Genomic DNA, 57,671 nt, shown 5'->3' on the forward strand with positions numbered 1-57,671 from the left:
CGATAAAGTCCCACGGCTGTGGTCGAGCTACGACCTGGCTTTGCTGCGCGAAGTCACCGAGCGCTCCTGGGCGCATATCGAGCGCGTGCGCGCCGATGCCCATGTGCGTGAAGGGCTGGCAGCCTTTGCCGAACTCAACACCACCCTGGAGCAGCGTGTCGAAGAACGCACCCTGGCGCTGGCCCAGGCCGAAGCCGCTCTGCGCCAGTCGCAGAAACTCGAAGCCATCGGCCAGTTGACGGGCGGTGTGGCCCATGACTTCAACAACCTGCTGACCATCATCCGCTCCTCGGTGGATTTTCTACGCCAGCCGGGGTTGTCCGAAGAGCGCCGCCAACGCTACATGAGCGCGGTGTCCGACACTGTCGAGCGGGCCAGCAAACTCACCAGCCAACTGCTCGCCTTTGCCCGCCGCCAACCGCTGAACCCGGAAGTTTTCGATGTAAGCCTGCGGGTCAAGAACATCGGCGAGATGCTCGAAAGCCTCACCGGTGCGCGTATCCGCGTGCAGTTGGAGTTGCCGCAGCGACCGTGCCATGTGCGCGTCGACTCCAGCCAATTTGAAACCGCCCTGATCAATATCGCGCTCAATGCCCGCGATGCCATGGAAGGTCAAGGCACCCTGACCCTGCGCGTCGCCCACATTGCCAGACTGCCGCGTATCCGTGGCGATGCCGAATCAAACCAGCCTTTTGTGAGCATTGCCTTGGCCGATACCGGCAGCGGCATTGCCGTTGACACCGTCGAGCGCATTTTCGAACCCTTCTTTACCACCAAGGCGGTGGGCAAAGGTACCGGGCTTGGCTTGTCCCAGGTGTTCGGGTTTGCCAAACAGTCCGGTGGCAACGTCGACGTCACCAGCAACCTCGGCCAGGGCAGCGTGTTTACCCTGTATCTACCCGAGGCCGAGCCTGTGGCGGTGCAGGCCTGCCCGGTCCAGGAAGATCAGAGCCCGCTGCCCGCCACTGCGGCGCGCCACATCCTGATAGTCGAAGACAACCTCGAGGTCGGCCGCTTTGCCAACCAGATCCTGCAGGACCTGGGTTACCGCACCACCTGGGCCACCCATGCCGAGCAGGCACTGGCACTGGCCGGCCCGGACGGCATGGCGTTTGACGCGATTTTCTCGGATGTGGTGATGCCAGGCATGACCGGCGTGGCCATGAGCAAACTGCTGCGCCAGCGCCGCCCCGACTTGCCGGTGGTGCTCACGTCAGGCTACAGCGAAGAACTGGCCGACAGCGGTTATGAAGGCTTCGAATTCCTCCCCAAGCCCTACTCCGCCGACCAAGTGGCGCGGGCATTGGCCAGGTCGATGCTCAATGAGTGAGGCGCTACTGCGCGACGGCCACCTGATTACGCCCCATAGCCTTGGCGCGGTACAGCGCTTTGTCGGCGTTGTTCATCAGGCTGTGCAAGTCCTGATCAAGGCTGCGGGTAGTGGCCACACCGAGGCTGGCGGTCAAGCCCTTCACCGGTTCACAGGTCAGGCCCGAAATCGCCTGGACCAGTTGCTCGGCGATGCCTCGCGCGGTTTCCAGTGAGGTGTTGGGCAGCAACACCGCGAATTCTTCACCACCGAGCCGACCATAAACATCGGCCTGGCGAAACGACGTGCTGATCACCCCGCCAATCTGGCGCAACACCTGGTCGCCGGCCTGATGGCCGTAGGTGTCGTTGATGTCCTTGAAATGGTCCATGTCCATCATCAACGCGCTCAGCGGCTGCTGGTGGTGGTGGCAATGCGCGTACAGCAGGTGGGCCTGTTCGAAAAACGCGCGACGGTTCATCAGCCCGGTGAGCTCGTCGGTCTGGGCAGCACGCGTGGAGATATGGTGAGCACGTTCCATCTGTCGGGTCAGTCGGAAGGCTTTTTCCAGCGCATCCGACAGCTTGCGCGTGGCACTGACCACAAAGGTCGAGAACACCAGCACCGCAATCGCCACACCTACTTGCATCGGCGCCGGCTGGAACAGCAACCACAGGGTGCACGGCAACAGTACCAGCGCCATGGAGCCCAGGGTCATATAGCGATAGGCCGAATAACACGAAACCGCGCTCACTGACATGCCCACGGTAAACAGCATGACCAGCACCTGGGAAACACGATCATCCGTCGGCATCACGGCCAGGGCGCCGAGGCCCCAGGTGCCGGCTGACAGCATCAGCGTGACCCAATAGCGGCGTTCCCAGCGCCGGGGCGTGCGCTCGCTGTCGGGGCAGCGAAACCAGTCGGTGAACAGTTTGACGCGCACCAGCGATGTCACCGCCAGCAACCCCAGCCAGACCAGCATGACCTTGTGGTCAAACCGGCCCCAACACAGCCAGCAGAGCATGACAGCGCCCAGGTAGCTGCCGAAAATAGCCGAGAACGATTGGCGAAACAGCTGGTGCAAACGGTCGGTTCGCACCTGCTGTTCGATGAGTTCATCCGGGTCTTGCCCACGCCCAAGGCCGTTCATGAAATGCGCCTGCTTCGACTGCCACGACAAAGGCGCCATTGTGGCACCCTGCCAGTAGTGCGGACAACAGAATCCACCACACTAGAGCCGTTACAGCGCTTGCGGGCGAAGAATCAACACGCCCAAAGGCGGCAGATTCAGCGACAGCGACACCGGCTGCCCATGGCGCGGCTCCTCTTGGGTGAGCACTTCGCCGCCGTTGCCATAATTGGAGCCGGCATAGGTGTCGGCATCACTGTTGATCACCTCGCTCCAGCGCCCGGCAAACGGTACGCCGACCGCGTAGCCCTCACGCGGCACCGGGGTGAAGTTGGCCACCACCAGCACCGGTTTGCCGTCCTTGCTCCAGCGTAGCCAGGCATAGACACTGTTGATCGCATCGTCGCCAATCAACCACTGGAACCCTTGGGGCGCATCGTCCTGCTCATGCAGCGCCGGTTCCTCGCGGTACAGGCGGTTAAGGTCACCGACCAGTTTCTGCACGCCTCGGTGTTCGGGGTATTGCAGCAAGTACCAATCCAACTGCTGGTCGTGGTTCCACTCGCGCCATTGGCCGAATTCGCAGCCCATAAACAGCAGCTTCTTGCCGGGGTGCATCCACATAAAGCTCAGGTAGGCGCGCAGGTTGGCGAATTTCTGCCAGCGATCGCCGGGCATCTTGTCGATCAGTGAATGCTTGCCGTGCACCACTTCATCGTGGGAGATCGGCAGGATAAAGCGTTCGGACCACGCATACACCAGGCCGAAACTCAGCTCATTGTGATGATGGGCGCGGTACACCGGGTCTTGCTGGATGTAGTGCAGCGAATCGTGCATCCAGCCCATGTTCCATTTGTAGTTAAAACCCAGGCCGCCCTGCTGCGTGCTCTGGCTGACGCCCGGCCAGGCTGTGGACTCTTCGGCAATCACCAGCGCGCCCGGCGCTTCCAGCGCGACCACATCATTGAGATGGCGCAGGAAGTCGATGGCTTCCAGGTTCTCGCGGCCGCCATGGCGGTTCGGCACCCACTCACCGGCTTTGCGCGAATAATCGCGATACAGCATTGAGGCCACGGCATCTACGCGCAAACCGTCGATGTGGAAGTGCTTGAGCCAATGCAACGCCGAAGCGAGCATAAAGCCGTGCACTTCGGTGCGGCCCAGGTTGTAGATCAGCGTGTCCCAGTCCTGATGGAAGCCTTCCAGCGGGTTGGCGTATTCGTACAAGGCCGTGCCGTCGAACTGCGCCAGGCCGTGGGTATCGGTGGGGAAATGCGCCGGCACCCAGTCCAGAATCACACCAATGTCGGCCTGGTGCAGGGCGTTGACGAAAAACCCGAAGTCCTCCGGCGAGCCAAAGCGTGCGCTCGGCGCAAACTGCGACAGCGCCTGGTAACCCCAGGAGCCACCGAACGGGTGCTCCATGATCGGCATCAGCTCGATATGGGTAAAGCCCAATTGCTGCACATAAGGAATCAAGCGCTCGGCCAGTTCGCGCCAGCCATATTGGCGCGACACTTCACCGGCCTCGTCGAGTTCACACTGCCAGGAACCGACATGCAGCTCATAAATGGATAATGGCGCCGAGGCCTTTTGCTTGTCGGCACGCGTCTGCATCCACTCATGGTCTTGCCAGTCCACCTGCAACGGCGCGGCGACTTTTGAGGCAGTGTCGGGCGGCAGTTGAGTAGCAAGCGCCATGGGGTCGGCCTTGAGCGGCAGAATCCCATGGGCGCCGAGAATCTCGTACTTGTAGGCCGCGCCCGTTTGCAGACGTGGGATAAAGATCTCCCACACGCCCGACGGATGCCGCAGTCGCATCGGATGGCGGCGGCCATCCCAGATATTGAAGTCACCCACCACCGATACGCGCCGCGCATTCGGCGCCCACACCGCAAAACGCACGCCTTGCACGCCGTCGACGCTGGTGACCTGCGCACCCAGGCAACTGCTGAGGTCACGGTGATTGCCTTCGGCGAACAGGTACAAATCCATCTCACCCAGCAGTAACTGGCTGAAGCTGTAAGGGTCTTCGGTGATCTGCTCGCCGCCGGCCCACTGGATCTTCAGCAGGTAGCCCTGGCGCGTGGAAAAATGCCCGACAAACAAACCCGGCACCTGGGTCGCGTCCAGGCTGCCGATGGCTTCACCGCTTTCGCGGGCCAACACCTGGACGCTCAAGGCTTCGGGCAGGAACGCGCGGATAAATTGCCCGCCCTGCTCGTCATCGTGCGGCCCCAGGATGGAAAAAGGGTCCGGGTGTTCCGCGCGCACCAGCGCTTCTACATCTTTGGGCGCCGGCATGGCGGTCAACTTCGCTTGCAGCGGTTCTCTCTGTGTAAAACTCATGACGTCTCCCCACCGCGTGCATTATTCGCTTGAGATAGCAGCCCGCTGAGTAAACCGTGCAGCCCTTGCAGGGGCACCGGCAACCAGGTCGGGCGATTTTCTGCTTCGTAAGCCACTTCGTACGCGGCCTTCTCCAGGCTGAACAACGTCAGCGCTGCGTCCTGCCCATTGGCATCCTGCCAGTCATGCGCCAGTGTAGACGTAGCCTGATGATAAGCCTGGATAAATGCCTTGCGCGCTTCACTCAGGTAACGGTCAGTCACACGCTGGCGGGCGGTATCCGCTTGCGGCGAGTGATCCACACCTTGCACATTCAGGGCCATGGCGGCGGCGTAATCAAACGAGCGCAGCACGCCACTTACATCTTTATACGGGCTGTGCTTGCCGCGCCGTTCATGCAGCGGGCGCGCCGGCTCGCCTTCAAAGTCGATCAAGTACGCATCGCCCTTGACCACCAGGACCTGCCCCAGATGCAAGTCACCGTGGACCCGAATGCGCAAACCGCCGGCCGTGGCTTTCGCCAGAGCCTGGACACTGCTGGCCAGCGCTTTTTTCTGCCCCAGCATTTCACTGACCAGCGCCTGATCGGCGGGGTTCAACTGGCTTTGATGAAGTTTTAACAACTGCAGCGCGCGGTCGATCTGCGCGCCGACGTCCTTGGCCCAGGCATGGGTGTCCTTGGCCGTGGTGGTCTCGGGCTTGAAGTCTTGGTTGGTGGTTTGTGCTGCCAGCACCCCGTGCATTTCGCCCAGGCGCTGGCCGAGTAAACCGGCAAAATCCTGCAGTTCACCCAAGGCGTTGTAATGCTGCTCCTGCTCGGAAATCGCTTGGGCCAGCTCGTCGCGAATCGCGCGCTCCAGGTTGTTCTGGGTCCAGCTCCAGGCGTCGCCCTGGTTGCTCAGGTAGCCTTGGGCAATCATCAGCAGGTTGTCCTGCCCCTCGCCATCGCGACGAATCATCGAGCCCAGCAACGGCGAAATATTCGGGTAATCGGCGGCCGTCAGGTAAGCGCTCATTTCCAGCTCCGGGTGCACCCCGGCGCTGACTTTGCGGATCAGCTTGAGCACCAGGCTCTCGCCCACCACCACCGAACTGTTGGACTGCTCGGCCGACAGGTAGCGCACCTGCGCCTCATCGGTCAGTTGCAGCGCGGCCAAGTGCGGCGTGGCTTCAAAACGCAAATCACCTTCGTGAGTAGTCAACACGGTGCCCGCCTGCAAACCCTGGATCACCGCCCGGATAAAGTGTTCCAGGCTAAAGGCATCGGTAACGAGCCCAACCTGACGCCCCCGGCGTACGCGGGCCAGCGCCAGTTGCTGGGGCAAGGCACTGGTGAACTGGTCTTCGGCTAAAAAGCCGAACGGCAATTGATAACGACTGACCTGGCCGCCGCTGGTCACCTCGACCTCACTGAGCAGCACCGGATGCTGCGGGTCGCCAAACCGCACGCCGTAGGCAATTTGCACCTGGTCGATGGCCGTGTCTTTACCGGCATACCAGCGCCGCTTGGGCAACCATGCCGGCAGCGAGGTGTGCTCCAGGGTGGTGCGGCACGGCTCGTCGAGTAACTCTTCCATGCGTTGTTTGAGCACCAGCGTGGTGAAATCCGGCATGCTCTGCGCCGGCTCCACATGCCAGCTGGGCATCTGGTTTTCGGCCGCCAGCACAAACCAATAGAAACCATACGGCGCCAAAGTCAGCAGGAAATTCAGCTGGCCGATGGGCGGGAACGCGTTACCGCCGAGCATCTCCACCGGCACCATGCCGGCGAAGGCGGATAAGTCCAGCTCGGCCGCCTGGGCGCTGCGCGACACGTTGGCCACGCACAGGATGGTTTCCGTGCGGCCATCGTCGCCGGTGAACTCACGGGTATACGCCAGGATGCGGCGGTTGCTCGGCGAGAGCATTTTCAGGCTTCCACGCCCGAAGGCCTTGGACTGCTTACGCACCGCCAACATGCGCCGGGTCCAGTTGAGCAGCGAATGCGGGTCCTGGGCCTGGGTTTCGACGTTGACCGACAGGTAGCCATATTGCGGGTCCATGATCGGCGGCAACACCAGGCTGGCCGGGTCGGCGCGCGAGAAGCCGCCGTTACGGTCGATGGACCATTGCATCGGCGTACGCACGCCGTCGCGGTCGCCCAGGTAGATGTTGTCGCCCATGCCGATTTCATCGCCGTAGTACAACGTCGGCGTGCCGGGCATCGACAACAACAAGCTGTTGAGCAGTTCAACGCGGCGACGGTCACGCTCCATCAGCGGCGCCAGGCGCCGACGAATGCCCAGGTTAATGCGCGCACGGCGGTCGGCGGCGTAGTAGTTCCACAGGTAGTCGCGCTCTTTGTCGGTGACCATTTCAAGGGTCAGTTCATCGTGGTTGCGCAGGAAGATCGCCCACTGGCAGTTGGCGGGGATCTCCGGGGTCTGGCGCAGAATATCGGTAATCGGGAAACGATCTTCCTGGGCCAGCGCCATGTACATGCGCGGCATCAGCGGGAAGTGGAAGGCCATGTGGCATTCATCGCCGTCGTCGCCTTTTTTGTCACCAAAGTACAGCTGAGTATCTTCCGGCCACTGGTTGGCTTCGGCCAACAGCATGCGGTCGGGGTAATGCGCGTCGATCTCGGCGCGGATCTGCTTGAGCACGCCGTGGGTTTCCGGCAGGTTCTCGTTGTTGGTGCCGTCGCGTTCGATCAGGTAGGGAATCGCGTCCAGACGCAGGCCATCGATGCCCATGTCCAGCCAGTAGCGCATCACCGAGAGCACGGCTTTCATGACTTGCGGGTTGTCGAAGTTGAGGTCCGGCTGGTGCGAGTAGAAACGGTGCCAGAAGTACTGGCCGGCGACCGGGTCCCAGGTCCAGTTGGACTTTTCGGTGTCGAGGAAAATGATGCGGGTGCCGTCGTACTTCTGGTCGTCATCGGACCACACGTAGAAGTCCCGTGCCGCCGAGCCCGGCTTGGCCTTGCGCGCCCGCTGGAACCACGGATGCTGGTCGGAGGTGTGGTTGATCACCAGTTCAGTGATGACCCGCAGGCCCCGTTTGTGCGCCTCACTGATAAAGCGCTTGGCGTCGGCCATCGTCCCGTAGTCGCTGTGCACGCCACGGTACTCGGCGATGTCATAGCCGTCGTCGCGGCGCGGCGACGGGTAGAACGGCAGCAGCCAGATGGTGTTGACGCCCAGATCGGCGATGTAGTCGAGCTTGGCGATCAGGCCGGGAAAGTCGCCGATACCGTCATTATTGGAGTCGAAATAGGATTTGACGTGAACTTGGTAGATCACCGCGTCCTTGTACCAGAGCGGGTCTTTGATAAAAGTGGCTGGGGTGGGTTTCTTCGCCATTGGAAACTCCTGGAACACTGAAAATTGTGCAGAAGACATGCAATCAAGGTGGGAGCTGGCTTGCCTGCGATAGCGGTGGGCCAGCTAGCCTTTTCGGTGCTGACATACCGCTATCGCAGGCAAGCCAGCTCCCACCGTTGATCCCTGACAGTTAATCCCTGTCAGGCTCAGGAGACGGTGATACGCCAGATCCCGAATGGCATCTGCGGCTCGATGCGCATCCATTGGTTCTTGCCATACCAGGTCCAGCGATGGCCATTCATCAGGTCTTCGCCTTGGGTCTGGGCGTCGTCCGGCAGGCCCAGCTCCCACAGGGGCAATTCGAAATGGGCCTCTTGGGCGTTAAACGGGTCAAGGTTGACCGCCACCAGGATAAAATTGCTGCCGTCATCGCTGCGCTTGCCGAAGTACAGGATGTTGTCGTTCCAGGCGTTATAGAGCTTCAAGCCCAGATGGGTGTGCAGTGCCGGGTTCTGCCGACGAATACGATTGAGCTGGGCGACCTCGGCAATGATGTTGCCGGGCGCGGTGAAGTCCCTGGGGCGGATTTCGTATTTTTCCGAGTCCAGGTATTCCTCCTTACCCGGTACCGGCGCCGCTTCGCACAGTTCAAACCCCGAATACATGCCCCACAAGCCTGAGCCCATGGTGGCCAGGGCGGCGCGGATGAGAAAGCCCGGGCGCCCGGATTCGTGCAGGAAGCCGGGGTTGATGTCCGGGGTATTGACAAAGAAATTCGGCCTGAAGCACTCGCGCCACGGCGATTCGTTCAACTGTGTGAAGTACTCGCTCAACTCGGCCTTGGTGTTACGCCAGGTGAAGTAGGTGTAGCTCTGGGAATAACCGACCTTGCCCAAGCGCGCCATCATCGCTGGTGTGGTGAAGGCTTCAGCCAGGAAGATCACCTCCGGGTGCCTGGAGCGCACGTCACTGATCAGCCATTGCCAAAACGGTAGCGGCTTGGTGTGCGGGTTATCCACGCGAAAGGTTTTCACGCCCTCTTGCACCCAACCTATAACAATGTCGCGCAACTCGGTCCACAGGCTCGGAATAGAGTCGGCGGCATAGAAGTCGACGTTAACGATATCCTGGTATTTTTTCGGCGGGTTTTCGGCGTATTTGATCGTGCCGTCCGGGCGCCAGTTGAACCAGCCTGGATGCTGCTTGAGCCACGGGTGGTCCTGGGAGCACTGAATGGCAAAGTCGAGGGCGATTTCCAGGCCATGCTCGGCGGCGGCCTTGACCAGCCGGCGGAAGTCGTCGCGGCTGCCCAACTGCGGGTGTATGGCTTCATGGCCGCCCTCCTCGCTACCGATCGCATAAGGGCTGCCGGGGTCATCGGCGCCTGCGGTCAGCGAGTTATTCTTGCCCTTGCGATGGCTGCGGCCGATCGGGTGGATCGGCGGAAAATACAGCACGTCAAAGCCCATGTCATGGATCATCGACAGCCGCGCATGCACGTCATTAAAGGTGCCGTGGCGCGCCGGATCGTCGGTGACCGAGCGCGGAAACAGCTCGTACCAACTGGCAAATTGTGCGGCCTCACGCTCCACGTCGAGCGGGTATACGGTGCTGATGCTCAAGTAAGCGCGGTGGTCGGCCTGGGTCATCAAATGTGCACTGTCTTCGTGCAAGAACTGCGCGACCTGCTCGGTTTCCAGCAAGCCCGACAGCTCGTGGTGCAGCAGCATCAAGCGGTCGCGTAACTCATTGTCGCTGCGCTCGGCGGCCTGCAACACCAGGCTGCGGCCTTCCTGCAGCTCAAGGCTGACCGGCACACCGGCCTCATGTTTTTTGCGCAGTTCGTAGCAGAAGCTCGCAAAGGTATCAATCCAGGCTTCGATGCAGTATTCGTGCGGGCCTTGCTGGGCCACGGTAAACGCGCCCTCCCAGCCATTGTTGCCCACATCCGTCATCACTACGCTGTGCCAGCTTTCGTCCTGCAGCGGGCGCCAGCGGATCAGCACGGCGAGCTTGTCATGGCCGTCGGCAAACACCTTGCTGGTGACGGTGACGCGCTGGCCCACCACGGCCTTCACAGCAAATTCGCCGCCATCAATGACGGGCGTAGTGCTTTCAATCGCGATCCTTGGCAACAACAAGGCCTGGGACAGCGGCAATATGGAGTCTTCTGGAGTCAGTGTTTCAGCAGTCATCGAGCATCTTCCCCTTACGCCCTGTGGACGCTCTTTGCTTGATCCGAATTCTGAGACGGCGACGCTCTCCCTGAGCAGGGCCGTAATAGGTCCGAGCCTGGGCTGCGCTGAAAAGTTCAGGTGGATGTGCCGCCATTGGGCGGGAATCAAACCTGCCCGGCGGTTGTCCACCGATAGAGCAAAGCACAAAGGAGGCCACACCGATGAATATCCCGATCCCGGCTGAAACCCCGGACCCGAATATCGACAATCCAACGCTGCCGCCGAGTGAACCGGAACCGATCCCGGAGAAGGAACCACCGGAAAACCTGCCGCCCCCCGTGGAGGAACCGCCCACAACCATGCCGCCGGTGATTGTTCAACCTTGTTGATCAACGCCATCACTCACACGCGTACTCGCGTCAGGATGCCTGCCTTAAAAACGCATTAACCTGCGCGCACAGGTGAAATAGCCTACATCTCGCCTGTGCGCCTATTGCTACAGTCCCACACGCGCTTACTTGAGCACATTTCATTTACCCCCCTCTTAAACGCGAGCAGGTTAATACCATGTCGGACATTCACGTGAAGCAAAGCCGCCACCAACACGTACATTCAGACGTTTCCGTCAGCCGGCGTTATCTCACCGAGCTTAAAGCAAGCCTCACAGAGGAGGACATCGCCCAGGTTTTGCGTGCGCCCAACGACCTGAAGTCGCGTAAAGTCCTCAATGAAATGCGCATGCATTTCAGCCAGGAAAGTGTCGACTCCATGTTGAAAGAACCAGACGCCGAGGAAGTTGCTCACCTCCTGACGGACATCGGCAAGTTCCTGCAAAAAAATAGTGACGAGGCCTGCGTAAAATTATCCACCCAACTTTATTTCAGCGACTATCAGGCAGCCTATGACAAACAGAAAATCGCCTTACTGTTAAAGTTGATATCGGGTAAGGACGATTATGGCTTTCGCCATGTCTATGAGTTTTTCAAAGGCACGGCCGGAGCATTCGAGCACCTGAATGGGTGCGTGAAGGACACAGCCCAAACGGTGATGGATATGAACACCATCACCGAAGCGCTCAACCCAACACACATTAAATCAAGGATGAAGGCTCACTGATCATGGACTCAACGTTCCTTCTCGAAGAGCCTGACGACTTTGGGCATTAAGCCAAGTACAACGAGCGCCAGCAGTGTACTCAATACCGCCGTTGATTCACGCCCAACCCCTGCCGCCACGCCAATGGCGGCGGTCATCCACAACCCGGCAGCGGTGGTCAGGCCTTTGACGTGCTGGCCCTCTTCATCCTCCTTGCCCTTGAGGATAGTGCCGGCACCCAGGAAGCCGATCCCGGCGATAACCCCCTGCAAAACCCTGCTCATGGCGTCCGACTGGCTGCCTGACATCTGCGGCACCAGCACAAACAGTGCAGCGCCCAAGGCCACGAGCATGTGGGTGCGCACCCCCGCCGCCTTGCCCTTTTGCTCACGCTCAAACCCCAGGATACCGCCCAGGATCGCGGCGATAAGCAGGCGCACGGTTATCTGAGTGAGCTGCTTTGCATCAGCGATGTCAGCAAATTCTGCATGCAGGGTTTGAAGCACTTCTTGCCACCAGGCGTCCATGGTCGTTATCCGTTTTAGTGTGGTTAGACGATGGACAGCGCCGACCGCCAGTCAGTTGCCTGGAACACCTGGCACTGCGCGACGCCCTAACCCATGACTGCCCATAAAAAGGAGAGCACCATGCCTGTACGTATCGACAATCAAACGTGCTTTTTCAAGGTCGCTGACGACGGCCAGGAATACGCCCTGCCCGCCACGGGTGTGACGGTGAGTACCGACAGCGCCAAATCCATGTCTTTTGTAGAGTTAAAAGGCGATCGGGTCTACATCACTGAAGCCGAAGCGGACGCACTGACCGTCGCCGGTGCCAGGGACGGCCGCAAACACTTGAAGGCGACCGACAGTGATTCGGTGATTTGATTGATCTGTATCAAGCCGCGCACAAGCCAGCTGCACCCCAGGCGCTACGGGGTGCAGCACATTGTCACAGTGACGTATAAAAAGCCCATCTGATCCGCTTTTTATCGACCTACCTGAGTCTGTTATGCAAACAGCGTGAAGTTCATAGTTCATTGGCCTGATGGAGGCTGATGAGCGAACGACCATGAGCGAAAGAATCCCAACCGTGGACACCTTTGAGCCCATACACCCAAAGAAGGTGAAGGCCAAATCCAGTGACAACCTGATCCATACCCGCAGCTTCACCGGCGTGTTCCGCACTTTGCGTGTGGGCGGTGCCGCTGTGCTGTTCCTGGCGTTTTTTGGCACCGTGTGGCTGAACTGGTCCGGGCGCCAAGCCGTGCTGTGGGACTTGGCCGAAAGCAAATTCCACATCTTCGGTGCCACCTTCTGGCCCCAGGATTTCATCCTGCTGTCGGCGCTGTTGATCATCTGCGCTTTCGGCCTGTTTGCCATTACCGTATTTGCCGGCCGCGTATGGTGCGGCTACACCTGCCCGCAAAGCTCGTTCACCTGGCTGTTCATGTGGTGTGAAAAGGTCACCGAAGGTGAACGCAACCAACGCATCAAACTGCAAGCGGCACCCTGGAGTCTCAACAAACTGGCGCGGCGTTCGGCAAAACATACGCTATGGCTGGGTATCAGCGTGCTGACCGGGCTGACGTTTGTCGGCTACTTCACGCCAATCCGCCCGCTGGCCAGTGAGTTGCTGACCTGGCAGATGGGCGGTGTGAGCCTGTTCTGGGTGCTGTTTTTTACCGCAGCCACCTACATCAACGCCGGCTGGCTGCGCGAAGCGGTGTGCATGCACATGTGCCCGTATGCACGTTTTCAGAGCGTGATGTTCGACAAAGACACCCTGACCATTTCCTACGACGCGGCGCGTGGCGAAAGCCGAGGCCCGCGCAAACGCGAGGTGAAACCGGCGCAGGTTGGCCTGGGGGATTGCATCGACTGCCAACTGTGCGTGCAGGTGTGCCCCACCGGCATCGATATCCGCGATGGCCTGCAAATGGAATGCATTGGCTGCGCCGCATGCATCGACGCCTGCGATTCGATCATGGACAAGATGGGCTATGCCCGTGGTCTCGTCAGCTATACCAGCGAACATCAACTGCAAGGTGGCAAAACGCACCTGCTCAGGCCACGCCTGATCGGCTACAGTGCCGTGCTGCTGGTGATGATCGCCGCCTTGGTGGTGGCCTTGATTGAACGACCAATGGTGTCGCTGGACGTGACCAAGGACCGTGGCATGTTCCGTGAAAACAGCCAGGGGCTGATCGAAAACATCTACAGCTTGAAGGTCATCAACAAGACCCAGCAGCGCCAGGATTACCGCCTGGAACTGGTGGACGCCGAGGGCTTCCAGTTGCAAGGCAAGACCCGGCTCAGCCTGGCGCCGGGGGAAATCAGCGATGTGCCGGTGTCGGTGGCGTTGCTGGCCGATAAACCGGCGAGCAGCTCGCAGACCTTGCGCTTCAAGGTTGTGGATGTGGATGAACCGTGGATTTACAGTGCAGCGGACAGTCGCTTTGTGGCGCCGTTGAATCGTTGATATCCAACACACAGAAGATCAAGTGTGGGAGCTGGCTTGCCTGCGATGGCGCCCGGTCTGGCACGGATGATGTTGAATGTGCCACCGTCATCGCAGGCAAGCCAGCTCCCACATTTTGCCCTGCGAACACTATTGGAAAGTTAATCAGGCCGCCATGAAACGCTACGAAAAATTTGCCGACGACATCGCAGAACTGATTCGCTCCGGCGTCCTCGGCCCTGGCCAGCGAGTGCCCTCAGTGCGCTATGCCAGCCAGACCTATGGGGTCAGCCCGTCCACGGTGTTCCAGGCTTACTACCTGCTCGAACGCCGTGGCCTGATTCGTGCGCGGCCGCGCTCCGGCTACTTCGTCAACACTCACGCGCCCAGCCCGTTTTCCGAGCCGGTGGTGAGTGAACAGGTGCACGAGTCCACCGAAGTCGATGTGAGTGAGTTGGTGTTCTCAGTGCTCGACTCCATCAAAGACCCCAACACCGTACCGTTCGGCTCGGCCTTCCCCAGCCCCATGTTGTTCCCGTTGCCACGCCTGGCGCGCTCGTTGGCCAGTGCCGGCCGTGAGATGGACCCGCGCCTGGTGGTCACCGACATGTCGCCGGGCAACCCGCAACTGCGCCGGCAGATCGCCCTGCGCTACATGGTGGGCGGCCTGATGCTGCCGATGGAAGAGCTGCTGATCACCAACGGCGCCCTGGAAGCGCTGAACCTGTGCCTGCAAGCGGTGACCGAGCCGGGCGACCTGGTCGCTATCGAAGCCCCGGCGTTCTATGCCTGCCTGCAAGTGCTCGAACGCCTGAAGCTCAAGGCGGTGGAAATCCCTGTACACCCGCGCGATGGCATCGACCTCAATGCCCTGGCGCAAACCCTTGAGCGCTACCCGATCAAAGCCTGCTGGACCATGACCAGCTTCCAGAACCCCATGGGCGCCACGCTGCCAGAGGCGAAAAAACAGGCGCTGGTGGAACTGCTGCGCAGCCATCAAGTGCCGATGATCGAGGACGATGTGTACGCCGAGTTGTATTACGGGCAGCACGCGCCAAAACCGGCCAAGGCCTTCGACACTGAAGGGCTGGTGATGCACTGTGGTTCCTTCGCCAAGAGCCTGGCACCTGGCTATCGCGTCGGCTGGGTAGCGGCCGGGCGCTATGCGCAGAAGGTTGAACGCCTGAAGCTGATGACTTCGCTGTGCCCCTCGATGCCGGCCCAGGCGGCGATTGCGGACTACCTGCAACACGGCGGCTATGACCGGCACCTGCGTAAATTGCGCTACGCCCTGGAAGAACAGCAGAGCGCCATGCTGGCCGCCATCGCGCGCTATTTCCCGGCACAGACGCGGGTCAGCCAGCCGGCTGGCGGCTATTTCCTGTGGCTGGAACTGCCGGAGCAAACCGATTCGTTGAAGCTGTTCCAAATGGCCCTGGCCCAGGGCATCAGCATTGCGCCGGGGCCGATTTTTTCGGCGACCCAGCGCTTCAGAAATTGCATTCGCTTGAACTACGGCAGCCCGTGGACCGAGGCATCGGAAACGGCCATGGAAACACTCGGGCGCATTGTGCGGTCCTTCTAGGCTCGGTTGTTGCCTTATCTGACGCCATCGCGGGCAAGCCCGGCTCCCACAGTGAAATGCGTTCCACTGTGGGAGCCGGGCTTGCCCGCGATGGCGCCTTGACTGGCGCTAAAGACTCAACGGCCACCGCCCAAATCCAGAAAAGTGCCAGTGGTATACGAAGCCTTGTCCGACAACAACCAGATAATCGCCTCCGCCACTTCATCCGGGCGCCCGCCACGGGCCATGGGGATGCCGGACTCCAGCTTGCTGACTCGGTCCGGGTCGCCGCTCAGGGCATGGAAGTCGGTAAAGATGTAGCCAGGGCGCACCGCGTTGACACGGATCCCTTCACCCGCCACCTCTTTGGACAGGCCGATGGTGAAGGTGTCCAGCGCGCCCTTGGACGCGGCATAGTCGACATATTCGCCCGGCGAACCCAGGCGCGCGGCTACCGACGACACGTTGACGATGCTGCCGCCCTGCCCGCCATGCCTGGGCGACATGCGCAGCACCGCTTGCTTGGCACACAGGATCGGCCCCAGCACATTGGTCTTCATGATTTTGAGGATGCGGAACTCGGACATTTCATCGACCCGCGACTTATGCCCCACGGTGCCGGCGTTGTTGACCAGGGCCGTCACGCGCCCAAGCTCGGCATCAACACGATTGAACAATGCGATCACTTCATCCTCGATGCTGACATCGGCCCGCACCGCAATGGCCTGTGCACCCAAGGCGCGCACCTGGTCCAGTACACGCTGGGCCGCTGCCTCATCAGACTGGTAGTTGATGCAAATGCGGTAGCCCTGGCGTGCAGCCAGCAAGGCCGTCTCAGCGCCGATACCACGGCTGCCTCCAGTGATAATGACGACTTTGTCCATGCGTGCGGTCTCCTGAATAAACCAACGGTTTAAGGTTGGATCCAAGAATACCCGTCATCCATGGCTTTTGTCAGGCGCCAAGGCGTCTTCGGCGCGCTGGATATCGGCCATGAACCCCTCGGCCGGCAATGGGTGGCCCAGCAAGTAGCCTTGCAGCGCGTTGCACCCCAGCCGGGTGAGGAAACTTTGCTGCACATCGGTCTCCACGCCTTCGGCGACAATGCGCAGCCCTAGCGCCTGGCCGAGGGCGACAATGGCCGAGACGATGGCGGCGTCGTCGCTGTCGTGTTCAAGGTCGCGCACAAACCCGCGGTCGATCTTCAGCTCGTTGGCGGGCAACCGTTTGAGGTACATCAGGCTCGAATAACCGGTGCCGAAGTCGTCTATGGACAGGTCCACGCCCATGTCCGACAGTTGCTGCAGCACCGTCATGCTCGCATCGGCATCGCTCATGGCAGTGGTTTCGGTGATTTCCAGGGTCAGGCTGTTGGCCGGCAAGCGGTGACGCTCCAGCGCCTGCGCGACACTTTTAACCAACCCTGCATGGCAGAACTGCAACGCCGACAGGTTGACTGCAATGCGCCAGTCTTCATAACCCTGCGCGTACCAGACAGCCATCTGGCGGCAAGCCTCGTTGAGCACCCACTCGCCGATGGGAATAATCAACCCGGTTTTTTCCGCCAGCTCGATGAACATCGCCGGCAACAACAGCCCCTGTTGCGGGTGCTCCCAACGCAACAAAGCTTCGGCGCCGACCGCAATACCGCTGAGCGCGTCGAACTTGGGCTGGTAGTACAGGCGGAACTGTTGGTGCTCAACGGCGTTGCGCAGGTCCTGCAACAACTGCAGCTGTTTGCGCGCATTGGTGTTCATCGACACATCAAAGAAGCTGTAACCGTTCTTGCCCATGCCCTTGGCGTGGTACATGGCGGCATCAGCGTTCATCAGCAGTTCCTGAGGGTTAACGCCGTTACCGGGGAACATGGCAATGCCGATGCTCGCGGAGATCTTCAGTTCATGCTCGGCTACCTTGAACGTACGGTTGATCAAGCCAACCTGGCGCTCGGCCAAGCCCATGGCGTCGTCCGGCTGGGTCAACTGCACCAGCAGCACAAACTCATCGCCACCGATGCGCGCCAGGGTGTCCTGGCTGCGCAGGTCCTCACGCAGACGCAAACCCACCTCGCGCAGTAATTGGTCACCCATGTGGTGGCCAAATGCATCATTGACCGGCTTGAAACCGTCCAGGTCGATAAACATCAACGCAAAACAACCACCCTGCTCCCTGACCGCCTGTATGGCTTGTTGAATGCGGTCGGCGAGCAAGGTGCGATTAGGCAGCCCGGTGAGCATGTCATGCAGGGCCAGATGGGTGAGTTCCTGGTTGGCCAGGGTCAGTGAGTCTGCGAGCACGGCGGTGCGGGCTTCAAGCCGGGCGTCGAGCAATGAGGTCAATAACGCGATGATCAAGACCGCCAGCGAAGTGACCAGCACCAGGTTATCCAGGCCCTTGCCACTCAGGCCCGTCAGCGCGGCGCCGCAGAAACTGTTGTCATCAAAACGCGCGGCAGCCATGCCGGTGTAGTGCATACCGACGATCGCAATGCCCATCACCACCGCGGCGCCCCCCCGCGCCAGGCGTACGTAAGGCGTGTTGCGCCGCAAGTTGAAAGCGATCCACAAGGCCGCGCCGGACGCCAGCACGGCGATCAACAATGAGGCGCCAAACAGGGCGGGGTCGTAATCGATGCCCGGGGTCATGCGCATCGCGGCCATGCCGGTGTAGTGCATGCAGGCAATACCAGCCCCCATCACCAACGCGCCAAATGCCAACTGCCAAGCCGGCAGACGTGGCTGGCTGACCAGCCACAGTGCAAAGCCACTGGATAACACGGCGATCAATAACGACAGCGCGGTGATACCCAGGTCAAACCCGAGGGCAAAGGGCAGGCGCAACGCCAGCATGCCGATAAAGTGCATGGACCAAACGCCCACGCCCATGGCCAATGCCCCGCCGGTCATCCACATGTACGCTGCGCGGCCCCTGGCGGTCGCAATACGGCCGGCCAAGTCCAGCGCGGTATAGGACGCCAGGATCGCGACGCACAGGGAGATGACGACCAGAGAGGGGGAATAACTACCGATCAGCATGGGACTTCTCAAGACTGACGGGCCTGAAAACGCCCGTGCCAAGTGGCAAAGCCGGCGATTGTAGCGAGAATAATTATTGTCGGTTTGATTAATTATCACGGGGCCATTAGTGGCATTTTGACGCCAATCTACTGACCTTGAAATGCCACCTGCTTCAGCCCGCTGAGCAGGATCATCTGCTTGAAAATCAGGCCGTGGGCGATTGAACAGGCGCGGGCGGATTTTGATCAGCAATGTGCCGAGGAGTAACAAGTGCGGGCTGTTGTGGCGAGGGTGCTTGCTCCCGCTCGGGTACGCAGCGCCCGCAAGTGTTATGGGGCTGTTGCGCAGCCCAGCGGGAGCAAGCTCCCTCGCCACAGTGACAGTGCCCAGCCTTGATTGGGGTGGTGTTTGAGTTGTTTTGAAAAGCTACCCAGTCACTGCTTCTCAGCCAAAGACGTCTGCCCGTCCCAGCCGCCACCCAACGCCGCAATCAACTGCACACTTGCCACCAACCGCGTCTGCAACAGGGTCAAGACCGTGCGCTCATTGCTCAACGCAGTGGCCTGCACCGTCACCACATCCAGGTAGGCGATCAACCCGGCCTTGTACTGATTCTGCGTCAAGCGCAGGGACTCACGCGCGGCCTCCAGGGCTTCATTGCTGACCACCGCCTCATCTTCCAGCACCTTCAACTGCACCATATAGTTTTCCACTTCGCGGAAACCATCCAGTACGGTCTGGCGGTACTTGGCCACCGTCTCGTCATAAGACGCCACACTACGATCGACCTCAGCCGAACGCTGCCCACCGTCAAACAAGGTCATCGCAAGCTTGGGCCCCACCGACCAGAACCGGTTCGGCAAACTGATCCAATCAGCATAGGTGCTGCTGGAATACCCGCCCGCCAGGCTCAAGGTCAGGTCCGGGTAATAAGCCGCCTTGGCCACACCGATATTCGCGTTGGCCGCAATCACTGAGCGCTCCGCCGACGCAATGTCCGGGCGCCGCTCAAGCAATTGCGATGGCACACTCAGCGGAATCTGCGGCAAGGCAGGTATGTCTTTGCTCACCGCCAGATTGAAGTTGGCCGGCGCTTCGCCGATCAACACTGCGATGGCGTTTTCCAACTGCGCACGCTGCCAGATCAAGTCGATCAAACTGGCCTGGGTCGTCTTCAGTTGGGTCTGTGCCTGAGCAATCGCGGCTTTGTCGGAAACCCCCGCCCGGTACTGGTTTTCAGTCATCTTCAGGGAGCGCTGATAAGTCTCCAGCGTGGCCTGCAGCAAACGTGTCTGCTCGTCCATCACGCGCAGTTGCAGATAGTCCTGCACCAACTCCGACTGCTGGCTCAAACGCATCGCCGCCAGATCCGCGGAACTGGCCTCAGCCGTCGCCTCATTCGCTTCAAGACCACGGCGCAACTTGCCCCACACATCGGCCTCCCAACTCACGCCCAACTGGGTATTGAGCGTGTCACGAATACCACTGCTGGAACTGCTGAGGCTGGCGTTACTGCTGCCGGTGCCCTGACTGGCACGGGTTTTCCCGGCACTGAAGTCCACCGTTGGGAAAAACGCCCCGCGTGCGCTGCGCACCTGGGCCTGGGCCTGGCGGAAGCGCGCTTCGGCCTGGGCCACGGTCTGGTTGGAGTTATTGAGGCGCGTGACCAGCTCGTTAAGTTGACGGTCACCGTACAACTCCCACCAGGCGCCACGGGCCAGGGAATCGCTTGGGTTGGCCTGGCGCCAGCCCTGGGCTTCCTTGAACTGCGCGGGTTCGACCACCTCCGGGCGCTTGTAATCCGGGCCGATGGCGCAGGCACTGAGCAAGGCGCCGCATAACAGCATCGTTACCCCCTTGACACCCTTGCCGATACGTGTGGCGTGGCGAGGTCGACTGTCTGGGGCCGCTGCGCAGCCCAGCGGGAGCAAGCTCCCTCGCCACAGTGTCTGGGCATTCGTTGAATCGGTCATAGCGCAGTATCCAAGGCAGCATCGGTACGCACGCCACGCCAGGCGTTGAAGCGATGGCGCGCGCGGTCAAGATAAAGGTAAACCACCGGAGTGGTGTAAAGGGTCAGGATCTGGCTGAACACCAGCCCACCGATAATGGTCAGGCCCAGCGGCTGGCGCATTTCGGCGCCATCGCCGGAACCGAGCAGCAACGGCAAGGCGCCGAGGATCGCGGCGAGCGTGGTCATCAAAATCGGCCGCAGGCGCAACAGGCAGGCACTACGGATCGACTCCAACGGGCTCATGCCATCGTGGCGCTCCAGCTGCAGCGCCAGGTCGATCATCAGGATCGCATTCTTCTTCACCACGCCGATCAGCAGGAACAGACCGAGCAGGGATATCAGGCTGAATTCACCGCCCAGCAGGTAGATCGACAGCAGTGCGCCGACACCGGCCGACGGCAAGGTCGACAGGATGGTCAGCGGGTGAATATAGCTTTCATACAGAATGCCCAACACCAGGTACACCGCCACCAGCGCGCCAAGAATCATGAACGGCTGGCCCTTCTGGGTCGCCGCAAACGCATCGGCGGTGCCGGCCATCTTGGCGATCACGTCTTCGGGCAAACCGACCTTGGCAATCGCCCGCTCGATAGCGGCCGTGCCCTGCTCCACCGTTACGCCGGGCGACATGTCGAAGGCAATATTTTCCGAGGCGAACTGGCCTTCATGGCTGACACGGTCGTCGGCCAGGCTGTTTTCGTAATGGGCAATGGTTGACAACGGCACCCGCGCGCCCGTGGAGGTGATCACCTGCATCTGGTTCAGGGTGATCGGGTCCTGGGCGTATTTCGGGTTGACCTCCATCACCACCTGATACTGGTTGAGGCTGTCGTAGATAGTAGAAATCTGCCGCTGACTGTAGGCGTTGTTCAACACCGAGGTGACCATGCTCATGTCGATGCCCAGGCGCTTGGCCTGGTCGCGGTCGACCACCAGCGTCACCTGCGCCGCACCGCGACCTTCGCGGGCGTCGATGGCGGTCAGCTCCGGTAGCTCGCGCATGGCAGCGACCACTTTCGGGTACCACAAGCGCAACGCAGCCAGGTCGCCGCTTTGCAGGATGTAGGAGTATTGAGCGCTGGTCTGGTCACGGCTGCCACCAAATTGCAGGTCCTGGTCGGCCATCAGGAACAGCCGTCCGCCCGGCACCAGCGGCACTTCCTTGCGCAGACGCTCGATCACTGCCTGGGCCGAGAGCTTGCGTTCGGCAATCGGCTTGAGGCGCACCAGCATCACCGCATTGTTAGTGCCATTGTTGCCACCGATAAAGCCGGCCACACTGAGCACCGCCGGGTCTTTGAGGACCGCCTTGCGGAAGGTTTCCATTTTTGGCTGCATCACATTGAACGACAGCCCATCATCGCCGCGCACAAAACCGATCAACTGCCCGGTGTCCTGCTGCGGCATGAAGGTTTTCGGCACCACCACGTACAGCGCGATGTTCACGCCCACGGTGATCAACAGGCTCAGCAGGGTCAGGCGGCGATGGCGCAGCACCCAGTCCAGGCCGGTGGCGTAGGCTGCAACCATGCGGTCGTTGACCTTCTGGCTCCAGCGCTGCAAACCGGTCATGTGCCCTTTGACGTGCGGTTTGAGCCAGCGCGCGCAGAGCATCGGGGTCAAGGTCAGCGAGACGATCAGCGACACTATGATCGCCGCCGACAAGGTGATGGAAAACTCACGGAACAGGTTGGTGACGATGCCGCCCATAAACAGGATGGACAGGAACACCGCCACCAGCGACACGTTCATCGACAGCAAGGTAAAGCCCACTTCCTGGGCGCCCAGGTACGCCGCCTTCATCGGCGGCACGCCGTCGTCGATATGCCGGGAAATGTTTTCCAGCACCACGATGGCGTCGTCCACCACCAGGCCGGTGGCCAGGATCAACGCCATCAGCGAAAAATTGTTCAACGAAAAACCAAACAGGTACATCACCGCAAAGGTGCCGACCAGCGACACCGGCACCGCCAGGGTCGGGATCAACGAAGCGCGGAAGTTACCCAGGAACAGGTACACCACCAGCACCACCAGGGCCACGGCAATCAGCAGGGTCATCTCGGCTTCATGCAGGGTCGCGGTGATCACCGGCGAACGGTCCATGGCCAGGTTGAGCTTGACGCTGGACGGCAGCACCGCCTGCAACGCCGGCAACTGGGCCTTGATCTGCCGGACGGTCTCGATGATGTTGGCGCCGGACTGGCGGTTGATGACCAGCAGCACCGCCGAATCATTGTTGAAGAAGCCGCTGTTGTAGCGGTCTTCCACGCCATCGCTGATCTTGGCGACATCACCCAGGCGCAAGGCCGCGCCGTTCTGGTAGCGGATCAGCAGCGGCTCGTAGTCCTTGGCCTTTTCCAGCTGGTCATTGGCCTGGATCTGCCAGTTACGCTCACTGTCTTCCAGGGAACCCTTGGGCCGCCGCTGGTTGGCATTGGCGATGGTGTTGCGCACATCGTCCAGGGCCACGCCGTACTGGTCCAGGGCCTTGGGTTCCAGCTCGATGCGCACCGCCGGCAGGGAACTGCCGCCGATCTGCACTTCGCCTACCCCCGGCACCTGGGACAGGCTTTGCGAAAGAATGGTGGAGGCCAGGTCGTACAGTTCGCCCTTTTGCAACACGTCGGAGGTCAGTGACAACACCATGATCGGTGCCTGGGACGGGTTGATCTTCTTGTAGGTCGGCATGCTGCGCATGCCACTGGGCAGCAGGTTGCGCGATGCATTGATGGCCGCCTGCACTTCCCGCGCCGCACCGTTGATATCACGGTCGGAGTCGAATGCCAGAATCACCCGCGTAGAGCCCTGGCTCGACGAACTGCTCATGGTGGTGATGCCGGCAATCGCGCCGAATGAGCGTTCCAGCGGCGTCGCAACGGTAGACGCCATGACCTCGGGGCTGGCGCCGGGCAAACTGGCCGACACCACGATCACCGGGAAGTCGATCTGCGGCAACGGCGACACCGGCAGCAAGTTGAAGCTCACGCCACCGAGCAACATAATCGCCAGGCTCAGCAGCATGGTGGCTACCGGCCGGCGAATGAAAGGTCCGGACAGGTTCATGACTCAGCCGGCTCCAGGCTTTGTGGCTCTTTGCGCCAGCGACGGCCCAGGCGGTCGAAATACAGGTAGATCACCGGCGTAGTGAACAGCGTCAGCACCTGGCTCACCAGCAGGCCGCCGACCATCACCAGGCCCAGCGGTTGGCGCAACTCCGCGCCGGAACCCGTGGCCAGCATCAATGGCACCGCACCAAACAAGGCGGCCAGGGTGGTCATCAAAATCGGCCGAAAACGCAGCAACGCCGCCTGATAAATTGCCGTTTGCGGGTCCAGACCCTGGTTGCGTTCGGCGTCGAGGGCAAAGTCGATCATCATGATCGCGTTCTTTTTGACGATACCGATCAGCAGGATAATGCCGATGATCGCGATCATGCCCAGGTCATTGCCACTGAGCAGCAACGCGAGCAAGGCGCCGACTGCGGCGGATGGCAACGTGGAGAGAATCGTGATCGGGTGAATGTAACTCTCATACAACACGCCGAGCACGATGTACATGGTCACCACCGCCGCCAGGATCAGCAGCAAAGTGCTCGACAGCGAGGCTTCGAACGCCTGGGCCGCGCCCTGGAACTGGGTCTGCACGCCCACCGGCATGCCGATGTCCTTCTGGGTCTGGTTGATCAGCTCCACGCCTTTGCCCAGCGCGACGCCAGGGGCCAGGTTGAACGACATCATCACCGCCGGAAACTGGCCGATATGCGCGATTGCCAGTTGCGCCTGACGCTGTTCCACATGCGCCAGGCTCGACAACCGCACCTGGCCGCCGTCGGTGGTTTTCACATGGATCTGGTTGAGCGCTGCAGGCCCCAGGGTTTCACCAGACTGGGCCTGCAATACCACACGGTACTGGCTGGCCTGGGTGTAGATGGTGGAAATCTGCCGCTGGCCGAAGGCGTCATAGAGTGCGTCGGTGATGGTTGACACACTCACGCCCAGCCGCGAGGCGGCGTCACGGTCGATCACCAGGAACACTTGCAGGCCCTTGTCCTGCAGGTCGCTGGCCACATCGGTGAGTTCCGGCAACTGGCGCAAGGCGTGCACCAGCTTGTCGCTCCACAGCGCCAGCAGGTCGGCGTCCGGCGAGGACATGCTGAACTGGTACTGGGTGCGGCTCACGCGGTCTTCAATGGTCAGGTCCTGCACCGGCTGCATGAACAGGCGAATGCCCACCAGCTTGTCGATCTGCGGTTGCAGGCGCGTGATGACCTGGGCCGCGCTCACGTCGCGCAGGCCGTGGGCCTTGAGGTTGATCAGCAAACGGCCGCTATTGAGAGTGGCGTTATCACCATCCACACCGATATAGGACGACAGGCTTTCAACCGATGGGTCGGCCAGGATCACCTTGGCCAATTCCTGCTGGCGCTGGCTCATGGCGGCAAACGAAATCGACTGCGGTGCTTCCGATATGCCCTGGATCACCCCGGTATCCTGTACCGGGAAAAAGCCCTTGGGCACCACCAGGTACAGCACCACGGTTAGGCCCAAGGTGGCGATGGCCACCAGCAGGGTCAGCGGCTGGTGCTTGAGCACCCACTGCAATTTGCGCCCGTAGGCTTCGATCAACCAATCGATCCAGGCGCCGCTGGCCTTGTAGAAACGACCTTGTTCTTCTTCCTTGGGTTCGCGCTTGAGCAAGCGCGCGCACATCATCGGCGTCAGGGTCAGGGACACCACCAGGGAAATCAGGATCGCCACCGCCAGGGTGATGGCAAATTCGCGGAACAGCCGCCCGACCACATCGGCCATGAACAGCAGCGGAATGAGTACCGCGATCAGCGACAGGGTCAGGGAAATCAGGGTGAACCCGATTTGCTTGGCGCCCTTGAGCGCCGCCGCCATGGGCGTCTCGCCTTCCTCGATGTAGCGCGAGATGTTCTCCAGCATCACGATGGCATCGTCCACCACAAACCCGGTGGCGATGGTCAGGGCCATCAGCGTCAGGTTGTTGATGGAGAAGCCTGCCAGGTACATCACGCCAAAGGTGCCCACCAGCGACAGCGGCACGGCGATCGACGGAATGATCGTGGCACTGACCCGGCGCAGGAACAGGAACGTCACCATCACCACCAGGGCAATGGCGATCAGCAATTCGTGCTGTACGTCTTTCACCGAGGCCCGAATGGTCTGGGTACGGTCGGTAAGCACCGTCACATCCAGGCCCGCCGGCAGGTTATCGGTGATGCTCGGCAGCAGCGCCTTGATGCGGTCCACCACCTCGATCACGTTGGCGCCGGGTTGGCGCTGGATGTTGAGCAGCACGGCCTGGTTTTCATTGGCCCAGGCAGCGAGGCGCTCGTTTTCGGCGCCGTCGACGATCTGTGCCACGTCTTTGAGGCGCAGCGGCGCGCCATTGTTGTAGGCCAATATGAGTTCGGCGTATTGCTCGGGCGAGACCAACTGGTCGTTGGCATCGAGCATCGATACCCGTGTGGGGCCGTCAAAGTTACCCTTGGGCTGGTTGACGTTGGAGGCGGCGATCAGGGTGCGCACGTCCGACAGGTTCAAGCCGTTGGCCGCCAGGGCCTCGGGGTTGACCTTGATACGCACGGCCTGGCGCTGGCCACCGGCGATGCTGACCATGCCGACGCCGCTGATCTGGGCAATTTTTTGCGCCATACGCGTGTCAACCAAGTCGTTGAGCTTGGGCAGCAACATGGTCTTGGAGGTAATTGCCAGGGTCAGCACCGGGGTATCTGCCGGGTTGACCTTGTTGTACACCGGCGGCGCCGGCAAATCCTTGGGCAACAGGTTGGTCGCGGCGTTGATTGCGGCCTGCACCTGTTGCTCGGCGACATCCATGTTGATGTCGAGGTTAAAGCGCAGGGTCAGCACCGAGGCGCCGCCCGAACTGGTCGACGCCATCTGTGTGAGGCCGGGCATTTGCCCGAACTGACGCTCCAGCGGCGCAGTCACTGCGCTGGTCATCACGTCCGGGCTGGCGCCGGGGTACAGGGTCATCACCCGGATGGTCGGGTAGTCCACCTGGGGCAAGGCCGAGACCGGCAACAAACGGTAAGAAATAATGCCGGCCAGAACAATGGCCAGCATGCTCAGCGTGGTGGCAACCGGGCGAAGGATAAACAGTCGCGACAGGTTCATGAACCGACCTTTTGCGCCTTGCCGGCGTTAGCGCCGGTCTCCCCTTTCGCCGCAGGCTTGCCTTGCAGGTGTTCGGTCGGCGTGGTCGGCACTTCGCTGCTGTCGTTGACCACTTCAATGTCGCTGCCGTCCTTGAGGCGATCAGTGCCTTCCAGGACCACGCGGTCACCGGCCACCAGGCCTTCCTTGATGACGGTGTTATCGCCATCGGTATCACCGACCACCAACGGCTGCATCTTGACCTTTTTGTCACCGTCGAGCTTGTAGACGAAGGTGCCGCTGTTACCGAACTGGATCGCCGCGGACGGCGCCAGCACCACGTTGTGCAAGGTGTCGGCCAACAGGTGCACGTTAACGAACTGGTTGGGGAACAGCGCCTGGTCCTTGTTATCGAAACGGCCTTTGAATTTGAGTGTGCCGGTGGTCACGTCGATCTGGTTGTCCAGGCTCTGCAACACGCCGACCGCCTGCTGCTTCACGTCGCCACGGTCCCAGGCTTCAACGGGCAGCTTGTTGCCGGCGTGGTAACGGGTGAGTACGGTATCGAGGGTGTTTTCCGGCAGCGTGAAGACCACGCTGATCGGCTGGGTCTGGGTGATCACCGCCAGGAAGGTGGTGTCGTTGGCCGCCACCAGGTTACCGACGTCAACCTGACGCAGGCCGACGCGGCCGCTGATCGGCGCGCGGATCTTGGTGAATTCGAGGTTAAGCTTGGCGTCGTCTACCGCGCCCTGGTTGGTCTTGACCGTGCCTTGGTACTGCATGACCAGGGCTTCGGCGGTGTCCAGGGTCTGTTTGGCGATACTGTCCTGGGCATACAGGTCACGGTAACGTTGCACGTCAACCTGGGCGTTTTTCAGTTGGGCCTGGTTCTGCAAGAGCGTGCCTTGGGCCTGGAGCAAGGCGTTCTGGTAGCTACGCGGGTCGATCTCCGCGAGCAGGTCGCCTGCCTTGACCATCTGACCCTCTTCAAACGCGATCTTGACCAGCTCACCGCCCACCCGGCTGCGTACATTAATGGTGTTGAGCGCGGTCACCGTGCCCAAGGCCTTGTAGTACACCGGGAACTCGCCCAGTACCGCTGGCGCCACGCGCACCGGGATCGGGCCGGTGGAACCCCCGAAACCTGGGCGCGCCATCCCCGTCTTGCCGGTATGCCCGGCCGGTTTCTGCGCGCTGGCATCTGTATGGCCTGCGGGCCAGAATTTCCAGCACAGGCCGGCGATAACCAACAGCACGAGCAGGCCGAACAGCCAGCGGCGGGAATTGCGGGGGGAGGATTGCATGGAGTGATCAACCATTGGGCGCGAGAGCTTCTTCTTTGGGAGGCTGAAAGATAAGCACTGGGGCGCATTAAGAAAAGCGCCTTTACCGGCTATTTACCTTGGATTACAACTTTTAACTTCTGAGCTTAGTCCGTTGGCTATTTCGCTAAGCGTTTGAGCCGCAAATAAAAACGGCCTGGACTAGGCCAGGCCGCAATCTTGCATCAAGCGTGCTACTGCAAAATGACAGTAATGCGCCGAAACAGTTACTTCAAAACAGCCAGGGCTGCTTCGTAGTTTGGCTCTTGGCCGATTTCAGGCACCAGTTCGCTGTGCAGCACGTTGTTGTTTTCGTCCAGTATCACCACGGCACGGGCGGTCAGGCCTTGCAGCGGGCCATCGGCCAGGGATACGCCGTAGTCTACGGCGAAGTCGGCGTTGCGAAAGTCCGACAGGCTCAGCACGTTGTCCAGGCCTTCGGTGCCGCAGAAGCGCTTCTGGGCAAACGGCAGGTCAGAGGAGATGCACAGTACAACGGTGTTGCTCACGTCGTTGGCCTGGGCGTTGAATTTGCGTACCGAAGTGGCACAGGTCGGGGTGTCGACGCTTGGGAAGATGTTCAGCACTTTGCGCTTGCCGGCGAACGTTTCCAGGGTCGCCTCTGACAGGTCGACGGCGACAAGATTGAATTCTGGAGCGGTGGAACCGGTTTTCGGCAATTCGCCTTCAACCTGGACAGGGTTACCACGAAGGGTGACTTGAGCCATGAACGGAATCCTTATGCTGGGTTTTGGTTAAACGAATTCGAGAGGCCGAAGTTAACCACAAAGTGCAGTGACTACCTACCACCGGACACAAATTGTCATGCCCCGCAGGTGTGGTTTAATTGCGCGTTTTTTGCCCGCCCTTCAAGGATCTGCTTTAGATGAATCAGCCCGCCACCAAAGTCCTGGTCATAGGTTATGTCTGGCCGGAGCCCCGCTCCTCAGCCGCCGGCGGGCATATGATGCAGATTCTGCAGAGCTTCCTGGACCAGGGTTGGGACATTACCTTCAGCAGCCCGGCGACTATTGGTGAACACAAGGCCGACTTGCCTGCCCTGGGCATCGCCGAGTGCGCCATCGAGCTCAACAACAGCAGCTTCGACGATTTTATCCGCGCGTTAGCCCCGGATATCGTGTTGTTCGACCGTTTTATGATGGAAGAGCAGTTCGGCTGGCGTGTGGAGCAATGCTGCCCCGATGCCCTGCGCGTGCTTGAAACCTCCGATTTGCAAAGCCTGCGCGATGCGCGCCATCAGCGTTTCAAGGCCCACCTCAAGGCTCACCCCGACAGTGACGACTTCAGCGCACTGTTCAAGCCGGCCCTGCAGGAAGCGTTCCAGTGGATGGCCGACACCGACCTCGCCAAGCGCGAGATCGCCGCCATTTACCGCTGTGATATCAGCCTGATGATTTCCGATGTGGAAATCCGCCTGCTCACCGAACAATTCAAGGTGCCGGCCGCCCTGCTCCACTGGTGCCCATTGATGCTGGAACCACCGGTTGAAGCCTTTGCGCCGTTTGAAGACCGCGCGCACTTCCTGAGCATCGGCAATTTCCGCCACGCGCCCAATTGGGATGCGGTGCTGTGGATGAAGAGCAGTTTGTGGCCGTTGATCCGCCAGCAACTGCCGGGCGCACAGCTGCATATCTACGGTGCCTACACGCCCCCCAAGGCCACCGCCCTGCACAACCCGGTGCAGGGTTTTCACGTGATGAATTGGGCTGAAGATGCGCTGCAGGTCATGGCCGCGGCCCGTATCTGCCTGGCGCCACTGCGTTTCGGCGCCGGCATCAAGGGCAAACTGATGGATGCCATGCTCTGCGGCACGCCAAACATCACCACGCCGATTGGCGCCGAGGCCATGGGCGACGATCAGCCATGGCCCGGTACCATCGAGCAAAGTGCCGAGGCCCTGGCCGCTGCCGCCGTAGCGCTGTATCAAGACCGCGAGCGTTGGACACAGGCCCAGCAAGACGGCCGCCGATTGCTGGCTCGGCGCTACGACCAGAGCCTGCATGGCCCCGCCCTGGTGGCTTGCCTGGAACACTGCCGCAGCCGCCTCGCCGCCCATCGCCGGGACAACTTCACCGGCAGCATGCTGCGTCACCATGCGCATAAAAGTACCCAGTACATGTCGCAGTGGATCGAGGCAAAAAACCGCAGCGTATAAAGGATGACGCTAGCGAGGTTGCGCGCAAGGGGGCATTATCCTGTGCAGCAACCACAATAAAGCGACGGCAGCATGACCCGAGCAATGCGCATTACCGACCCTTCCTACGAGTTGATGGACGATCACAACGGTCTGTCCATCATCTATCGCCAGCATGGTTTCCCCTGCCCGTTGGTGCGCTGGCACTTCCACAAGGAATACGAGCTGCACCTGATCGTCGCCAGCTCGGGCAAAGTGTTTATCGGCGACTACATCGGTAACTTCTACCCCGAAAGCCTATTCCTTACCGGCCCCAACCTGCCCCACAACTGGATCAGCCAGGTGGAGGAAGACGAGGTGGTGCCCAAGCGCGACATGCTGGTGAATTTCACCGACGAACTGTTTGAACAGGGCAGCCCCGTGTTTGCCGAACTCAAGACGCTGGCGCCGATGCTGGAACGGGCGCAGTACGGCATCGAGTTCCGTTGCAAAAAAACCATCGCCCAAGCCATGACCCTGATGCAGCGCATCGAAGACGCCCAAGGTATAGCGCGCCTGGGGCACTTCTTTATTCTGCTGGAGGTGTTGAGCGCCTGTGAGGATTACCAACTGCTGTCCGGCGGGACGACACCGCAAGTGGCCGACGAGCACAGCATTGATCGCACCAACCGCGCGGTGGACTATATCTTTGCCCACTACGCCCGCGAATTGTCGCTGGAGGAAGTGGCGCAGTACCTGGGGATGAAGCCGACGTATTTCTCACGGGTGTTTAAACAAGCCACTGGGCGCACGTTTATAGAGTTTGTTAACCGGCTACGCATCAGCAAATCTTGCGAGCTGCTGGCCGATGGCGACAAAGCCGTGACGGATGTGTGCTTTGAGTCGGGTTTTAACAATATTTCCAACTTCAACCGGCGTTTTCAGCAGCTCAAGGGCATGACGCCGTCCCATTACCGACGTCTGGCGGTGCAACGGCTCACGGATCAGAACCTGACGCCGATAGGCGCTTAGCACTTCAATTCGAGGGCAGCAGGCCTTAATGGGCCATTTGCTGAGATACGCCTCCCGCCCGTCTCGTTTAAATCCCGCAATACAAGGGGCGGAACACATTCCTTCTCGCGACCAACAAGCTACCAGCCCGCAGCCTGACTGCTTGCTCACCCAACGTCGCCAAATCGGAATGCCCCATGAGAAGTTACCTGACGCACTCACCCCTGACCTTTGCTGCCCACCCCCCAAGCCCATCCCCTGCGCCCGTTGAGGGGCAACCGAATAAAGCGCGGATACGGCGCAGCACATCGGCTGACGTAATCTCCCTGGAAGTACAAAAAGCCGCCCAGACCTTGGTACGCCAGGCGGACGCCGACCTGGCCGGAAAATTCGCCACCGCCTTGATGGAACAGGTCAATTCAAATAGCACAGGCCGCCAGCAGCCCATCGCCTCCGGGGTAGTCTCTGCTATTCCCGCCAACTCCACGTTCGGACAACTCTGGGCACAGCTTACTCACACGCTCAAGAGCGAGCCGTTTGCCACGTTTGCAAAAAATAACCACATTGATCTTTCAAACCTGAAAGTGACGCCCAGCGGCTGGCTGGATTGCACCGTTAACGGCAAGCGCAGGACCTTTTCCAATTACGAAACAGGCTTTGAGCAAGCCACTGTCGACGTTTTGATCGCTGCCCGCAAACTGAGCCCTGACAACAAGTCGTTTGTATACGTAGACGAACACAGCGCCACTACGCGTGCTGTCGGTAATTTTTACGGCGTGCAGGTTCCCAATACAAAAGCCGCGACGCTCGCGGATATCCGTCAATTGCAGGAGAACATGAGGTTCCCCTCCGTGTTTTCTCCTGACGCCAACGCACCACGCCCCCGTCGACACGAATACCGGCACGCCAGGCAAATGCAGGACGAAGCAGAGCAGGACCTCGCACTTCAGATGGTTCGGGAGCCGGGGAAATTTCCTCCCCAGCAGGGTCAAGCTGGCATTCCTCAGCTCGCGCCGCCAAACCCTGCGCAACCGGCCACAACGCCGGCGCAAACGCCAACCGCCACCACTGACCCGGTGGCCGCCATTGCGCGCCGACAGTTTGCCGGTGAGCCCAATGTTTACTCGGTGGTCGCGCGCGCGCTAAGCGATAGGATAAAGGAGGTGGCCCCCGCACTGGACGTCGACGTCAACCAGATCTCTATTGAAACGCCCGATCCGGACACCCCTGGTGCATTCAAGCGAACACAATTAATGGCACGTGTCTTCGACTACTTGACGGGTGGGGAGGCCCCGCGCTTCACAGGCACCGATAGAGCTTTTGACACACGTCCTGATCTGCTGGCACGGACGGGCAACTCTGCCGACACCCCGCTCGATCTGGATTTGTCAGCGTTGAGCAGTATCATAAATGCATTGCCGGCTCGACTGAACCACTACTACGAAACGGCCATGGGTGAATATTGGGATAAGCCGGCCTTCGCTGGAGGCACTGATGCGGGTGCTGCCTTTACCGGCAGCCACAGGGCATTGGTTAGTCGAATCCTGCGAAGCAACTTGCAACTGGCCAGTCTGAAACAACCCGGCCTGGATGATGAGCAGCGCAAGACCATAGACATGGTCGCAAGACATCCCGAAGAAGCCACACGCCCCGCCCCAACTGACCCCAACTCATCAGGGGCCACCGTCTATAGCCTGGTCGGTACAGCGCCAAAGATGGTGATTCATCGCTACTTGGCGAACATAAATCGCGACATTCTTCTATTAGTGGAGCCCAGCGGGAAAATCACCCCGTTTAAGAGCTGGGATGAACTCAACAGCTTGGGTGCTCTGAATGACAGGCTGACCGGCAATATGTTCAGCGCCCAGGCCGACATCATCATCGATCAGCACCTGGGCGACAGTTTGTCTGCGCCTTCAACGCCCTCAGGCACAGACGACTCGACGAAGGAGACCATCCCTCTGCCCGACTGGATGAGCAAAGCCGGCGAAGCCGAACGTTTTGTCATGCATGAACTCAGCCTGGGATTGGCAAGCACTCACCAAACTAACCAAGGCCGCAGCTACAACAGCGGCATTGAGGACATTCGCAGTTTTGCGCAGCATCGATTTGACAGCCTGCCCGAAAACCAAAAGCTGACGGCGCACGCGGCCGCCAACCTTGAGGTGGTCTTCAAAGTGCCTTATGGAACGCTGAACTCCGGCTTCATTGACCGGCAAACCATGAGCCTGACGGACATGCTCCTCAATAACTTATCGGGGCTGCCTAATGGCCAGATAGAAGTCTTTTTCAAGACAGGGCTCAAAGATGAGAACGGTGCAGAAATAAAAGTCAGAGTGCCCACGCTGGAAAAAGAAGGTGTGCTCAAGCAGCTAGTTGACGAGCTCGATATTGGCAAAACCTATACGGATTTGCTCAAAAAACAATTGCTCGACGACCCCAGCGAAAAAGCGCAGCGCCAATCACTTTTCGCTCAGCAAGTGCCGCTCGAACTACAGTTCAAAGCCCTGGAACTGAGCATCAAGGGAGCGTCCGGTTTCAGCGCAACAGGTTTCAGGTACATCCAGGAAGTGTTCAAGCCTGGCCTTGGCCCCAGGGTCGTTGATGGCAAGGAAATCGTCATCCGACCGCTGGCTTTTGATAATCAAGCCAATGGAAAGCCCGATGGGGTGGAAGGTGCCTATCTGATCGAACCCAAAGACACTACGACCGGCCCGCATATTCTGTATAGGCCGCTGATCAGCGATGCTCCGCTGCTGCAATTTCCAACCCGCCAGGCACTGCTGGAAGCCATACAGAACAAAGGCAAGCTGCAAAATGACATCCTCGCCTGGCTCCCGGATGAAAACACTCGAAAACTCTACAGCGGCGACGGTTTCAAGCATCCCAACCTGGTGATATTCGGTTTGAACCTGGGGTCCGTTCCCCTTAACAAGGCCCACCCTCTGGCCATCGATACCCGACTGCAGCAAACGTTACAGGAGGGAAAATTGCTGGAGCATCTGTACGAGGCCAATGCCCGGAACTTGATCACCCTGGCTGAGCACCAATCAACAACAGACGCTCAAAGCCGGTGGGCATCCCTCAAGGAGGGTGGTTTCCTGCTGCTCAATTCAGTGCTGCCTGTGCTGCGCGGCCCCGGCGCCATACTCGGCTTGATGATGCAGGCTCAAGGCATTATCAGCGACTTGGGCATCCTGCTCGACGATGACGCACAAAAGAAACAAGCAGCCCTGACCGATCTGCTGGTCAACCTGGCAACGTTGTTTATCCACTTCAAGGCACGCTCATTGTCGGAGCCCTCTTCCGTTACGTCGACAAGCCCGGCAACCGGCGCCAGCGTGATGGTGGATGAAGCAGTACCGCTCACCCCGCCCCTACAGCGCTTTCGGATGGGGGGGCCACTGGAAAGGATCATACCTGTGGACGGGGAAATCCAGACCAACGTAGACACTTACAATCGTAAAGGCCAGGAAGTGAAGCGGCTGAACATCATTGGTCATGCCGCTAAGCCTGAGGGAGAGCAATCAGCGGTGATTGTCGCTGAAGGTGAACAAGTCTATACGGCTGAAAAACTCGATAATGAACTCTTTGGGCGGGGCATTAATATTCGAGATTACCCGGAAGTTCGCTTGCTGGTGTGCTACTCCGCCAAAGGGGGTGACAACTCTCTGGCGGCACAACTGCACTCGCTCACTGGCGTCCCGGTAAAGGGATATGAAGGCACAGTCGACGTAGGGTATATATCTGGTGTAGGCGTGGACCCGGAAGATATATACAAAACAGCCCTTGAAAAACTCAGAACCCAGCGTCCAGAATTTTCTGAAGCCGCCAGGAAAGAACTGGCAGAGATAGCGCTGAACAACCAATTAAGAGACATTGATATTTTTAACCATGTGGAAAAGAAGAGTGGTAAAAAAGTAAAAGTAAACTGGGGAACGATTCAAAATCCAATCTATGAAGAGGTGTCAGTCGACTACCGTCCCAAGCGCTTCGGACCGTCAAAGACCCGAACAATTGCGGGCACTGCAGAGGTTCAAGACACCTCAAAAGAACTGCATAACATGGGTGAATATAAAGCCTTCAAGGCGTTGCCCGAGGCTGACAAACTGAAAAACAGCATTGCTTTTACGACCTCGGAAGACGGTCAGTATGAGTACTTTCTGGACCGGACAGTGGGCAGCACGGAAATCAGACTAAACATCATCGGGCATGGTGATAAAGGCGGCGCTACATTCAAAAGCGATCTGAAAGGCGCAGCGTCCCACTCGCCTGAAGCATTTGCAAAATTGATTGCCCCCATGCTGAAAAAGACCGGGGCTACCCATATCAGGATGATCAGTTGCAAATCAGGCAGCACCGGCTTTTCGGAAGAACTCTCAAAACGCTTGAACGTGCCCGTCAAAGCGCCTGTGGGCACCGTCACTCAATTTGAAGTCATGAAAGACAGGTACTGGATTCTGGAGAAATTCCCGAACCCACGTCGCCCGCACGATCATGAGTGGAAGACATTTACACCTGCCACACCGGCCTAGTAGACCTCAACGCGCCAGTCCCCACTTATGCCAAGCCGTTGAATCACCCGGTTCAAGCCCCTGGTGGTTCAGCGGCTGACCAGGCCGGGCGTTGCTGAAAGGTTTCATGCAATCGATTGCCGAGTGCAAAAAAGTATCAGCTCAAGTGTGCCCAAGGATTTGTCACACGCCCATTTCAAGGCTGTAATCAACGCACACTCTTCCTGACACCTTGTGGGAAGACACAACAACAATAACTGTCATTCTGTAGCCCTCTGGGCACGGAAATGGAGTGCGCGATGAAGTTCACAGCAAAAGCACTGCTTGTCTCCACCTGCATGACCACCTGCATGACCCTCAGCGCCGTCAGCTTTGGCGCGCAAACCCTGACCATTGCCACCGTCAACAACAGCGACATGATCCGCATGCAGAAGCTCTCGAAAACCTTCGAGACCGAGCACCCGGACATCAAGCTGAACTGGGTGGTGCTTGAAGAAAACGTACTGCGCCAACGCCTGACCACCGACATCGCCACCCAGGGCGGCCAGTTTGACGTGTTGACCATCGGCATGTACGAAGCTGCACTGTGGGGCGCCAAGGGTTGGCTGGAGCCGATGAAAGACCTGCCGGCGTCCTATGACCTCGACGACGTGTTCCCTTCGGTGCGTGACGGTTTGTCGGTCAAAGGCTCGTTGTATGCCCTGCCGTTCTACGCCGAAAGCTCGATCACCTACTATCGCACCGACCTGTTCAAGGGCGCCGGGCTGAGCATGCCCGAGCACCCGACCTGGACTCAGATCGGTGAGTTCGCCGCCAAACTCACCGACAAGAGCAAAGAGCAATACGGCCTGTGCCTGCGTGGCAAAGCCGGCTGGGGTGAGAACATGGCGCTGATCACCACCCTGGCCAACGGCTACGGCGCGCGCTGGTTCGATGAAAAATGGCAACCGGAATTCAACGGTCCGGAATGGAAGGACGCGTTGAACTTCTACGTCGACAACATGAAGAAATCCGGCCCGCCGGGTGCTTCCAGCAACGGTTTCAACGAGAACCTCGCGCTGTTCAACAGTGGCAAGTGCGCGATCTGGGTGGACGCCAGCGTGGCCGGTTCGTTCGTCACCGACAAGTCTCAGAGCAAAGTCGCCGACAGTGTCGGCTTCACCTTCGCGCCGCACGAGAAGACCGACAAGGGCACCTCGTGGCTGTACTCCTGGAGCCTGGCCATCCCGACCAGTTCCAAAGCCAAGGATGCCGCCAAGGTGTTCACCACCTGGGCAACGTCCAAGGAATACGGCGAACTGGTAGCCAAGACCGACGGCATCGCCAACGTACCGCCTGGCACGCGCAAATCGACCTACAGCGACGAATACCTCAAAGCCGCACCGTTTGCCAAGGTGACCCTCGAATCGCTGAAAGTCGCTGACCCGACCAAACCGACGCTCAAGCCGGTGCCGTATATCGGTATCCAGTTGGTGACCATTCCTGAATTCCAGGCGATTGGTACCCAGGTCGGCAAGTTCTTCTCGGGCGCGCTGACCGGTCAGCAAACGGTGGACCAAGCCTTGACCGCCGCGCAGACCACCACCGAGCGTGAGATGAAGCGGGCGGGTTATCCCAAATAACTCAGCATCACCGCGATAAATGCTTTGTGTGGGAGCTGGCTTGCCTGCGATGCGGGCGACTCGGTCTGTCAGCCAGACCGATGTGATGCCATCGCAGGCAAGCCAGCTCCCACATTGAGCGCGCTCCGATTCTAGTTTTGCATGCCCCCGACTGGTCTTGATCCTAATGAATACAACACCCAAAAACCGCCTGGCCAACCCCGGCTGGTTCCTTGTCAGCCCCTCGGTGGCCATGCTGCTGCTGTGGATGATCGTGCCACTGGGCATGACCCTGTACTTTTCGCTGATCCGCTACAACCTGCTCTACCCTGGCGAAAACCAATTCGTGGGGTTGGAAAACTTCACCTACTTCATCACCGACTCGGGCTTCCTGCCTGGCGCCACCAACACCCTGTTACTGGTGGGCAGCGTGTTGCTGATCAGCGTGGTGTTCGGCGTGTTGATCAGCGCGTTGCTGGAGGCCAGTGAGTTCCTGGGCCGCGGCATCGTGCGGGTGATGCTGATTTCGCCGTTCTTCATCATGCCCACCGTCGGTGCGCTGATCTGGAAGAACCTGATTTTCCACCCGGTGTCGGGGATTCTCGCCGCCGTGTGGAAGCTGTTCGGCGCCGAACCCGTGGACTGGCTGGCGCACTACCCATTGCTGTCGATCATCATCATTGTGTCGTGGCAGTGGCTGCCCTTCGCCATCCTGCTGCTGATGACCGCCATGCAGTCCCTCGACCAGGAACAAAAAGAAGCCGCGCGCCTGGACGGTGCCGGCGCCATCGCGATCTTCTGGCACCTGACCCTGCCGCACCTGGCGCGCCCGATTGCCGTGGTGGTGATGATCGAAACGATCTTTTTGCTCTCGGTGTTTGCCGAAATCTTCACCACCACCAACGGTGGGCCCGGCTACGCCTCGACCAACCTCGCCTACCTGATCTACAACCAGGCGCTGGTGCAGTTCGACGTGGGCATGGCCTCGGCCGGCGGCTTGATTGCCGTGGTCATCGCCAATATCGCGGCGATCATCCTGGTGCGGATGATCGGCAAAAACCTGACTGACAAGCCTTGAGGGCCGCGCCATGACGCTTCAACAATCCCGCCGCCTGCAAAGCCTGCTGCTCGGCACGTTGGCCTGGGCCATCGCAATCCTGATTTTCTTCCCGATCTTCTGGATGGTGCTGACCAGCTTCAAGACCGAAATCGACGCGTTCGCCACGCCGCCGCAGTTCATCTTCACGCCGACGCTGGAGAACTACCTGCACATCAACGAGCGCAGCAACTACTTCGCCTACGCCTGGAACTCGGTGGTGATCTCGTTCAGCGCCACCGCCCTGTGCCTGCTGATCTCGGTGCCGGCCGCCTACTCCATGGCGTTCTATGAAACCAAACGCACCAAGGGCACCTTGCTGTGGATGCTGTCCACCAAAATGCTGCCGCCAGTGGGCGTATTGATGCCGATCTACCTGCTGGCCAAGAGCCTTGGCCTGCTGGATACGCGCATTGCGCTGATCATCATCTACACCCTGATCAACCTGCCGATTGTGGTGTGGATGGTGTACACCTACTTCAAGGACATCCCCAAGGACATCCTCGAAGCCGCGCGCCTGGACGGCGCCACCCTGTGGCAGGAAATGGTCCGCGTGCTACTGCCGATCGCCAAGGGCGGCCTGGCCTCTACCGTGCTGCTGTCGCTGATCCTGTGCTGGAACGAGGCGTTCTGGTCGCTGAACCTGACCTCCTCGAATGCCGCGCCGTTGACCGCGCTGATCGCCTCTTACTCCAGCCCCGAAGGTTTGTTCTGGGCCAAATTGTCCGCCGTCTCGACCCTCGCCTGTGCGCCGATCCTGATCTTTGGCTGGATCAGCCAAAAACAGCTGGTGCGTGGCTTGTCCTTCGGCGCAGTTAAATAATAATTCCAAGCGGAGGCCCATCATGGCCAACCTGAAAATCAAGAATTTGCAAAAAGGCTTCGAAGGTTTCTCGATCATCAAGGGCATTGACCTGGAAGTGAACGACAAGGAATTTGTGGTGTTCGTCGGCCCGTCGGGCTGCGGCAAATCCACCCTACTGCGTTTGATCGCGGGCCTTGAGGAAGTCACCGAAGGCACCATCGAACTCGATGGCCGCGATATCACCGAAGTCACCCCCGCCAAGCGTGACTTGGCCATGGTGTTCCAGACCTACGCGCTGTACCCGCACATGAGCGTGCGCAAGAACATGTCGTTTGCCCTGGACCTGGCCGGCGTCGACAAGAAGCTGGTGGAGAGCAAAGTCAGCGAAGCGGCGCGCATCCTCGAACTCGGCCCGTTGCTGGAGCGCAAGCCCAAGCAGCTTTCCGGCGGCCAGCGTCAGCGCGTGGCAATCGGCCGTGCGATCGTGCGTAACCCAAAGATTTTCCTGTTCGACGAACCGCTGTCCAACCTCGACGCCGCCCTGCGCGTGCAGATGCGCCTGGAACTGGCGCGCCTGCATAAAGAGCTGCAAGCCACCATGATTTACGTGACCCACGACCAGGTCGAGGCCATGACCCTGGCCGACAAGGTGGTGGTACTCAACAGCGGCCGTATCGAGCAGGTCGGCTCGCCGCTGGAGCTGTACCACCAGCCGGCCAACCTGTTTGTGGCGGGCTTTCTGGGCACGCCGAAAATGGGCTTCCTCAAGGGCAAAGTCACCCGTATTGAAAGCCAGGGCTGCGACGTGCAGTTGGACGCCGGCACCCTGATCAGCCTGCCATTGAGCGGTGCCAGCTTGAGCGTGGGCAGCGCGGTGACCCTGGGGATTCGCCCGGAGCACCTGGAAATTGCCGCGCCTGGGCAAACCACCCTGACCGTCACCGCCGACGTCGGCGAGCGCCTGGGCAGCGACACCTTCTGCCACGTCATCACCGCCAACGGCGAGCCGCTGACCATGCGGATTCGTGGCGACATGGCCAGCCAATACGGCGAAACCCTGCACCTGCACCTGGACCCGGCGCACTGCCATCTGTTCGACACCGATGGCGTGGCCGTGGCTCGTCCACTGCGCGCTGCCGCCTGATTTCGCGAGACTTGTGATGAAACTGAATAAACAGAACCTCACCCAATTGGCGCCGCAAGTAAAAATTCCGGCCTACGCCATTGCGAGCACCTCCCAGGGCATCGCGCATATCGGCGTCGGCGGTTTCCACCGTGCGCATCAGGCGTATTACACCGATGCGCTGATGAATACCGGCGTTGGCCTGGACTGGAGCATCTGCGGCGTCGGCCTGCGCAGCGAGGACCGCAAGGCCCGCGACGACCTGGCCGGCCAGGATTACCTGTTCACCCTGTATGAACTGGGCGACACCGACGACACCGAAGTGCGCGTGATCGGCGCCATCAGCGACATGCTGCTGGCCGAAGACGGCGCCCAGGCGCTGATCGACAAGCTGGCCAGCCCTGAGATTCGGATTGTCTCGCTGACCATCACCGAAGGCGGCTACTGCATCGATGACAGTAACGGCGAGTTCATGGCGCACCTGCCGCAGATCCAGCACGACCTGGCGCACCCTAATGCACCGAAAACCGTGTTCGGGTTTATCTGCGCCGCACTGACCCAACGCCGCACCGCCGGGACCCCGGCGTTTACCGTGATGTCCTGCGATAACCTGCCGCACAACGGCGCCGTCACACGCAAGGCCCTGCTGGCATTTGCCGCCCTGCACAACGCCGAGCTGCATGACTGGATCAAGGCCAACGTGAGCTTCCCGAATGCCATGGTCGACCGCATCACGCCGATGACCAGCACCGCCCACCGCCTGCAACTGCACGATGAGCACGGCATCGACGACGCCTGGCCAGTGGTGTGCGAGCCGTTCGTGCAATGGGTGCTGGAAGACAAATTCGTTAACGGCCGCCCGGCGTGGGAAACCGTCGGTGTGCAGTTCACCGATGACGTCACGCCTTACGAAGAGATGAAGATCGGCCTGCTCAATGGCAGCCACCTGGCCCTTACCTACCTGGGTTTTCTCAAGGGTTATCGGTTTGTGCACGACACCATGAATGACCCGGTGTTTGTGGCCTATATGCGTGCCTACATGGACCTGGACGTCACGCCAAACCTGGCGCCGGTGCCGGGCATCGATTTGACCCAGTACAAGCAGACGCTGGTGGATCGTTTTTCCAACCAGGCGATTGCCGACCAGTTGGAGCGTGTATGTTCCGATGGCTCGTCGAAGTTTCCCAAGTTCACCGTACCGACCATCAATCGCTTGATTGCCGATGGGCGTGAGACTGAGCGCGCGGCGTTGGTTGTCGCCGCCTGGGCGTTGTACCTCAAAGGCGTTGATGAAAACGGCGTGACTTACAAGATCCCCGACCCACGCGCCGAGTTCTGCCAAGGGCTGGTGAGTGACGATGCGCTGATCAGCCAACGCCTGCTGGGTGTGGAAGAGATTTTTGGCAAGGCTATTCCCAACTCGGCTGAGTTTGTGGCAGCGTTTGAGCGGTGCTTTGTCAGCTTGCGCGACAACGGCGTCACCGCAACACTGCAGCAACTGCTGAAAACACCCGATTAAAAATGTGGGAGCTGGCTTGTGTGGGAGCTGGCTTGCCTGCGATAGCATCACCTGGGTTTGACTGATAGACCGAGGTGCTGGCATCGCAGGCAAGCCAGCTCCCACACAGACCAGCGTCCACATTTAATCGGGCTATCAATCCAAGAATAATACTGCTGAGCACTCCTTCATGACCCAGCAAAACCTGTACCTCGGCATCGATTGCGGCACCCAGGGCACCAAAGCCATCGTCCTCGACGCGTCCAGCGGCAAGGTCCTGGGCCTGGGCGCCGCCGCGCATACGCTGATCAGCGGTGCCAATGGCCGTCGCGAACAGCACACCCAGGAATGGCTGGATGCCTTTACCGAAGCCACTCACCGCGCCCTGCAACAGGCTGGCGTGGACGGCCAGGACATTCTCGGCATCGGCGTCTCCGGCCAGCAGCACGGGCTGGTGCTACTGGACGAGCACGGTGAGGTGCTACGCCCGGCCAAACTCTGGTGCGACACCGAAACCGCCCCGGAGAACGACCGCCTGCTGGCGTACCTGGGCGGCGAAAGCGGCTCGCTGGAACGCCTCGGCGTGGCGATTGCGCCGGGCTATACCGTGTCGAAACTGCTGTGGACCCGCGAACAACACCCGGACGTGTTCGCACGCATCGCGCATATCCTGCTGCCCCACGACTACCTCAACTACTGGCTCACCGGCCGCGCCGTGGCGGAATACGGCGATGCGTCGGGCACCGGCTACTTCAACGTGCGCAGCCGCGAGTGGGACGTGGCGCTGCTTACGCACATCGACCCGAGCGGGCACCTGGAAAAAGCCCTGCCCGCGTTGATTGCGGCGGATCAAGCTGTCGGCAGCATCTTGCCGGCCATCGCCGAACGCCTGGGGATCAACCCCAATGCCAAGGTGTCCAGCGGCGGCGGCGACAACATGATGGGCGCCATCGGCACCGGCAATATCGCCCCCGGCGTGATCACCATGAGCCTGGGTTCGTCCGGCACCGTCTACGCATTTGCCGACCAGCCGAATGTCAGCCCGCAAGCCTCGGTCGCGACCTTCTGTTCGTCCAGCGGCGGCTGGCTGCCGTTGATCTGCACCATGAACCTGACCAACGCCACCGGGGTGATTCGCGAGCTGTTCGAGCTTGACCTTGCGACCTTCAACAGCCTGGTTGCGCAAGCGCCGATTGGCGCCGATGGCGTGAGCATGCTGCCGTTCCTCAATGGCGAACGCGTGCCCGCCCTGCCCCACGCCACCGGCAGCCTCCACGGGCTGACCATGACCAACCTGACCCGCGCCAACCTGTGTCGCGCGGTGGTCGAGGGCACCACCTTCGGCCTGCGCTACGGCCTCGACCTGCTGCGCCAGACCGGCCTGCAAAGCCATAGCATCCGCCTGATCGGCGGCGGCTCGAAAAGCCCGGTGTGGCGGCAGATGGTCGCCGATATCATGAACACCGAAGTGGTGTGTACCGAACAAAGCGAAGCCGCTGCCCTGGGCGCGGCGATCCAGGCGGCGTGGAGCCAGTCCGGCGACACCCTGGCCAGCCTGTGCGACAAATGTGTGAGTGTCGACCCAAGCAGCCGCACGCTGCCGGTGGCGGCCAATGTCAGTGCCTATCAACAGGCTTACGAGCGCTATCAGCAACTCGTGGCAACCCTTTAAGAGCGAACGACTATGTATCTGGTGTGTGGCGAAGCGCTGTTCGATTTTTTCAGCGAGGAGGATGCCAGCGGGCAGGCTTCCAGGGTCAATTACAAAGCCATTGCCGGTGGTTCGCCGTTCAACGTGGCCGTGGGTTTGCGCCGCCTGGGCATTGAGTCCGCGCTGTTGGGTGGCGTGTCCAACGACTTCCTCGGCCAGCGCTTGGTGCAAGTGCTCAAGGACGAAGGCGTCAGCCAGCGGTTTCTGCTTGAGTTTGCCGCGCCAACCACCCTGGCGATGGTTGCCGTGGGCGCCAACGGCTCACCGCAATACAGCTTTCGCGGCGAAGGCTGCGCCGATCGGCAATTGACGCTTGAGCATCTGCCGACCTTGGGCGATGAGATTCGTGGCGTGCATATCGGCTCGTTTTCGCTGGTGGTGCAGCCGATCGGCGACACCCTGCTGAGCCTGGTCAAGCGCGAAAGCGGCAAGCGCCTGATCAGCCTGGACCCCAATGTGCGGCTCAACCCGCAACCGGATATCCAGCTGTGGCGTGAGCGCGTGGCCGAGTTGGTCAAGCATGCCGACCTGATTAAAGTCAGCGATGAAGACCTGCACCTGCTCTACCCCGACCAGTCACCCGAGAGCGTGCTGCAAGGCTGGTTGCAGCACCGTTGCCAATTGGTGTTCCTCACCCGTGGCGGCGATGGCGCCAGCGTGTTCAGCCGCCAGCACGGCAGTTGGTCGCAACCTGCGGTCAAGGTGGTGATGGCCGATACGGTGGGCGCCGGCGACACCTTCCAGGCCGCGTTGATCGCCTGGTTGACCGAGCAGCAGTTGGATTCCATTGACGGCCTGCAACAGCTGACACGCGCGCAGATCGACAGCATGCTGGGCTTCGCGATCCGCGCCGCCGCGTTGACCTGCAGCAAGACCGGGCCGGACCTGCCATATCGCCAGCAGTTGGGCTGAAGCCTGGGTTTCATGAAGGTTTTGTCAGCCAAGGCAAAATTAATCGATGGTTAATCCCGCAAGCCGAGAGTGAAATTGAACTCACTTGCGGAGCACCACCATGAAACTGCGTACCTTGTTATTCACCGCCACCTTGGCCCTTGCCGCAGTGTCGGGGATGGCCCAGGCCGACACCGCCGCCAAGCCTGTGCAGTATCAATACGGCATGCCCTTGAACGTCGACAAAGTGATCGCCATGCACGAGGAAGACACCGACGTGTGCAAGGTGATCAACGCCGATATCAAGTTCGTGGACAAAGCCGGGAAGATCGAAGATGTGGGCTACCGAAAAATGTCCGAAGCCTGCGATTTTCAGAATTGAAACACACCGCATTGGGCCTGGCGTTTACCAGGCCCACAGGTCGTCGGTGAATCACTCTCAAACACTTGGCTGACTAGTAGCCGCGCCCCGCCACTCTTTGCTGAGCAGGCGCTTGAGTGTGCTTGAGGTCTTCGCGCAACCCGCTGATCAGGTTGCAAATGGCTCGACTGCTGTCGAGTTTTTCCGCGTTGATACCTTTGACTTCCAAATCCACCCGGTCACGGTCGCGGTCGTCATACACCTTGATCGTCAACGAGGCGTCTTCGGCTTTGGTACATTCACACCGCTTGGGCAGGAAACTTCCTTCAATAATGCTGCGTAGCTCTAGTTCCGAAAGCATGGCCAACCTCTCCTTTTTTGAGACTGCCAACAGATTTTTGTGTGTCCGGCAGGCGCAGGCCCACCACGTCTTACCGACCTTGGCAGACGTTTATAGTCAATAAGCCTACTCGGCAAAGTCCGTTGCTGTTGTAACTTTTCCTCATAAGCACAACGGCGCGTTATATAAGCCGGTTCGTGTAGCCAGCATCCTCGTCGAACTGCGTCGATTAAACGTTTATGCACTAAGTTACACTTTGCGCCGCTACTCTCTCCGCAACATGTCGCAAACTATCAAAGTTGATATTGGCCCCTGAGTTCACTGCCACCAAGGTCTGCCCGCGCACGCCGTTTTGGCTGACGTACTTGCGAACGCCCGCCACCGCCAGTGCGCCTGAAGGCTCAGTGATGGAGCGCGTATCGTCGTAGATCAACTTGATGGCGCTGCACAGTTCGTCATTGCTGACGGTGATCACTTCATCGACCCAATCGCGGCAGATCTCAAAGCCATAGGCGCCGATCTGCGCCACCGCGGTGCCATCGGCAAACCCGTCGACACTGGGCAGCACCACCCGCTCACCGGCGCGCAAGGCTGCCAGCAGGCAACTGGAACCCTCGGGTTCGACGCCGACAATGCGCACCTCGGGCCGCAGGTATTTGACATAGGCGGCAATCCCGGCGATCAGGCCGCCGCCGCCCACCGGCACGAAGATCGCGTGCAGCGGGCCTTGCTGCTGGCGCAGTATTTCCATGGCCACCGTGCCTTGGCCGGCGATCACATCGGGGTCATCGAACGGCGAAACAAAGGTGCAACCCGACGCCTCGGCCAATTGCAACGCATGGGCCAGGGCAAACGGAAAGCTTTCGCCATGCAATACCGCCTCGGCGCCACGGGAGCGCACGCCCAGCACCTTCAATTCCGGCGTGCTGCACGGCATGACGATGCGGGCCTTGATGCCCAGTTCCCGCGCCGCCAATGCCACGCCCTGCGCATGATTACCCGCCGAGGCGGTCACCACCCCACGGGCTTTCTGCTCATCGCCGAGTTGCACCAGCTTGTTGTAGGCGCCACGGATCTTGAAGGAAAACGTCGGCTGCAAATCTTCCCGCTTGAGCAGCACTTGGTTGCCCAATAGCGCCGACAACGCAGTCGCCGATTGCAAGGGCGTGCGCACTGCCACGTCGTAAACCGGGGCGGCGAGGATCTTTTTCACGTAGTGCTCAAGCAGCCCGGTATTGGCGGTTTGCGCGGCGCGGTGGGTACTCATGGGCGTCTCCTGGTGTTAGTGTGCTGCCCAGGAGTCGGAAAAACAAAACCCGCCTCTAGGGCGGGTTTGGGTGCAGCCGTGTGCTATCCCGCCAAATGAGGAATGGCGGTAATAATAATGCTCGGCTGGCGGCGCAAGGCTGGAAAGGTCATGCGCCGAAATTAACCGGCGGTGGCTGGGCAAGTCAATGGCCTGTGGCCATTTAGCGGGTTGGGGTTTACGAGCGATATACGAAACGTATACGCTTTGTATATCCATCTAACACAGTGAAACCCATGGGCATCGTCAAGATAACCGACCAACTGCACGAACAGCTTCGCCTGGCCAGCGCCGCCATGGACCGCTCCATCAATGCCCAGGCCGAGTTCTGGATCAAGATCGGCCTGTTGGCCGAACTCAACCCGCACCTGCCCTACAACGAGCTGATCAACAAGCTGTTGCTGGACAAACCCGACCTGATCCGAGGGCGCGGCTGATGATCAAGACACCCGCACAACTGGCCGTGATGCGCGAATCCGGACGCCTGCTGGCCCAGGTATTCAGCATGCTCGACGGCTTTGTCGCCGCCGGACGTTCGACCCTGGAGCTGGACAGCGCCGTCGAAGCCTTCATCCGCAACGAGCTCAAAGCCCGGCCGGCGAGTCTTGGGCAATACGACTACCCCTTTTGCATCAACACCTCGATCAACGAAGTGGTGTGTCATGGCATGCCCAGTGCCAAGGATGTGTTGAAAGACGGCGACATCATCAACATCGACATCACCCTGGAAAAAGGCGGTTTTATCGCTGACTCCAGCAAGATGTACATGATTGGCAGCGTGGCGCCCAAGGCCCGGCGCCTGGTGGAACAGACCTTCGAAGCCATGTGGGCCGGCATTCGCCAGGTCCGCCCCGGCGCACGCCTGGGCGATATCGGCCATGCGATCCAGAGCCATGCGCAAGCCAACGGCTACAGCGTGGTGCGTGAGTATTGCGGCCACGGCATCGGCCGGCAGATGCACGAGGAACCCCAAGTGCTGCACTTCGGCCGCCCCGGCACCGGGCTGGAACTGCGCGAAGGCATGGTGTTTACCATCGAGCCGATGCTCAACCAGGGCAGCGCCAAGGTGCGCGACCTCAAGGATGGCTGGACGGTGGTGACCAAGGACAACAGCCTGTCGGCGCAGTGGGAACATACCGTGGCGGTGACGGCGGACGGCTTTGAAGTGCTGACGCTGCAACCGTAAACCTGTGGGAGCTGGCTTGCCTGCGATAGCATCGACTGTGTGTCACTGACACACCGCTTGCACAGGAGCGCTGTTGTGGCGAGCGGGCTTGCCCCGCGTTGGGTTGCGCAGCAGCCCCAGTAATGGCACAGGGATGTTTCCTGAAAGAACTCAGCGCCTGGTTTGGGGCCGCTTCGCAGCCCAACGCGGGGCAAGCCCGCTCGCCACGAAGGAGTTTGGCCACCTTACCTGTCAGTTCCCACAAACTGCAATGTGTTCACGCGCGGCTGGCGCCGCCTGCGATGCGCTTGAGCCCGAACACCATCAACCCCGCCCCAACGCCCATCGCCACCATCAACAGCGGGTATGACACCCACCACGGCGTGCCCGCCGTCATCATGCTGAACTCCGACATGCCGCCCACGCTGGCGATCAGGTTGAGCGGCAGAAACACCACGTTGATCAACGTCAGCTTGCGCAGCAGGTTGTTCATGCTGTTGTTCATCAGGTTGCCGCGTGCATCGATCAGCCCGGAAAACACGTTGGAGTAGATCTCCGCCTGCTTGTAGCACTGGTGGTTCTCAATGATCAGGTCATCGATCAACCCCAGCACCTCGGCGCTGAAATGCTCCTTTTCCGCGTGGTTGCGCAACCGCGACAACACCGCGCCATTGCTGTGCAGCGCGTTGATGTAATAGATCAGGCTTTCACTGAGGTTAAACATCTGCATCAGGTGCTGGTTGCTCATCGACGCATTGAACTGTTGCTGCAACTCCCGCGCCACCAGCTTGATCACCTTCAGGTGGCCCAGGTAGTGGTGAATGTTGTTAAGCAGCAGATCAAGCAGCACATCCAGCGGCGTATGCAACGGCCGACGCGCGCCGAGCCCGGAGAGTGGGGTGTCATCCGTGGCGATCACCAGCAGGCGGCCGGGTGAAAACAATAGCCCGCAGGAGGCCACTTCGAACATCAGGCTGCCGCCGCCCGAGTAGTTCTCCGGGCGTTTCCAGATCAGGAACAGGTTATCGGGGTGAAACTCGATGCGTGAGACTTCATCCGGGTCAAGCGCCGAAGCCAGGGCGTGCTCGTCGAGTTTGTGATGGTCGCGCAACCACTCGCGCTCGGCCGCGTCCGGGTTGTTGAACAGCATGATTGCAGCGTCGTCCTTGTCCGCCTTGCACAGTTTTCCGTCGGTCAGTTCAAAGCGCTGAATCATCGCGCGTCACCAGCCCTGGCCCTGGCGTTTCAACTCCAATCGCCGTACAAACTCCTCGAGCACCAGCGCATACAGGTCGTCTTGCAAATAGGCATCTTCGATACCGGCGTCCATATTGGGGTTGTCGTTGACCTCGATCACCACCACTTTGTCGCCGGACTGCTTGAGGTCGACACCGTAGAGGCCGTCGCCGATCAGGTTGGCGGTTTTTACCGCCAGGTCCACCACTGCCTTGGGCGCTTCATGAACCGCCAGGGTGCGGCATTCGCCGTTGATGTCCTGGCCGATAGCCTTGTGGTTATAAATCTGCCAGTGGCCCTTGGACATGAAGTATTGGCAGGCAAAGATCGGCTTGCGGTTGAGCACACCAATGCGCCAGTCGTACTCGGTGTAAAAAAACTCCTGGGCCAGCAACAGCACCGAATGTTCGAACAACTCGGCGGTGGCCTTGAGCAGGGCTTCCTGGCTTTCCACCTTGATTACGCCGCGCGAGAAGCAGCCGTCGGGGATCTTCAACACCAGCGGGAAACCCAGGCGCTCGCCGACCCTTTCGAAATCTTGCGGTCGCTCCTTGTAGAGAATCTCGGTGGCGGGCATGCCCAGTTGATGGCTGTTGAGCAGGTCAGTGAGGTAGACCTTGTTGGTACAGCGCAGGATCGATGCCGGGTCGTCCATGACCACCAGGCCTTCGCTTTCGGCTTTTTTGGCGAAGCGATAGGTGTGGTTGTCGACACTGGTGGTCTCGCGGATCAGCAAGGCGTCGTACTCGGCCAGCCGTGAGTAATCCTTGCGCTCGATCAGTTCCACATCGATGCCCAGCCCTTTGCCGACCCGCACGAAGTTTTCCAGGGCGCGGGCATTGGACGGCGGCAGTTGCTCCTGCGGGTCGTGAAGAATCGCCAGGTCATACCGCGCCAAGCGGCGTGAGCGCGGCTGGCGCCAGATCTTGCGGCTGAAGTTGTCGAGGGCGTGGGCGAACTGGTCTTCCTGGTCATCGCGCAACTTGTGCAAGACCCCGGACTTGACCCCGTCGATGTGCCAGCCATTGTGTTTGCGGAACTCAACTAACAAGATCGGGCACGGGAAGGTTTCAAATAACTGGCGGGCCAATTCTTGCAGCGGCTCTATATTGGTTCGACCAAAATAAAGTGTCAGGGTAAAGCCTTCGGTATTGCTGTAAAGGTGATGACTCAAGGCTTTATCGAGGGTTTTATCCAGGTCATCCAGTGACAAGCCATACAGCGACTTTTTAGTCAGTTCACTGATGGTGCGTACCGACGGAATCACCTTGTGGCCGCGCGCTTCGGCCAACAACGAGCAGTAGTAGCCGTGGCCCAGGTACTTGTAACTGCGGCACAGGTTGATCACCTGCACACGCTTGCCCGTCTCGCTTTCACGGGTTTGCTCAAGGTATTCCTGGGCGGTCACGATGTCTTCGCTGGGGAAGTAAGAGGCCCAATCTTCCTTGCGTTCGACAATGATCACCACTTGGCTGGAACCTTTGCTTGCGACCGAAAAATAACCGCTGGAAGTTATTGTCGCCGCGACGTTTTGCTCGGATACTTCACGCCAATGACCTTGTACCGCTGACATAATATTTGATCCGCTTTAGAGAACTCGACCTTTTCTATTAAGCACGATCTTTTAGAGAAGTCCCGTTTCGTTACGCAACTTTTACGGCGGTTATATGGCTCTTTCCTTTCGCGTTGCAACCCCTGCTGATGTGCCTGAATTGGTCGCACTGGAACAGCACTGTTTCACCACCGACCGGCTCTCGTTGCGCAGTTTCCAGTGGATGATCAGCCGTGCCCATGGCCAGTTGCTGGTGGCGGAAAATGATGCGCAGTTGCAAGGTTATGCACTGGTGCTGTTCCATCGCGGCACTTCATTGGCGCGCCTGTACTCCATCGCCATCGCCGAGCGTGCGCGCGGCATGGGCTTGGGCAAGCAATTGCTGACGCGCATCGAGGCCTGCGCCCTGGAACATGATTGCGCCTATCTGCGCCTGGAAGTACGCACCGACAACCCCGGCGCCCTGGCGCTGTACGAGCGCAACGGCTATCGCCGCTTTGCGCTGATAAATGACTATTACGAAGATCACACCGCCGCTATTCGCCTGGAAAAACGCATCCTCCAGCACCAGGTCGCACGCCCCCAGAGCGTGCCCTATTACCAGCAGACCACCGACTTCACCTGTGGCGCCGCGTGCTTGCTGATGGCCATGGGCGCGTTGCTGCCTGGGCGCGTGGCCGGGCGGCGCGAAGAACTGCAGATCTGGCGTGAAGCCACCACCGTGTTCATGACCGCAGGCCATGGCGGCTGCAGCCCGCAAGGCTTGGCTTTGGCGGCCTGGCGCCGGGGTTTTCGGGTGCGTATGCAGGTGAATGTGCGCGGGCCGTTGTTTCTGGATGGCGTGCGCGACCAGCACAAAAAGGACGTGATGCGCTTAGTGCATGAGGCGTTTGAAGAGGAATTGGTCGGCAGCGACGTCGAACAGGTATTCGGCGGCGCGCTGGATTTACCGCAGGTATTGCAGGCCGGCGGGCAGCCGCTGGTACTGATCAGCAGCTACCGCCTCACCCGTTCCAAGTCGCCACATTGGGTGATGGTCACCGACTGCGATGAAGAGTTCGTCTACCTGCACGACCCCGACGTGGACCACAGCCAGCATCGCCAATCCCTGGACTGCCAGCATCTGCCGGTCAGCCATGGGGAGTTCGAGCGCATGTGCCGTTTTGGCAATAACAAATTGCGCGCGGCCGTCGTGTTGTTTAAGCCACCTGCTTGACGCCGGCCTTGGCTTCCAGCTCGCGCACCAGCGGCAGGACGCGCTGGCCGAAGTATTCGACCTCTTCCTGAAAATGCAGGAAGCCAGCCAGTATCAGGTCCACGCCCACAGCCTTGAGCGCGACTATGCGCTCGGCGATCTGCTGCGGCGTACCAATCAAGTTGGTCTTGAAGCCGTCGTTGTATTGCACCAGGTCTTCAAAGCTGGACTTGGCCCAGTTACCCTCGCCTTCCGGTGAGGCCTTGCCCGCCTGTTTGGCCGCATCGCCAAACGCATTCACCGCTTCGGGGTCGGCCTTGTCGATGATTTCGGCGAGCACGGCGCGGGCTTCTTCTTCGGTGTCGCGGGCGATCACAAACGCGTTTACACCCACTTTCACCGAGTGGTGGTTGGCCGCGGCCTTGATGCGGAGATCGTCAACCTGGGCCTTGATGCCTTCGGGCGTGTTGCCGTTGGTGAAGTACCAGTCCGACACGCGTGCCGCCATGTCCCGCGCCGCCCGTGAGCTGCCGCCCTGGAACACTTCCGGCTGGCCGAGCGGCTTGGGTTTCAAGCTGTAGTTGTTGAAACGGTAGAAGTCGCCCTTGAAGGTGAAATCGTCCTGGCTCCAGATGCCTTTGAGGGCACGGATAAACTCCTCGGAACGGCGATAACGTTCGTCGTGTTCCAGCCAGGGCTCGCCGATGGCCTGGAATTCGCCCTTGAACCAGCCACTGACGATATTCACCGCGATGCGCCCATTGGTGAGCTGGTCGATGGTCGCCAGCTGCTTGGCCGCCAGCGCCGGCTGCCAAGGGCCAGGCAGGATCGCGGCGATCACCTTGAGCCTAGTGGTCGCCGCCAGCAACGCATGGCTGAACGCTACAGACTCATGCTGATTGTCGGCACCGTAGCCGGCGGTGAAACGAATTTGCGTCAGACCATATTCGAAGCCGGCCGCCTCGGCCAACTGCGCGAGCTTGCGGTTGTAGTCGATGCCCCAGTGCGTGCGTTGTTCAATCTTGCTGACCACCAGCCCACCGCTGACGTTGGGCACCCAATAGGCAAATTTCACGGCTTGCTGACTCATCTGGCAGTACCTCGCTGGAAAGGATGTAACCAGGCTTGAGCAGCAAGCGTGCCAGACAGCATCAAAGCACCACCCCATGGGCGTCGTGGCGCATATCGCCGTGGTGGTTGCCAAGCCGGCGAATGTCGCGGATGGCCTTGTTTTGTCGATTTACTGTTGCTGGGGCAACAGCAGTTTGGATCCATCCCCAGTAAATACGGGCTGCGCCGCCCGGCACGGACTGTGCAATTAGCTCACCATTGATCACTGCCCAGGAGCCGTATCCCATGACCGAGCAACATGTCATCAACCCGCTGTCCATCGGCGTCGATTACCCCACACTTGCCGCGCGCTTTCGGCCGATCTTCCAGCGCATCGCCGAAGGTGCCGTGGCACGTGAACAAGCGCGCGCCCTGCCCTATGAGCCGATTGAGTGGCTCAAACACGCAGGGTTCGGCGCGGTGCGGGTGCCGGTGGAATACGGCGGTGGCGGCGCGTCCCTGCCGCAATTGTTTGAGCTGCTGATCGAACTGGCGGCGGCCGACTCCAATGTGCCCCAGGCGCTGCGCGGGCACTTCGCCTTTGCCGAAGACCGCCTGAACGCGCCACCCAGCGCGGGTCGCGACCTGTGGTTCAAGCGGTTTGTCGACGGCGATATCGTCGGTTGCGCCTGGACCGAAATCGGCACTGTGGCCATCGGCGATGTGGTCACTCAGGTCAGCCCGGATGGCGATCACTGGAAGCTCAACGGCGAAAAGTTCTACAGCACCGGGAGCATTTTCTCCGACTGGATCGACGTGTACGCCCAGCGCAGCGACACCGGCGCCGACGTGATCGCCGCCACCCGCACGCACCAGCCCGGCGTGGTGCAACGTGATGACTGGGACGGGTTCGGCCAACGCACCACGGGCAGCGGCACTACACGGTTTACCGATGCGGTGGTTGAGGCCGACAACGTGATCGACTTCGCCACCCGCTTCAAATACCAGACCGCGTTTTACCAGTTGGTGCTGCTGGCGAGCCTGGCCGGTATTGGCCGTGCGGCGCTCAACGACGTGGCGCAGCAGGTGCGCAGCCGCAAACGCATCTACAGCCATGGCAATGCCGAACATGTCAGCCAGGACCCGCAGGTTCAGCAAGTGGTGGGCGAAGTGGCCGCGCTGGTGTATGCCGCCGAGGCCAGTGCGTTGAAAGCTGCGGTGCCGGCGCAACGGGCTTACTTGGCAAGATTTGCCGGGGATGAGGTGGCTGAGCGTGAGGCAAACGTGGCTGCCGAGATTGAATCGGCGACAGCGCAGGTGGTGGTGTCGGAGTTGATTCAGCGGGCTACCAGTGAGCTGTTCAATGCACTGGGGGCGTCGGATGTGCGCCAGGGTAAAGCGCTGGATCGCCATTGGCGCAATGCGCGGACCGTGTCGTCGCATAACCCGGTGATCTACAAGGCGCGGATCGTGGGGGATTGGGTGATCAATGGAACCGAGCCGCCGTTTGTGTGGCAGATCGGGAATGGGCCTGGCAAAGCGTAATTGATCGCTCCCACGCTCTGCGTGGGCATGCATCCTGTGACGCTCCGCGTCACGGCTTCAAGAGCGGGACGCAGAGCGTCCGGGGTGGCATTCCCACGCAGAGCGTGGGAACGATCCTGTGTACCACTCAGAACGCGAGCTTATACCCGATGGTCATCAACATAATCGCCAGACACGGTCGCAACACGCCGTCCGGGACTTTGCCGGTCATGTGGCTGCCCAGGTAAATCCCCGGCAACGACCCCATCAGCAAAAAGCCCAGCAAGTGCCAGTCCATATTGCCCATGCTGGCATGCCCCAGGCCCGCCACCAGGGTCAGCGGCACGGCGTGGGCGATCTCGGTGCCGACCAGACGCCGCGTGGCCAGGAACGGATACAAGATAAACAACGCCACAGTCCCGAGGGCACCCGCGCCGATAGAGGTCAACGCAACCATGGTGCCCAGGATCGCGCCGGTGACGACTGTGAGTGCGTTGAGGTTGCGCGGACTCATGTGGTAATCATCGCCCGCATGCCGCTGGGCGAACGCCAACAGGCTTTTCTTGAACAGGATCGCCAGCGCCGTCAGCAGCAGCACAAAGCCCAGCGCCTGCTTGATCACTGCATTCATCGCGCTGGGATCAGTGTGCAGGCTGGCCAGGAACCACAGCGTCAAAAGCACCGCCGGCACGCTGCCCAAGGTCAGCCAGCCAGTGATGGTCCAGTCGATATTGCGGTTTTTGCTGTGTACCAGCACCCCACCGGATTTGGTGATGGCGGCGTATAACAAGTCAGTGCCCACGGCGGTGGCCGGGTTGATGCCGAACCACAACAGGATCGGCGTCATCAGGGACCCGCCGCCGACACCGGTCATGCCGACGATAAAACCAACGATCAGGCCAGCGACTACAAAACCAAAATTGCCCACATCCATTACAACTACCCGCGGCCTTATAAAATTCTGGCCGCAGGATAGCGATTTTTCTTATAACGACTTATATCAATATGATCTGACTTTATGCTTTTTCTGTCAGACGATGGCAGACATAGGCCTGGGTCTGATACGGAAACGCCACAGTGTCACGCCCGCGCAGCGCCGGGTGAGTGTTGATCAGCCCGCGTAATTGCTCGGTCACCGTGGCCTTTTGCGCGGCCGGTAGCGCCGCGATAAAGCTCACAGACAGAAAGCGATCCATGATCACTTCCTGGGGGCTGCCCACATGCTGATAGGCAAAACAGCTCATTTGCGGCGCGGAAAAATACCCACCGGTGAAGGCCTCGCGCCAATGCCCTGTGTGAAAACGCGGCGTGTCGCCTTCATAGGGCGTAATGATTTCGGTGATGGCCGCAACCCAGTCCACCGACTCATCGCGCACATTCCACACCAGCCCCAGGCGCCCGTCAGGCTTGAGCACGCGGTGGATCTCTGCCAGTGCGGCCTCGGTTGCGAACCAGTGGAAGGCTTGCGCGCACACCAGCGCATCGGCGCTGGCCTCCGGCAAAGGGATAGCGTCAGCGGTGCCGCTGAGCAGGCGTACATCCGGCAACAGTTTGCTCAGTTGCGCGCCCATGGCCTCGACCGGCTCAACGGCAATCAGGCTGGGCGCCAGGGTGCTGAGCAAACGGGTGAACTTGCCGGTGCCGGCCCCCAGGTCGATCACGGTCGACTGTGCGTTGATACGCAGTGTATCGGTCAGCCAGCCGGTGAGTTGGCGTGGGTAGTCCGGTCGACCTTGGGCGTAGGTGGCGGCCTGGGTCGAGAAACCTTGTTGAGCAGACGTGTGAACACCAGTCATTGCGAGGTTCTCCTCGGGGTCGGGCGCACAGTGTGCGCCCTCTAAGGTTTATTTTCTAACCCGTGCATCCAATCGTGCGCCTCGCGTGTAGTCCTTGCAGTCACCCCGCTGTTTTACTCAAATGGAGCACTACCCATGAACGCTAAAACACTGTTCTGCCTTGCGGCTGCACTCACCGTCGCGCCTGCGGCTTTCGCCCAGACCGGCTTGCCGGACAGCATCAAGGTGCCGGACGGGCACAAGATTGCGATGGAAACCACCGGGGTCGGCGAAATCACCTACGAATGCCGCGACAAAGCCAACGCCGTCGGCCAGACCGAATGGTTCTTTGTCGGCCCCAAAGCCGTGTTGAATGATCGCAGCGGCAAGCCGGTGGGCAACTACTTCGGCCCGCCCGCCACCTGGCAGGCCCAGGATGGCTCGAAAATCACCGGCACCCAACTGGCGGTAGCGCCTTCGAGTGCAGGCAACCTGCCCTATCAACTGGTCAAGGCCAACCCGGCCGAAGGTAAAGGTGCCATGAGTGGCGTCAGTTACATCCAGCGTGTCGCCCTTAAAGGCGGCGTGGCGCCGAGCAGCGAATGCACGGCGGCGAACAAAGGCCAGCAGGCCGTGGTGAAGTACCAGGCCGACTACATTTTCTGGGCAGCCAACTGAGTAAACTCGGCTACGCTGCCTGTGGCGAGCGCGCTCGCCACAGGACTCAGCCCTTTAAGGATGCCGTGTTTGTTTGATTACGAAACCTGCCTGGCGGCGTGTGCCCGTGGCGACCAACGCGCCTTGCGCCAACTCTATGCCGAGGACAGCAGCCGCTTGCTCGGCGTGGCGTTGCGCATTGTGCGTGACAAAGCCCTGGCCGAAGATGTCGTGCATGACGCGTTTATCAAGGTCTGGCGCGGCGCCGGCAGTTTCGACCCAAGCCGTGGTTCGGCGCGGGGCTGGGTGTTCAGCATCACCCGGCACCTGGCGCTCAATGCCGTGCGCAATCACTACCGGGAGGTGGCATTGAGCGACGAACACGAGCAACTCGCCGCCCCCAATGACAGCTTCGAATTCAGCGCCCGAGAAGGTCAGGTGTACCGCTGCCTGGAACAACTCGACCCGACCCGTCGCACGTGCATCCTTCACGCCTATGTCGACGGTTATTCCCACAGCGAAATCGCCCGGAAACTGGACACGCCCCTGGGCACCGTCAAAGCCTGGATCAAACGGAGCCTCGTCGCGCTGCGCGAGTGCATGGCATGAGCAACCCACTGGATGAACTCGCCAGCGAATATGTGTTGGGCACCCTGCCCGCCGAGCAACGCGCCGAGGTCGAGCAACGCCTGAAGCATGACAGCGATCTGCGTGCGGCGGTGGATGCCTGGGAGCAGCGCCTGCTGCCGCTGACCGCCTTGGCCGAACCCGTGCCGCCGTCCGCGCAACTGTGGCGGCGCATCGAGCGCAGCACGGCAAATCAGCCAGCCGGCGTGCCGTGGTGGAACCTGCTGGCGCTCTGGCGTGGGTTGGCCGGCGCAGGCCTGGTGACCACACTGGTGTTGGCGGCCCTGCTGTTGACCCGCCCGCCCGTAGCCGATCCGACGTTTGTGGTGGTGTTGGTTGCACCACAGAACCAGGCACCCGGCTGGGTGATCCAGGCCAGCCATGATCAGCAGATCCAACTGATTCCGTTGGGGGTGATGGAGGTGCCGAGCGACAAAGCCCTGCAATTCTGGACCAAGGGCGATGGCTGGCAGGCTCCGGTGTCATTGGGGCTGGTCAAGCCAGGGCAAACGCTCTCGGTGCCGCTGGACAAGCTGCCGCCGCTCACGCCCAACCAGCTGTTCGAGCTGACCCTGGAAGACCCTCGCGGTTCACCGACCGGCAAGCCGACCG

General features: G+C 60.2%; 43 protein-coding genes (1 of these 43 running past the window's edge). 24 read left to right on the forward strand and 19 right to left on the reverse strand.

Annotated features, from left to right (window positions below; all coding sequences use genetic code 11):
- Window positions 1-1,330 (forward strand): ATP-binding protein (locus GIW48_RS21345; protein WP_236490678.1); only part of this gene is annotated, 1,330 nt, incomplete at its 5' end.
- 4 nt (window positions 1,331-1,334) lie between these two features.
- On the opposite strand, the gene GIW48_RS21350 is transcribed toward GIW48_RS21345, so the two are convergent.
- From GIW48_RS21350 to GIW48_RS21365, 4 genes are all read right to left on the reverse strand, one after another.
- A complete protein-coding gene (locus tag GIW48_RS21350) occupies window positions 1,335-2,501 on the reverse strand; it encodes a GGDEF domain-containing protein (protein ID WP_017139123.1) in 1,167 nt (388 codons plus the stop codon).
- A gap of 51 nt (window positions 2,502-2,552) precedes the next feature.
- Window positions 2,553-4,790 (reverse strand): 1,4-alpha-glucan branching protein GlgB, encoded by a 2,238-nt coding sequence (gene glgB, locus GIW48_RS21355; protein ID WP_017139124.1) that lies wholly within the window; start codon window positions 4,788-4,790, stop codon window positions 2,553-2,555.
- On the reverse strand, window positions 4,787-8,134 hold the full coding sequence (gene treS / locus GIW48_RS21360) for a maltose alpha-D-glucosyltransferase (protein WP_236461589.1): 3,348 nt from the start codon (window positions 8,132-8,134) through the stop codon (window positions 4,787-4,789). Before treS ends, glgB begins: the two co-directional genes overlap by 4 nt.
- 167 nt (window positions 8,135-8,301) lie before the next feature.
- Window positions 8,302-10,290, reverse strand: coding sequence for an alpha-1,4-glucan--maltose-1-phosphate maltosyltransferase (locus GIW48_RS21365; RefSeq protein WP_138453127.1), 1,989 nt, complete (start codon window positions 10,288-10,290; stop codon window positions 8,302-8,304).
- 203 nt (window positions 10,291-10,493) lie between these two features.
- Here GIW48_RS21365 and GIW48_RS21370 point away from each other — a divergent pair, with 203 nt between their 5' ends.
- A complete protein-coding gene (locus GIW48_RS21370) occupies window positions 10,494-10,661 on the forward strand; it encodes a hypothetical protein (protein WP_017139127.1) in 168 nt (55 codons plus the stop codon).
- 178 nt (window positions 10,662-10,839) lie between these two features.
- Window positions 10,840-11,388, forward strand: coding sequence for a hypothetical protein (locus GIW48_RS21375; RefSeq protein ID WP_017139128.1), 549 nt, complete (start codon window positions 10,840-10,842; stop codon window positions 11,386-11,388).
- 8 nt (window positions 11,389-11,396) lie between these two features.
- Here the strand turns inward: GIW48_RS21375 and GIW48_RS21380 are convergent, their stop codons facing one another.
- Window positions 11,397-11,894, reverse strand: a complete 498-nt coding sequence (locus tag GIW48_RS21380) for an MgtC/SapB family protein (protein ID WP_017139129.1) — start codon at window positions 11,892-11,894, stop codon at window positions 11,397-11,399.
- Window positions 11,895-12,014: 120 nt separating this feature from the next.
- Between GIW48_RS21380 and GIW48_RS21385 the strand changes: the two genes are divergently transcribed.
- The 3 genes from GIW48_RS21385 (at window position 12,015) to mapR (ending at window position 15,412) form a co-directional block, all read left to right on the forward strand.
- Window positions 12,015-12,254: a DUF3203 family protein gene (locus tag GIW48_RS21385; protein ID WP_017139130.1), complete on the forward strand. Its 240-nt coding sequence runs from the start codon at window positions 12,015-12,017 to the stop codon at window positions 12,252-12,254.
- A gap of 184 nt (window positions 12,255-12,438) precedes the next feature.
- Window positions 12,439-13,848: a cytochrome c oxidase accessory protein CcoG gene (gene ccoG, locus GIW48_RS21390; protein ID WP_099548274.1), complete on the forward strand. Its 1,410-nt coding sequence runs from the start codon at window positions 12,439-12,441 to the stop codon at window positions 13,846-13,848.
- 154 nt (window positions 13,849-14,002) lie between these two features.
- Window positions 14,003-15,412, forward strand: a complete 1,410-nt coding sequence (gene mapR / locus GIW48_RS21395) for a GntR family transcriptional regulator MpaR (RefSeq protein WP_170038425.1) — start codon at window positions 14,003-14,005, stop codon at window positions 15,410-15,412.
- Between the two features lie 116 nt (window positions 15,413-15,528).
- Here mapR and GIW48_RS21400 read toward each other — a convergent pair whose 3' ends face one another.
- The 7 genes from GIW48_RS21400 to tpx all read right to left on the reverse strand — a co-directional run bounded on the left by GIW48_RS21400 (window position 15,529) and on the right by tpx (window position 28,615).
- The gene (locus GIW48_RS21400; RefSeq protein WP_017135063.1) at window positions 15,529-16,275 is read right to left on the reverse strand and encodes an SDR family oxidoreductase; all 747 of its coding nucleotides are present in this window, start codon (window positions 16,273-16,275) and stop codon (window positions 15,529-15,531) included.
- 54 nt (window positions 16,276-16,329) lie between these two features.
- Window positions 16,330-18,426 (reverse strand): putative bifunctional diguanylate cyclase/phosphodiesterase, encoded by a 2,097-nt coding sequence (locus GIW48_RS21405; protein WP_170038427.1) that lies wholly within the window; start codon window positions 18,424-18,426, stop codon window positions 16,330-16,332.
- Window positions 18,427-18,842: 416 nt separating this feature from the next.
- Entirely contained in the window at window positions 18,843-20,255 is a 1,413-nt protein-coding gene (locus tag GIW48_RS21410; protein ID WP_050547726.1) for an efflux transporter outer membrane subunit, read from the reverse strand.
- Between the two features lie 122 nt (window positions 20,256-20,377).
- Window positions 20,378-23,485, reverse strand: coding sequence for an efflux RND transporter permease subunit (locus GIW48_RS21415; RefSeq protein WP_236461587.1), 3,108 nt, complete (start codon window positions 23,483-23,485; stop codon window positions 20,378-20,380).
- On the reverse strand, window positions 23,482-26,583 hold the full coding sequence (locus GIW48_RS21420) for an MdtB/MuxB family multidrug efflux RND transporter permease subunit (protein ID WP_017135060.1): 3,102 nt from the start codon (window positions 26,581-26,583) through the stop codon (window positions 23,482-23,484). The genes GIW48_RS21415 and GIW48_RS21420 overlap by 4 nt, the downstream gene beginning before the upstream one ends.
- Complete coding sequence (locus tag GIW48_RS21425) at window positions 26,580-27,884, reverse strand: MdtA/MuxA family multidrug efflux RND transporter periplasmic adaptor subunit (protein WP_138450584.1); 1,305 nt, start codon at window positions 27,882-27,884, stop codon at window positions 26,580-26,582. The genes GIW48_RS21420 and GIW48_RS21425 overlap by 4 nt, the downstream gene beginning before the upstream one ends.
- Window positions 27,885-28,114: 230 nt before the next feature.
- Window positions 28,115-28,615: a thiol peroxidase gene (tpx, locus tag GIW48_RS21430; protein WP_236461583.1), complete on the reverse strand. Its 501-nt coding sequence runs from the start codon at window positions 28,613-28,615 to the stop codon at window positions 28,115-28,117.
- Between the two features lie 158 nt (window positions 28,616-28,773).
- On the opposite strand from tpx, the gene GIW48_RS21435 reads away from it, so the two are divergent.
- The 11 genes from GIW48_RS21435 to GIW48_RS21485 all read left to right on the forward strand — a co-directional run bounded on the left by GIW48_RS21435 (window position 28,774) and on the right by GIW48_RS21485 (window position 44,653).
- A complete protein-coding gene (locus GIW48_RS21435) occupies window positions 28,774-30,063 on the forward strand; it encodes a glycosyltransferase (RefSeq protein ID WP_236447121.1) in 1,290 nt (429 codons plus the stop codon).
- A 72-nt stretch (window positions 30,064-30,135) separates the two neighbouring features.
- Window positions 30,136-31,053 carry an AraC family transcriptional regulator gene (locus tag GIW48_RS21440; RefSeq protein ID WP_099548264.1) on the forward strand — a complete coding sequence of 306 codons (918 nt, stop codon included), beginning with the start codon at window positions 30,136-30,138 and terminating at the stop codon, window positions 31,051-31,053.
- Between the two features lie 176 nt (window positions 31,054-31,229).
- Complete coding sequence (locus tag GIW48_RS21445) at window positions 31,230-35,567, forward strand: dermonecrotic toxin domain-containing protein (RefSeq protein WP_236472902.1); 4,338 nt, start codon at window positions 31,230-31,232, stop codon at window positions 35,565-35,567.
- 317 nt (window positions 35,568-35,884) lie between these two features.
- Window positions 35,885-37,168 carry an ABC transporter substrate-binding protein gene (locus tag GIW48_RS21450; RefSeq protein ID WP_370589435.1) on the forward strand — a complete coding sequence of 428 codons (1,284 nt, stop codon included), beginning with the start codon at window positions 35,885-35,887 and terminating at the stop codon, window positions 37,166-37,168.
- 166 nt (window positions 37,169-37,334) lie between these two features.
- Entirely contained in the window at window positions 37,335-38,225 is an 891-nt protein-coding gene (locus GIW48_RS21455) for a carbohydrate ABC transporter permease (protein WP_017135054.1), read from the forward strand.
- A gap of 10 nt (window positions 38,226-38,235) precedes the next feature.
- On the forward strand, window positions 38,236-39,066 hold the full coding sequence (locus tag GIW48_RS21460; protein ID WP_056859282.1) for a carbohydrate ABC transporter permease: 831 nt from the start codon (window positions 38,236-38,238) through the stop codon (window positions 39,064-39,066).
- A gap of 22 nt (window positions 39,067-39,088) precedes the next feature.
- Window positions 39,089-40,192, forward strand: coding sequence for an ABC transporter ATP-binding protein (locus GIW48_RS21465; protein WP_138453615.1), 1,104 nt, complete (start codon window positions 39,089-39,091; stop codon window positions 40,190-40,192).
- Between the two features lie 16 nt (window positions 40,193-40,208).
- Window positions 40,209-41,690 carry a mannitol dehydrogenase family protein gene (locus tag GIW48_RS21470; RefSeq protein ID WP_026013524.1) on the forward strand — a complete coding sequence of 494 codons (1,482 nt, stop codon included), beginning with the start codon at window positions 40,209-40,211 and terminating at the stop codon, window positions 41,688-41,690.
- A gap of 169 nt (window positions 41,691-41,859) precedes the next feature.
- Window positions 41,860-43,341, forward strand: coding sequence for a xylulokinase (gene xylB / locus GIW48_RS21475; protein ID WP_236462551.1), 1,482 nt, complete (start codon window positions 41,860-41,862; stop codon window positions 43,339-43,341).
- A gap of 12 nt (window positions 43,342-43,353) precedes the next feature.
- The gene (locus tag GIW48_RS21480) at window positions 43,354-44,292 is read left to right on the forward strand and encodes a carbohydrate kinase family protein (protein WP_236462547.1); all 939 of its coding nucleotides are present in this window, start codon (window positions 43,354-43,356) and stop codon (window positions 44,290-44,292) included.
- Window positions 44,293-44,392: 100 nt separating this feature from the next.
- Window positions 44,393-44,653: a DUF2790 domain-containing protein gene (locus GIW48_RS21485; RefSeq protein WP_099548257.1), complete on the forward strand. Its 261-nt coding sequence runs from the start codon at window positions 44,393-44,395 to the stop codon at window positions 44,651-44,653.
- 73 nt (window positions 44,654-44,726) lie between these two features.
- Here GIW48_RS21485 and GIW48_RS21490 read toward each other — a convergent pair whose 3' ends face one another.
- Window positions 44,727-44,993, reverse strand: coding sequence for a DUF1652 domain-containing protein (locus tag GIW48_RS21490; protein ID WP_017135047.1), 267 nt, complete (start codon window positions 44,991-44,993; stop codon window positions 44,727-44,729).
- 223 nt (window positions 44,994-45,216) lie between these two features.
- Window positions 45,217-46,239, reverse strand: coding sequence for a threonine ammonia-lyase, biosynthetic (gene ilvA, locus GIW48_RS21495; RefSeq protein ID WP_236462544.1), 1,023 nt, complete (start codon window positions 46,237-46,239; stop codon window positions 45,217-45,219).
- A 275-nt stretch (window positions 46,240-46,514) separates the two neighbouring features.
- Between ilvA and GIW48_RS21500 the strand changes: the two genes are divergently transcribed.
- Window positions 46,515-46,715, forward strand: a complete 201-nt coding sequence (locus tag GIW48_RS21500) for a ParD-like family protein (protein ID WP_017135045.1) — start codon at window positions 46,515-46,517, stop codon at window positions 46,713-46,715.
- The gene (gene map / locus GIW48_RS21505) at window positions 46,715-47,464 is read left to right on the forward strand and encodes a type I methionyl aminopeptidase (RefSeq protein WP_017135044.1); all 750 of its coding nucleotides are present in this window, start codon (window positions 46,715-46,717) and stop codon (window positions 47,462-47,464) included. Before GIW48_RS21500 ends, map begins: the two co-directional genes overlap by 1 nt.
- A gap of 256 nt (window positions 47,465-47,720) precedes the next feature.
- On the opposite strand, the gene GIW48_RS21510 is transcribed toward map, so the two are convergent.
- On the reverse strand, window positions 47,721-48,659 hold the full coding sequence (locus GIW48_RS21510) for a magnesium transporter CorA family protein (protein ID WP_170038443.1): 939 nt from the start codon (window positions 48,657-48,659) through the stop codon (window positions 47,721-47,723).
- A 6-nt stretch (window positions 48,660-48,665) separates the two neighbouring features.
- Window positions 48,666-50,252: a RimK family protein gene (locus GIW48_RS21515; RefSeq protein WP_236462524.1), complete on the reverse strand. Its 1,587-nt coding sequence runs from the start codon at window positions 50,250-50,252 to the stop codon at window positions 48,666-48,668.
- A 94-nt stretch (window positions 50,253-50,346) separates the two neighbouring features.
- On the opposite strand from GIW48_RS21515, the gene GIW48_RS21520 reads away from it, so the two are divergent.
- A complete protein-coding gene (locus tag GIW48_RS21520; protein WP_169988523.1) occupies window positions 50,347-51,447 on the forward strand; it encodes a GNAT family N-acetyltransferase/peptidase C39 family protein in 1,101 nt (366 codons plus the stop codon).
- On the opposite strand, the gene sfnG is transcribed toward GIW48_RS21520, so the two are convergent.
- Entirely contained in the window at window positions 51,431-52,516 is a 1,086-nt protein-coding gene (gene sfnG / locus GIW48_RS21525) for a dimethylsulfone monooxygenase SfnG (RefSeq protein ID WP_099548248.1), read from the reverse strand. The two genes, GIW48_RS21520 and sfnG, sit on opposite strands and share 17 nt — an antisense overlap.
- 266 nt (window positions 52,517-52,782) lie before the next feature.
- On the opposite strand from sfnG, the gene GIW48_RS21530 reads away from it, so the two are divergent.
- Window positions 52,783-54,021, forward strand: coding sequence for an acyl-CoA dehydrogenase family protein (locus GIW48_RS21530; RefSeq protein WP_099548246.1), 1,239 nt, complete (start codon window positions 52,783-52,785; stop codon window positions 54,019-54,021).
- A 127-nt stretch (window positions 54,022-54,148) separates the two neighbouring features.
- On the opposite strand, the gene GIW48_RS21535 is transcribed toward GIW48_RS21530, so the two are convergent.
- Both GIW48_RS21535 and GIW48_RS21540 read right to left on the reverse strand, forming a co-directional pair.
- On the reverse strand, window positions 54,149-54,934 hold the full coding sequence (locus GIW48_RS21535; protein ID WP_017135039.1) for a sulfite exporter TauE/SafE family protein: 786 nt from the start codon (window positions 54,932-54,934) through the stop codon (window positions 54,149-54,151).
- 82 nt (window positions 54,935-55,016) lie between these two features.
- Complete coding sequence (locus tag GIW48_RS21540; RefSeq protein ID WP_236462526.1) at window positions 55,017-55,796, reverse strand: class I SAM-dependent methyltransferase; 780 nt, start codon at window positions 55,794-55,796, stop codon at window positions 55,017-55,019.
- A gap of 135 nt (window positions 55,797-55,931) precedes the next feature.
- On the opposite strand from GIW48_RS21540, the gene GIW48_RS21545 reads away from it, so the two are divergent.
- The 3 genes in view from GIW48_RS21545 to GIW48_RS21555 are tightly spaced (at most 60 nt apart) and all read left to right on the forward strand, a layout consistent with a single transcriptional unit that may run on beyond the window.
- Window positions 55,932-56,453 carry a DUF3455 domain-containing protein gene (locus tag GIW48_RS21545; RefSeq protein ID WP_017135037.1) on the forward strand — a complete coding sequence of 174 codons (522 nt, stop codon included), beginning with the start codon at window positions 55,932-55,934 and terminating at the stop codon, window positions 56,451-56,453.
- A 60-nt stretch (window positions 56,454-56,513) separates the two neighbouring features.
- Entirely contained in the window at window positions 56,514-57,041 is a 528-nt protein-coding gene (locus GIW48_RS21550; protein WP_236462529.1) for a sigma-70 family RNA polymerase sigma factor, read from the forward strand.
- A protein-coding gene (locus GIW48_RS21555) for an anti-sigma factor (RefSeq protein WP_236462532.1) crosses the window boundary here: on the forward strand, window positions 57,038-57,671 show its 5' portion. It continues 41 nt past the right edge of the window; only the first 634 of its 675 coding nucleotides appear in the window; the start codon lies at window positions 57,038-57,040; its stop codon lies off the right edge, out of view. Before GIW48_RS21550 ends, GIW48_RS21555 begins: the two co-directional genes overlap by 4 nt.

The sequence above is a fragment of the Pseudomonas sp. PA-6-3C genome (genome assembly GCF_021605825.1).
In the GTDB taxonomy this organism is placed as follows: Bacteria; Pseudomonadota; Gammaproteobacteria; order Pseudomonadales; family Pseudomonadaceae; genus Aquipseudomonas; species Aquipseudomonas edaphica.

Bases quoted from the DNA above. Each gene is read 5' to 3' on its own strand.
- GIW48_RS21365 (WP_138453127.1), bottom strand. From the start codon at position 10,290: ATGACTGCTGAAACACTGACTCCAGAAGACTCCATATTGCCGCTGTCC.
- GIW48_RS21550 (WP_236462529.1), top strand. From the start codon at position 56,514: ATGCCGTGTTTGTTTGATTACGAAACCTGCCTGGCGGCGTGTGCCCGT.
- GIW48_RS21465 (WP_138453615.1), top strand. From the start codon at position 39,089: ATGGCCAACCTGAAAATCAAGAATTTGCAAAAAGGCTTCGAAGGTTTC.
- GIW48_RS21400 (WP_017135063.1), bottom strand. From the start codon at position 16,275: ATGGACAAAGTCGTCATTATCACTGGAGGCAGCCGTGGTATCGGCGCT.
- xylB (WP_236462551.1), top strand. From the start codon at position 41,860: ATGACCCAGCAAAACCTGTACCTCGGCATCGATTGCGGCACCCAGGGC.
- GIW48_RS21375 (WP_017139128.1), top strand. From the start codon at position 10,840: ATGTCGGACATTCACGTGAAGCAAAGCCGCCACCAACACGTACATTCA.
- sfnG (WP_099548248.1), bottom strand. From the start codon at position 52,516: ATGAGTCAGCAAGCCGTGAAATTTGCCTATTGGGTGCCCAACGTCAGC.
- map (WP_017135044.1), top strand. From the start codon at position 46,715: ATGATCAAGACACCCGCACAACTGGCCGTGATGCGCGAATCCGGACGC.
- GIW48_RS21435 (WP_236447121.1), top strand. From the start codon at position 28,774: ATGAATCAGCCCGCCACCAAAGTCCTGGTCATAGGTTATGTCTGGCCG.
- GIW48_RS21445 (WP_236472902.1), top strand. From the start codon at position 31,230: ATGAGAAGTTACCTGACGCACTCACCCCTGACCTTTGCTGCCCACCCC.
- GIW48_RS21515 (WP_236462524.1), bottom strand. From the start codon at position 50,252: ATGTCAGCGGTACAAGGTCATTGGCGTGAAGTATCCGAGCAAAACGTC.
- GIW48_RS21385 (WP_017139130.1), top strand. From the start codon at position 12,015: ATGCCTGTACGTATCGACAATCAAACGTGCTTTTTCAAGGTCGCTGAC.
- GIW48_RS21450 (WP_370589435.1), top strand. From the start codon at position 35,885: ATGACCACCTGCATGACCCTCAGCGCCGTCAGCTTTGGCGCGCAAACC.
- GIW48_RS21425 (WP_138450584.1), bottom strand. From the start codon at position 27,884: ATGGTTGATCACTCCATGCAATCCTCCCCCCGCAATTCCCGCCGCTGG.
- GIW48_RS21500 (WP_017135045.1), top strand. From the start codon at position 46,515: ATGGGCATCGTCAAGATAACCGACCAACTGCACGAACAGCTTCGCCTG.
- GIW48_RS21490 (WP_017135047.1), bottom strand. From the start codon at position 44,993: ATGCTTTCGGAACTAGAGCTACGCAGCATTATTGAAGGAAGTTTCCTG.
- GIW48_RS21480 (WP_236462547.1), top strand. From the start codon at position 43,354: ATGTATCTGGTGTGTGGCGAAGCGCTGTTCGATTTTTTCAGCGAGGAG.
- mapR (WP_170038425.1), top strand. From the start codon at position 14,003: ATGAAACGCTACGAAAAATTTGCCGACGACATCGCAGAACTGATTCGC.
- GIW48_RS21535 (WP_017135039.1), bottom strand. From the start codon at position 54,934: ATGGATGTGGGCAATTTTGGTTTTGTAGTCGCTGGCCTGATCGTTGGT.
- glgB (WP_017139124.1), bottom strand. From the start codon at position 4,790: ATGAGTTTTACACAGAGAGAACCGCTGCAAGCGAAGTTGACCGCCATG.
- GIW48_RS21370 (WP_017139127.1), top strand. From the start codon at position 10,494: ATGAATATCCCGATCCCGGCTGAAACCCCGGACCCGAATATCGACAAT.
- GIW48_RS21460 (WP_056859282.1), top strand. From the start codon at position 38,236: ATGACGCTTCAACAATCCCGCCGCCTGCAAAGCCTGCTGCTCGGCACG.
- GIW48_RS21485 (WP_099548257.1), top strand. From the start codon at position 44,393: ATGAAACTGCGTACCTTGTTATTCACCGCCACCTTGGCCCTTGCCGCA.
- GIW48_RS21540 (WP_236462526.1), bottom strand. From the start codon at position 55,796: ATGACTGGTGTTCACACGTCTGCTCAACAAGGTTTCTCGACCCAGGCC.
- GIW48_RS21510 (WP_170038443.1), bottom strand. From the start codon at position 48,659: ATGATTCAGCGCTTTGAACTGACCGACGGAAAACTGTGCAAGGCGGAC.
- GIW48_RS21410 (WP_050547726.1), bottom strand. From the start codon at position 20,255: ATGCTGTTATGCGGCGCCTTGCTCAGTGCCTGCGCCATCGGCCCGGAT.
- GIW48_RS21380 (WP_017139129.1), bottom strand. From the start codon at position 11,894: ATGGACGCCTGGTGGCAAGAAGTGCTTCAAACCCTGCATGCAGAATTT.
- GIW48_RS21470 (WP_026013524.1), top strand. From the start codon at position 40,209: ATGAAACTGAATAAACAGAACCTCACCCAATTGGCGCCGCAAGTAAAA.
- GIW48_RS21440 (WP_099548264.1), top strand. From the start codon at position 30,136: ATGACCCGAGCAATGCGCATTACCGACCCTTCCTACGAGTTGATGGAC.
- GIW48_RS21455 (WP_017135054.1), top strand. From the start codon at position 37,335: ATGAATACAACACCCAAAAACCGCCTGGCCAACCCCGGCTGGTTCCTT.
- GIW48_RS21415 (WP_236461587.1), bottom strand. From the start codon at position 23,485: ATGAACCTGTCCGGACCTTTCATTCGCCGGCCGGTAGCCACCATGCTG.
- GIW48_RS21420 (WP_017135060.1), bottom strand. From the start codon at position 26,583: ATGAACCTGTCGCGACTGTTTATCCTTCGCCCGGTTGCCACCACGCTG.
- treS (WP_236461589.1), bottom strand. From the start codon at position 8,134: ATGGCGAAGAAACCCACCCCAGCCACTTTTATCAAAGACCCGCTCTGG.
- ccoG (WP_099548274.1), top strand. From the start codon at position 12,439: ATGAGCGAAAGAATCCCAACCGTGGACACCTTTGAGCCCATACACCCA.
- GIW48_RS21405 (WP_170038427.1), bottom strand. From the start codon at position 18,426: ATGCTGATCGGTAGTTATTCCCCCTCTCTGGTCGTCATCTCCCTGTGC.
- GIW48_RS21530 (WP_099548246.1), top strand. From the start codon at position 52,783: ATGACCGAGCAACATGTCATCAACCCGCTGTCCATCGGCGTCGATTAC.
- ilvA (WP_236462544.1), bottom strand. From the start codon at position 46,239: ATGAGTACCCACCGCGCCGCGCAAACCGCCAATACCGGGCTGCTTGAG.
- GIW48_RS21350 (WP_017139123.1), bottom strand. From the start codon at position 2,501: ATGGCGCCTTTGTCGTGGCAGTCGAAGCAGGCGCATTTCATGAACGGC.
- tpx (WP_236461583.1), bottom strand. From the start codon at position 28,615: ATGGCTCAAGTCACCCTTCGTGGTAACCCTGTCCAGGTTGAAGGCGAA.
- GIW48_RS21520 (WP_169988523.1), top strand. From the start codon at position 50,347: ATGGCTCTTTCCTTTCGCGTTGCAACCCCTGCTGATGTGCCTGAATTG.
- GIW48_RS21545 (WP_017135037.1), top strand. From the start codon at position 55,932: ATGAACGCTAAAACACTGTTCTGCCTTGCGGCTGCACTCACCGTCGCG.